At 71.8% G+C, this 55,555-nt stretch carries 53 protein-coding genes (1 of these 53 cut by a window edge); 20 read left to right on the top strand and 33 right to left on the bottom strand.

The genetic code is table 11. The features are described from left to right. Positions 1-549 precede the first annotated feature (549 nt). Positions 550-1,578 (top strand): tryptophan--tRNA ligase, encoded by a 1,029-nt coding sequence (gene trpS, locus ACGFRF_RS39100; RefSeq protein WP_393748578.1) that lies wholly within the window; start codon positions 550-552, stop codon positions 1,576-1,578. A gap of 127 nt (positions 1,579-1,705) precedes the next feature. Here the strand turns inward: trpS and proC are convergent, their stop codons facing one another. From proC to ACGFRF_RS39130, 6 genes are all read right to left on the bottom strand, one after another. Continuing rightward, positions 1,706-2,518 (bottom strand): pyrroline-5-carboxylate reductase, encoded by an 813-nt coding sequence (gene proC / locus ACGFRF_RS39105; protein ID WP_393748472.1) that lies wholly within the window; start codon positions 2,516-2,518, stop codon positions 1,706-1,708. Positions 2,519-2,600: 82 nt separating this feature from the next. Beyond that, a complete protein-coding gene (locus ACGFRF_RS39110; protein ID WP_393748474.1) occupies positions 2,601-3,383 on the bottom strand; it encodes an ABC transporter permease in 783 nt (260 codons plus the stop codon). Continuing rightward, on the bottom strand, positions 3,380-4,180 hold the full coding sequence (locus ACGFRF_RS39115) for an ABC transporter ATP-binding protein (protein WP_393748476.1): 801 nt from the start codon (positions 4,178-4,180) through the stop codon (positions 3,380-3,382). Before ACGFRF_RS39115 ends, ACGFRF_RS39110 begins: the two co-directional genes overlap by 4 nt. 216 nt (positions 4,181-4,396) lie before the next feature. Beyond that, positions 4,397-5,191: a class I SAM-dependent methyltransferase gene (locus ACGFRF_RS39120; RefSeq protein WP_393748478.1), complete on the bottom strand. Its 795-nt coding sequence runs from the start codon at positions 5,189-5,191 to the stop codon at positions 4,397-4,399. Between the two features lie 44 nt (positions 5,192-5,235). Beyond that, on the bottom strand, positions 5,236-5,760 hold the full coding sequence (locus ACGFRF_RS39125) for an EamA/RhaT family transporter (RefSeq protein ID WP_393748480.1): 525 nt from the start codon (positions 5,758-5,760) through the stop codon (positions 5,236-5,238). A gap of 157 nt (positions 5,761-5,917) precedes the next feature. Continuing rightward, positions 5,918-6,247, bottom strand: coding sequence for an SH3 domain-containing protein (locus tag ACGFRF_RS39130; RefSeq protein ID WP_393748482.1), 330 nt, complete (start codon positions 6,245-6,247; stop codon positions 5,918-5,920). Between the two features lie 179 nt (positions 6,248-6,426). Between ACGFRF_RS39130 and ACGFRF_RS39135 the strand changes: the two genes are divergently transcribed. Beyond that, positions 6,427-8,538 carry a serine/threonine-protein kinase gene (locus tag ACGFRF_RS39135; protein WP_393748484.1) on the top strand — a complete coding sequence of 704 codons (2,112 nt, stop codon included), beginning with the start codon at positions 6,427-6,429 and terminating at the stop codon, positions 8,536-8,538. A gap of 52 nt (positions 8,539-8,590) precedes the next feature. Here ACGFRF_RS39135 and ilvD read toward each other — a convergent pair whose 3' ends face one another. The 4 genes from ilvD to ACGFRF_RS39155 form a co-directional block, all read right to left on the bottom strand. Then, positions 8,591-10,444, bottom strand: a complete 1,854-nt coding sequence (gene ilvD / locus ACGFRF_RS39140) for a dihydroxy-acid dehydratase (protein ID WP_393748486.1) — start codon at positions 10,442-10,444, stop codon at positions 8,591-8,593. Between the two features lie 138 nt (positions 10,445-10,582). Continuing rightward, complete coding sequence (locus tag ACGFRF_RS39145) at positions 10,583-11,227, bottom strand: TetR family transcriptional regulator (RefSeq protein WP_393748488.1); 645 nt, start codon at positions 11,225-11,227, stop codon at positions 10,583-10,585. Next, complete coding sequence (locus ACGFRF_RS39150) at positions 11,224-12,036, bottom strand: sugar phosphate isomerase/epimerase family protein (protein WP_393748490.1); 813 nt, start codon at positions 12,034-12,036, stop codon at positions 11,224-11,226. Before ACGFRF_RS39150 ends, ACGFRF_RS39145 begins: the two co-directional genes overlap by 4 nt. A 152-nt stretch (positions 12,037-12,188) precedes the next feature. After that, positions 12,189-13,121, bottom strand: a complete 933-nt coding sequence (locus ACGFRF_RS39155) for a Ppx/GppA family phosphatase (protein ID WP_393748492.1) — start codon at positions 13,119-13,121, stop codon at positions 12,189-12,191. A gap of 71 nt (positions 13,122-13,192) precedes the next feature. On the opposite strand from ACGFRF_RS39155, the gene ACGFRF_RS39160 reads away from it, so the two are divergent. Beyond that, positions 13,193-14,032: a hypothetical protein gene (locus ACGFRF_RS39160; RefSeq protein ID WP_393748494.1), complete on the top strand. Its 840-nt coding sequence runs from the start codon at positions 13,193-13,195 to the stop codon at positions 14,030-14,032. 289 nt (positions 14,033-14,321) lie between these two features. Here ACGFRF_RS39160 and ACGFRF_RS39165 read toward each other — a convergent pair whose 3' ends face one another. After that, a complete protein-coding gene (locus tag ACGFRF_RS39165; protein WP_393748496.1) occupies positions 14,322-15,998 on the bottom strand; it encodes a hypothetical protein in 1,677 nt (558 codons plus the stop codon). Between the two features lie 200 nt (positions 15,999-16,198). Here ACGFRF_RS39165 and radA point away from each other — a divergent pair, with 200 nt between their 5' ends. Further along, complete coding sequence (gene radA, locus ACGFRF_RS39170) at positions 16,199-17,608, top strand: DNA repair protein RadA (protein ID WP_393748498.1); 1,410 nt, start codon at positions 16,199-16,201, stop codon at positions 17,606-17,608. A 79-nt stretch (positions 17,609-17,687) separates the two neighbouring features. Further along, complete coding sequence (gene disA, locus ACGFRF_RS39175; RefSeq protein WP_067052714.1) at positions 17,688-18,812, top strand: DNA integrity scanning diadenylate cyclase DisA; 1,125 nt, start codon at positions 17,688-17,690, stop codon at positions 18,810-18,812. Positions 18,813-18,949: 137 nt separating this feature from the next. Here disA and ACGFRF_RS39180 read toward each other — a convergent pair whose 3' ends face one another. Further along, complete coding sequence (locus ACGFRF_RS39180) at positions 18,950-19,774, bottom strand: hypothetical protein (RefSeq protein ID WP_393748500.1); 825 nt, start codon at positions 19,772-19,774, stop codon at positions 18,950-18,952. A gap of 180 nt (positions 19,775-19,954) precedes the next feature. On the opposite strand from ACGFRF_RS39180, the gene ACGFRF_RS39185 reads away from it, so the two are divergent. The 5 genes from ACGFRF_RS39185 to cseC all read left to right on the top strand — a co-directional run bounded on the left by ACGFRF_RS39185 (position 19,955) and on the right by cseC (position 24,408). Further along, on the top strand, positions 19,955-20,830 hold the full coding sequence (locus ACGFRF_RS39185) for an A/G-specific adenine glycosylase (protein ID WP_393748502.1): 876 nt from the start codon (positions 19,955-19,957) through the stop codon (positions 20,828-20,830). Positions 20,831-21,124: 294 nt separating this feature from the next. Further along, positions 21,125-21,664, top strand: coding sequence for a SigE family RNA polymerase sigma factor (locus ACGFRF_RS39190; protein WP_030177423.1), 540 nt, complete (start codon positions 21,125-21,127; stop codon positions 21,662-21,664). Next, on the top strand, positions 21,652-22,302 hold the full coding sequence (locus tag ACGFRF_RS39195; protein WP_393748504.1) for a hypothetical protein: 651 nt from the start codon (positions 21,652-21,654) through the stop codon (positions 22,300-22,302). The genes ACGFRF_RS39190 and ACGFRF_RS39195 overlap by 13 nt, the downstream gene beginning before the upstream one ends. A gap of 34 nt (positions 22,303-22,336) precedes the next feature. Next, on the top strand, positions 22,337-23,041 hold the full coding sequence (cseB, locus tag ACGFRF_RS39200; RefSeq protein WP_393748506.1) for a two-component system response regulator CseB: 705 nt from the start codon (positions 22,337-22,339) through the stop codon (positions 23,039-23,041). Positions 23,042-23,052: 11 nt separating this feature from the next. Then, positions 23,053-24,408, top strand: a complete 1,356-nt coding sequence (cseC, locus tag ACGFRF_RS39205) for a two-component system sensor histidine kinase CseC (RefSeq protein ID WP_393748508.1) — start codon at positions 23,053-23,055, stop codon at positions 24,406-24,408. Positions 24,409-24,479: 71 nt separating this feature from the next. Here the strand turns inward: cseC and ACGFRF_RS39210 are convergent, their stop codons facing one another. The 3 genes from ACGFRF_RS39210 to ACGFRF_RS39220 all read right to left on the bottom strand — a co-directional run bounded on the left by ACGFRF_RS39210 (position 24,480) and on the right by ACGFRF_RS39220 (position 27,092). Then, positions 24,480-24,914, bottom strand: coding sequence for a VOC family protein (locus ACGFRF_RS39210; RefSeq protein WP_393748510.1), 435 nt, complete (start codon positions 24,912-24,914; stop codon positions 24,480-24,482). Beyond that, complete coding sequence (locus ACGFRF_RS39215; RefSeq protein ID WP_393748512.1) at positions 24,911-25,387, bottom strand: helix-turn-helix transcriptional regulator; 477 nt, start codon at positions 25,385-25,387, stop codon at positions 24,911-24,913. Before ACGFRF_RS39215 ends, ACGFRF_RS39210 begins: the two co-directional genes overlap by 4 nt. A 127-nt stretch (positions 25,388-25,514) precedes the next feature. Continuing rightward, positions 25,515-27,092: an MDR family MFS transporter gene (locus tag ACGFRF_RS39220; RefSeq protein ID WP_393748514.1), complete on the bottom strand. Its 1,578-nt coding sequence runs from the start codon at positions 27,090-27,092 to the stop codon at positions 25,515-25,517. Between the two features lie 126 nt (positions 27,093-27,218). On the opposite strand from ACGFRF_RS39220, the gene ACGFRF_RS39225 reads away from it, so the two are divergent. Then, positions 27,219-27,818: a TetR/AcrR family transcriptional regulator gene (locus ACGFRF_RS39225; protein WP_393748516.1), complete on the top strand. Its 600-nt coding sequence runs from the start codon at positions 27,219-27,221 to the stop codon at positions 27,816-27,818. A gap of 1 nt (position 27,819) precedes the next feature. On the opposite strand, the gene ACGFRF_RS39230 is transcribed toward ACGFRF_RS39225, so the two are convergent. After that, positions 27,820-28,371, bottom strand: coding sequence for a M23 family metallopeptidase (locus ACGFRF_RS39230; protein ID WP_393748518.1), 552 nt, complete (start codon positions 28,369-28,371; stop codon positions 27,820-27,822). Between the two features lie 454 nt (positions 28,372-28,825). Between ACGFRF_RS39230 and ACGFRF_RS39235 the strand changes: the two genes are divergently transcribed. Beyond that, on the top strand, positions 28,826-29,431 hold the full coding sequence (locus ACGFRF_RS39235; protein WP_393748520.1) for an HAD family acid phosphatase: 606 nt from the start codon (positions 28,826-28,828) through the stop codon (positions 29,429-29,431). Between the two features lie 75 nt (positions 29,432-29,506). Here ACGFRF_RS39235 and ACGFRF_RS39240 read toward each other — a convergent pair whose 3' ends face one another. Next, positions 29,507-32,032 (bottom strand): ATP-dependent Clp protease ATP-binding subunit, encoded by a 2,526-nt coding sequence (locus ACGFRF_RS39240; RefSeq protein WP_393748522.1) that lies wholly within the window; start codon positions 32,030-32,032, stop codon positions 29,507-29,509. 430 nt (positions 32,033-32,462) lie between these two features. Between ACGFRF_RS39240 and ACGFRF_RS39245 the strand changes: the two genes are divergently transcribed. Next, on the top strand, positions 32,463-33,218 hold the full coding sequence (locus tag ACGFRF_RS39245) for an SCO3374 family protein (protein ID WP_393748524.1): 756 nt from the start codon (positions 32,463-32,465) through the stop codon (positions 33,216-33,218). An 11-nt stretch (positions 33,219-33,229) separates the two neighbouring features. Here ACGFRF_RS39245 and ACGFRF_RS39250 read toward each other — a convergent pair whose 3' ends face one another. From ACGFRF_RS39250 to ACGFRF_RS39295, 10 genes are all read right to left on the bottom strand, one after another. Beyond that, the gene (locus ACGFRF_RS39250) at positions 33,230-33,565 is read right to left on the bottom strand and encodes an Lsr2 family protein (protein ID WP_030751806.1); all 336 of its coding nucleotides are present in this window, start codon (positions 33,563-33,565) and stop codon (positions 33,230-33,232) included. A 203-nt stretch (positions 33,566-33,768) separates the two neighbouring features. Then, positions 33,769-34,302: an amino-acid N-acetyltransferase gene (locus ACGFRF_RS39255; protein ID WP_393748526.1), complete on the bottom strand. Its 534-nt coding sequence runs from the start codon at positions 34,300-34,302 to the stop codon at positions 33,769-33,771. A gap of 9 nt (positions 34,303-34,311) precedes the next feature. Then, positions 34,312-34,761, bottom strand: coding sequence for a BlaI/MecI/CopY family transcriptional regulator (locus ACGFRF_RS39260; protein ID WP_393748528.1), 450 nt, complete (start codon positions 34,759-34,761; stop codon positions 34,312-34,314). Between the two features lie 178 nt (positions 34,762-34,939). Continuing rightward, positions 34,940-35,122 (bottom strand): hypothetical protein, encoded by a 183-nt coding sequence (locus ACGFRF_RS39265; protein WP_393748530.1) that lies wholly within the window; start codon positions 35,120-35,122, stop codon positions 34,940-34,942. A 135-nt stretch (positions 35,123-35,257) separates the two neighbouring features. Then, positions 35,258-35,914 (bottom strand): hypothetical protein, encoded by a 657-nt coding sequence (locus ACGFRF_RS39270; RefSeq protein WP_393748580.1) that lies wholly within the window; start codon positions 35,912-35,914, stop codon positions 35,258-35,260. Positions 35,915-36,068: 154 nt separating this feature from the next. Continuing rightward, the gene (locus ACGFRF_RS39275; protein WP_393748532.1) at positions 36,069-36,866 is read right to left on the bottom strand and encodes a type III pantothenate kinase; all 798 of its coding nucleotides are present in this window, start codon (positions 36,864-36,866) and stop codon (positions 36,069-36,071) included. 5 nt (positions 36,867-36,871) lie between these two features. Continuing rightward, on the bottom strand, positions 36,872-37,849 hold the full coding sequence (nadC, locus tag ACGFRF_RS39280) for a carboxylating nicotinate-nucleotide diphosphorylase (RefSeq protein WP_393748534.1): 978 nt from the start codon (positions 37,847-37,849) through the stop codon (positions 36,872-36,874). A gap of 5 nt (positions 37,850-37,854) precedes the next feature. Beyond that, on the bottom strand, positions 37,855-39,576 hold the full coding sequence (locus tag ACGFRF_RS39285; protein WP_393748536.1) for an L-aspartate oxidase: 1,722 nt from the start codon (positions 39,574-39,576) through the stop codon (positions 37,855-37,857). Further along, complete coding sequence (gene panC, locus ACGFRF_RS39290) at positions 39,573-40,565, bottom strand: pantoate--beta-alanine ligase (protein ID WP_393748538.1); 993 nt, start codon at positions 40,563-40,565, stop codon at positions 39,573-39,575. The genes ACGFRF_RS39285 and panC overlap by 4 nt, the downstream gene beginning before the upstream one ends. After that, positions 40,562-41,509, bottom strand: coding sequence for a Rossmann-like and DUF2520 domain-containing protein (locus ACGFRF_RS39295; RefSeq protein WP_393748540.1), 948 nt, complete (start codon positions 41,507-41,509; stop codon positions 40,562-40,564). The genes panC and ACGFRF_RS39295 overlap by 4 nt, the downstream gene beginning before the upstream one ends. Positions 41,510-41,717: 208 nt before the next feature. Here ACGFRF_RS39295 and ACGFRF_RS39300 point away from each other — a divergent pair, with 208 nt between their 5' ends. Further along, positions 41,718-42,872 (top strand): threonine aldolase family protein, encoded by a 1,155-nt coding sequence (locus tag ACGFRF_RS39300; RefSeq protein WP_393748542.1) that lies wholly within the window; start codon positions 41,718-41,720, stop codon positions 42,870-42,872. Here ACGFRF_RS39300 and ACGFRF_RS39305 read toward each other — a convergent pair whose 3' ends face one another. Continuing rightward, on the bottom strand, positions 42,873-43,079 hold the full coding sequence (locus tag ACGFRF_RS39305) for a hypothetical protein (protein ID WP_393748544.1): 207 nt from the start codon (positions 43,077-43,079) through the stop codon (positions 42,873-42,875). A 193-nt stretch (positions 43,080-43,272) separates the two neighbouring features. On the opposite strand from ACGFRF_RS39305, the gene ACGFRF_RS39310 reads away from it, so the two are divergent. Further along, positions 43,273-44,376, top strand: a complete 1,104-nt coding sequence (locus ACGFRF_RS39310; RefSeq protein WP_393748546.1) for a DUF5937 family protein — start codon at positions 43,273-43,275, stop codon at positions 44,374-44,376. Positions 44,377-44,400: 24 nt separating this feature from the next. Here the strand turns inward: ACGFRF_RS39310 and ACGFRF_RS39315 are convergent, their stop codons facing one another. Together ACGFRF_RS39315 and ACGFRF_RS39320 are read right to left on the bottom strand one after the other, a co-directional pair. Next, on the bottom strand, positions 44,401-45,072 hold the full coding sequence (locus tag ACGFRF_RS39315; protein WP_393748548.1) for a response regulator: 672 nt from the start codon (positions 45,070-45,072) through the stop codon (positions 44,401-44,403). Between the two features lie 97 nt (positions 45,073-45,169). Beyond that, positions 45,170-46,375, bottom strand: a complete 1,206-nt coding sequence (locus ACGFRF_RS39320; RefSeq protein ID WP_393748550.1) for a sensor histidine kinase — start codon at positions 46,373-46,375, stop codon at positions 45,170-45,172. A gap of 118 nt (positions 46,376-46,493) precedes the next feature. Between ACGFRF_RS39320 and ACGFRF_RS39325 the strand changes: the two genes are divergently transcribed. Further along, on the top strand, positions 46,494-47,621 hold the full coding sequence (locus ACGFRF_RS39325; RefSeq protein WP_393748552.1) for an SAM-dependent methyltransferase: 1,128 nt from the start codon (positions 46,494-46,496) through the stop codon (positions 47,619-47,621). 7 nt (positions 47,622-47,628) lie between these two features. Here ACGFRF_RS39325 and ACGFRF_RS39330 read toward each other — a convergent pair whose 3' ends face one another. Continuing rightward, positions 47,629-48,780, bottom strand: coding sequence for an NADH-quinone oxidoreductase subunit D (locus ACGFRF_RS39330; RefSeq protein ID WP_393748554.1), 1,152 nt, complete (start codon positions 48,778-48,780; stop codon positions 47,629-47,631). 31 nt (positions 48,781-48,811) lie between these two features. Here ACGFRF_RS39330 and ACGFRF_RS39335 point away from each other — a divergent pair, with 31 nt between their 5' ends. Next, positions 48,812-49,315, top strand: a complete 504-nt coding sequence (locus tag ACGFRF_RS39335) for a PH domain-containing protein (RefSeq protein WP_393748556.1) — start codon at positions 48,812-48,814, stop codon at positions 49,313-49,315. Continuing rightward, positions 49,312-50,640: a PH domain-containing protein gene (locus tag ACGFRF_RS39340; protein ID WP_393748558.1), complete on the top strand. Its 1,329-nt coding sequence runs from the start codon at positions 49,312-49,314 to the stop codon at positions 50,638-50,640. Before ACGFRF_RS39335 ends, ACGFRF_RS39340 begins: the two co-directional genes overlap by 4 nt. A gap of 69 nt (positions 50,641-50,709) precedes the next feature. Here ACGFRF_RS39340 and ACGFRF_RS39345 read toward each other — a convergent pair whose 3' ends face one another. Next, on the bottom strand, positions 50,710-52,113 hold the full coding sequence (locus ACGFRF_RS39345; RefSeq protein WP_393748560.1) for a hypothetical protein: 1,404 nt from the start codon (positions 52,111-52,113) through the stop codon (positions 50,710-50,712). A 97-nt stretch (positions 52,114-52,210) separates the two neighbouring features. Then, the gene (locus tag ACGFRF_RS39350; protein ID WP_393748562.1) at positions 52,211-53,338 is read right to left on the bottom strand and encodes an alpha/beta hydrolase-fold protein; all 1,128 of its coding nucleotides are present in this window, start codon (positions 53,336-53,338) and stop codon (positions 52,211-52,213) included. 227 nt (positions 53,339-53,565) lie between these two features. Here ACGFRF_RS39350 and ACGFRF_RS39355 point away from each other — a divergent pair, with 227 nt between their 5' ends. Both ACGFRF_RS39355 and folP read left to right on the top strand, forming a co-directional pair. Then, a complete protein-coding gene (locus tag ACGFRF_RS39355) occupies positions 53,566-55,380 on the top strand; it encodes a phosphatidylglycerol lysyltransferase domain-containing protein (protein ID WP_393748564.1) in 1,815 nt (604 codons plus the stop codon). Positions 55,381-55,508: 128 nt separating this feature from the next. Continuing rightward, positions 55,509-55,555 carry the beginning of a dihydropteroate synthase gene (gene folP / locus ACGFRF_RS39360; protein ID WP_393748566.1) on the top strand. It continues 868 nt past the right edge of the window, so 47 of the gene's 915 nt are visible here — the first part of the coding sequence; the start codon lies at positions 55,509-55,511; its stop codon lies beyond the right edge, outside the window.

Raw genomic sequence — 55,555 nt, forward strand, 5'->3', positions numbered from 1 at the left:
TCCTCGGTGCTTTCCAGGTTCCCGCTCTCGCGGTTTCCTTTCCGGCGGTTCCGACTCTATCAGATCCTTTCGGCGTCTGACTCCCAGTCAGGGGGTTTGCCTTCCCGGCCGTTGGGCCGTTCCGACGAGTGAGACTTTAGCGGATTCCCGGCCCCCGAGCTAATCGGGGCCTGCGTCCTTTCGAACGCGGATTCCACATTTCGCAAATACGCACGCCAATACAGTCGACGCCAGGGCATCGATTGATGGGTGGTGCTTGCGGAATGGCTGTCCGGGGACCGACCGGAGTCGGCGCTCACGTCGGACAACTCGGAGAACACTACGTATGGGCCGGGGGCGTGTCAACTCGAGCCCGGAGGGCACCCCTGAGGCGTATGCTCGGGAACATGACTACGCGTACGTGCACCCAGCTCTGGTGGGCCGCCTGACGGCGGCCGTACACACGTATGCACTCAACGGCCGCCGCTTCGGCGGCCGTTCTCGTATCTCCTCCAGGACTCCGGGGGCCGGCCGCAGGAGCGGCGGTCTCGACCAGGAGGTGGAGTGGAGATGACGCGGGCCTTCAGCGGGATCCAGCCGACCGGGCATCTGACCCTGGGGAACTACCTGGGCGCCATGCGGCGCTGGGCGGCGGTGGACCAGCACCGGGCGGACTCGCTGTTCTGTGTGGTTGACCTGCACGCGCTGACCGTGGAGCACGATCCGGCGCGGGTGAGCAGGCTCAGTCGCCAGACGGCGACGCTGCTGCTGGCCTCGGGGCTCGACCCCGAGGTGTGCACCGTGTTCCTGCAGAGCCATGTCGACGAGCACACGAGGTTGTCGTATCTGCTGGAGTGCGTGGCGTCCGACGGTGAGATGCGGCGGATGATCCAGTACAAGGAGAAGTCCGCGCGGGAGCGGGAGCGCGGCGGGAGCGTGCGGGTGTCGCTGCTGACGTATCCGGTGCTGATGGCGGCGGACATCCTGGCGTACGGCGCGGACGAGGTGCCGGTCGGGGACGACCAGGTGCAGCACGTGGAACTGACGCGGGACCTGGCGGTGCGGTTCAACCAGCGGTACGGGCACACGTTCGTGATGCCACGGGCGACGCTTCCGGGGGTGGCGGCTCGGGTGATGAACCTGCAGGACCCGACCTCGAAGATGGGGAAGTCGGACGACTCGGGTGCGGGGGTCGTCTATCTGCTGGACGAGCCGGACGTGGTGCGGAAGAAGGTCATGCGGGCGGTGACCGACAGCGGGCGGGAGGTCGAGTACGACCGGGAGGCGCGGCCGGGGGTCGCCAATCTGCTGGAGATCCTCGCTGCGTGCACGGGTGGGAACCCCGAGGGCTTGGCCGGTGTATATGAGTCGTACGGCGCCTTGAAGAAGGACACCGCGGAGGCTGTGGTGGAGGTCCTCAGGCCCGTGCAGGCCAGGCACAGGGAGCTGTGCACGGATCCTGCCTATGTGGAGGGGGTGCTGCGGGATGGTGCGGAGAAGGCTCGGGCGATGGCCCGGCCGACCGTCGATGCCGCGTATCGGGCGATCGGGCTGCTGCCGCCGGTGTTCGAGACGGATCTGAGCGTGGCCGGCCGCTAGGGAGTTAGAGCGCCCGGTGTGTGCGAAGGCGGGCGGCCGGTCCGGTGTCGAGCGGGCGTCGCCCCCCGGTATCGGGCCGGTCCCTGTCAATCGTTCCGGCCTGCCTCAGTCCCTCCTGGGGCTTGCCTCAGTCCTTCTTGCCGGAGGCGAGTTCGCGGCTGCGGTCGCGGGCGGCTTCCAGGGCGGCGATGAGGGCTGCTCGTACGCCGTGGTTCTCCAGCTCGCGGATGGCGTTGATGGTCGTCCCGGCCGGGGAGGTGACGTTCTCCCGGAGCTTGACGGGGTGCTCGCCGCTGTCGCGGAGCATCACCGCGGCGCCGATAGCGGACTGGACGATGAGGTCATGGGCCTTGTCGCGGGGCAGCCCGAGCAGGATGCCGGCGTCGGTCATGGCCTCGACCAGGTAGAAGAAGTAGGCCGGGCCGGAGCCGGAGAGGGCGGTGCAGGCGTCCTGCTGGCTCTCCGGGACGCGCAGGGTCTTGCCGACGGCGCCGAAGATCTCCTCGGCGTGGGCGAGGTGCTCGGCGGTGGCGTGGCTGCCGGCGGAGATGACCGACATGGCCTCGTCGACGAGGGCGGGGGTGTTGGTCATGACACGGACGACCGGAGTGCCTGCGGCCAGGCGCTCCTCGAAGAAGGAGGTGGGGATGCCCGCGGCGCCGCTGATGACCAGGCGGTCCGCGGGGACGTGCGGGGCGAGTTCGTCCAGGAGGGTGCCCATGTCCTGCGGCTTGACCGTGAGGATCAGGGTGTCGGCGGTCTTGGCGGCCTCGGTGTTGCTGACCGGGGTGACTCCGTGGCGGGTGCGGAGTTCTTCGGCGCGTTCGGGGCGGCGGGCGGTGACCAGGAGGTCGGCGGGGGCCCAGCCGGCCCGGATCATTCCGCTGAGCAGGGCTTCGCCGATCTTGCCGGTGCCGAGGACTGCGACTTTCTGGCTCATGCAGTTCATCCTCGCACCGGTCAGGAGGGGTGCGGGTCCGTTGTCCGGTGGGCGGACGTCCGCCCACCGGCCGTTCGGGGGCTCACGCGGTCCGGCGTCGCAAGGTCGCCGCCCCCAGCACCAGCACCAGCACCGCGCAGCCCGCCACGATCAGGACGTCCCTCACGAACGTGGCTGTCATGTCGGTGTGGTGGAGGACCTCGTTCATGCCGTCGACGGCGTACGACATCGGCAGGGCGTCGGAGATGGCCTTGAGGACGGGGTGCATGTCGGAGCGAGGAGTGAACAGGCCGCAGAGGAGGAGCTGGGGAAAGATCACCGCGGGCATGAACTGGACCGCCTGGAATTCCGAGGCCGCGAAGGCCGAGACGAACAGACCGAGGGCCGTGCCGAGCAGTGCGTCGAGGAGGGCGACGAGCAGGAGCAACCAGGGGGAGCCGGTGACGTCGAGGCCGAGCAGCCAGACCGCGAGGCCGGTGGCGAGTGCCGACTGGACGACGGCGAGGGCGCCGAACGCGAGGGCGTAGCCCGCGATGACGTCGGCCTTGCCGAGGGGCATGGCGAGGAGGCGTTCCAGGGTGCCGGAGGTGCGTTCGCGCAGGGTGGCGATGGAGGTGACCAGGAACATCGTGATCAGCGGGAAGATCCCGAGCAGGGAGGCGCCGATGTTGTCGAAGGTGCGGGGGCTGGCGTCGAAGACGTAGCGCAGCAGGATCAGCATCAGGCACGGGATGAGGATCAGCAGCGCGATGGTGCGTGGGTCGTGGCGGAGCTGGCGCAGGACCCGGGCGGCCGTGGCGGTGGTGCGGGCGGTGCTGAAGGCGCCGGCGGGTGCGGCGGTGTGCGCGGGGGTGGTCGTGCTCATCGGGTGCTCTCCTTGGTGCGGCCCGCCGTGCCGGCCTGGTCGACGAGGTACAGGAAGGCTGTCTCGACCGTGCCGGTGCCGGTGCGGGTGCGCAGGGCGTCCGGGGTGTCGTCGGCGAGGATCTCGCCCTCGCGCATGAGCAGGAGGCGGTCGCAGCGCTCGGCCTCGTCCATGACGTGGGAGGAGACGAGGAGGGTGGTGCCGCGGGTGGCGGCGAGATCGTGGAAGAGGGTCCACAGGTCCCGGCGCAGGACGGGGTCGAGGCCGACGGTCGGCTCGTCCAGGACGAGGAGTTCGGGGGTGCCGAGGAGGGCGACGGCCAGGGAGACGCGGTTGCGCTGGCCGCCGGAGAGGTTGCCGGCAAGGGCGTCGGCATGGCTGGTGAGGTCGACGTCGGCGATGGCCTGGGTGACGTGCTGGGAGCGGCGTTCGGCGGCTGCGCGGCCTGGGTCGAGGATCGCGGCGAAGTACTCGAGGTTCTGGCGGACGGTCAGGTCGTCGTAGACGGAAGGGGCTTGGGTGACGTAGCCGATGCGGCTGCGGAGGGTGGGGTGGCCGGCCGGGCGGCCGAGGACGTTCAGGGTGCCGGTGACCTTGGCCTGGGTGCCGACCAGGGAGCGCATGAGGGTCGACTTGCCGCAGCCGGACGGGCCGAGGAGGCCGGTGATCTGGCCGCGGGGGACGGTGAAGCGGAGGTGATGCAGGACGGTGCGGGGGCCGCGGACGACGGTGAGGTCTTCGGCGTGGACGGCCGGGGCGGGGGCCGGGTGTGGCGGGTCCGGCGCATAATTCATCATGCGATGAATAATCTGGCTGGAGGGCGTGGCCGTCAAGAGGGGGAGCGGCGTTCCTGCCGACCGCGGTGCCATGTCGCCCGACGGGCAGGCCGGCGTGCTCGCGCGAGCGGCCGTGGGCATGCGGGAGCGGCGGCCGGGCCGTAGCCCGACCGCCGCTCACTGGGCGCGAAAAGCGAGGTAAGGATGTGGTGCCGAGGTCGGGGTTCGGTGGCGAGGTCAGGGTTTGGTGGCGGCGAGCAGCAGCACGTCGTACGTCTCCTCGACGATGCCGTCCGGGAAGACGTTCAGCAGGTGGTCGCGCTCCTCGCTCAAGAAGGCGGTCCTGCGTTCCTCGGGCGTCACGAGGAGGAGGGAATGGCTGCCGATGTTGGCCAGGTGGGTGTCGATCGGCACCCGGCGGCTCCAGCGGACCCGGCGGCGGGTGAAGTCGAGACGGCCGCTGGGGTCGGCCCGCTCCATGCGCTCCACGGCGCCCCGCTTCTCTGCGGCGATGTCCACGCCGAAGAAGCGGGCGGCGCGCTCGGTGGCCGCGGCGATCCAGTCGACGTCGAGGGCGTCGGTGTTCCACCACAGCGCCAGCGCGCCGCCCGGCCGCAGCACCCGCAGTGCCTCCGGCACCGAGCGGGCCGGGTCGGTCCAGTGCCAGGCCTGGGCGTAGGTGAGGAAATCGGCGTGGGCGTCGGCGACGGGGAGGGCGTTGCCGTTGCCCCGGACGATCGGGATGTGGGGCAGGCCGCGGCGGAACTCGGCGGCCATGCCGTCGCCGGGTTCGACCGCGAGGACATCGGCGCCCCGGGCGTGCAGGAGGGCGGTGGCGATGCCGGTACCGGCGCCGACGTCCACGACCTTGGCACCGGACAGGGATCGGCCGGCCGCTTCCTCGACGGCGTCGAGAAGGGCGGCCGGATAGGAGGGGCGGTTGGCGGCGTACTGGGCGGCGGCGGAATCGAAGGAGCGGGCGCGCAAGGCGTGGGAGGCGGGCGGGTCGGTGGGCGGCTGCATGGTGGTCATGCGGCCATGGTGGTCGCAGAGTGGCGGGAAGGGACAGCGACTTGTTACCGGCGCCGCTTCTTCTTCGAGGGGTTGCCGGTGCGGCGGGTGGTGCGGCGTTCGTGTTCCTCGCGGGCCTTCTCGTACTCCGCGCGGTGCAGCTTCTCGCCCGGGGCCTCGGTGAGGGAGCGGAAGAAGTAGGCGAGGAGGGAGCCGACGAAGCCGATGGCGAGCAGGCCGCGCAGGGAGGCCTGGCGCTGGGGGTCGTGGCGCTTGCCGAAGCCGTCCCAGGTGTTGCGGAAGGCGAGTGCGCTGCAGATCGCGAACATGGCGATGACCAGCACGGTCACGAAGGAGCCGGTGTCGGCGATCCGGATGCCGTCGTAGGCGAAGCGCAGCACCAGGCAGGAGACGACGGCCGCGGCCAGGGAGCCGACGGCGACGCCGGCGCGGCGGGCCGCGTAGCCGTTGTCGTGGTGCACCCAGGAGGTGCCGAAGAAGCGCAGGGGCTCCGGGCGGGGACCGCCGCTTAGGGCTGCGCCGCCTGGGGAGCCCGCCGGGGTGTCCGGGGTGCCGGTTTCGTCGCTCACGGGACGATTATGGCGCCGGGCGGAGACGGACCCCCCAGCGGGTGCGGGCCCCCAGCGAGCTTCCCGGGGGATGCGGGCCCCCAGGCAGTGCGGGCTCCCCCGGGATGCGGACCCCGAGGGGGTGCCGGCTCCTCAGGGGGCCCGGCCCGGCGGGCGGTCAGAGGGAGCAGCGCGCCGCGATGTAGCCGTCGCTGCCCGTCTGGACGTAGGCGTCGGAGACGTACTCGCCGTTGTCGATGTTGTCCCAGATCTTCGTGGTGCCGTACGGGCCGGTCACCGTCGTGCCCGGCGTCTGGCAGTAGATCGGGACCTTGGCGCCCTCGGGCAGGGCGTACAGGATGTTGTAGCTGGTGCCCGGGCCGCTGCGGACGTTCAGGCGGACGCCGGGCGCGACCGAGTAGTAGCGCAGGGCCGCGGTCGTGGTCGCCGCCGTCAGGCTCTCGGCCTCGTCGGTGCTGTGGACGCCTTCGGCACGGTCGACAGACATGTGAAACCTCCCCCGTTGACCCCATGACTGCCATGGGGTCCCGTTGATTCCCTTGCGACGCGCCATGAAACACCCCGGCGCGACTCGCACGCAGACGCTAGCAAGCCGCCTCTGTCTCGTACGAGTCATCGACTAGGCTCCGTGCGTCGCGCGCGCGGACATCAGCACGGGGGTGGTCCATGACGCCACAGCGCAACATCGGAGCGGGCGCGGAAGCGGAACTTCCCGAGTACGCCGGTCACTACCGCCTGGAGTCGTGTCTGGGGTCCGGTGGGATGGGTGTGGTGCACCTGGCCCGGAGCACCTCGGGGATGCGGCTCGCGGTGAAGGTCGTACACGCCGAGTTCGCCAGGGACCCCGAGTTCAGGGGACGTTTCCGGCAGGAGGTGGCCGCCGCTCGGCGGGTCAGCGGCGCCTTCACCGCGTCCGTCGTGGACGCCGACCCCGAGGCCGAACGGCCCTGGATGGCCACGTTGTTCATTCCCGGGCCGACCCTTTCCGAGCATGTGAAGCGGAACGGGCCCATGGCTCCGGAGCAGTTGCGGCGGCTGATGGCCGGGCTCGCGGAGGCGCTGCGCGACATCCATCGGGTCGGGGTCGTGCACCGGGATCTCAAGCCGAGCAACGTCCTGCTCGCCGAGGACGGGCCGAAGGTCATCGACTTCGGCATCTCCCGGCCCAAGGACAGTGAACTGCGGACCGAGACCGGCAAGTTGATCGGTACGCCGCCGTTCATGGCGCCCGAGCAGTTCCGGCGGCCGCGGGAGGTGGGGCCGGCGGCGGACATCTTCGCGCTCGGGTCCGTGATGGTGCACGCGGCGACCGGGCGGGGGCCGTTCGACTCCGACAGCCCGTACGTCGTCGCGTACCAGGTCGTGCACGACGAACCCGATCTGACCGGCGTGCCGGAGAGTCTCGGGCCGCTCGTGCTGCGCTGTCTCGCCAAGGATCCGGCGGACCGCCCGACTCCGGACGAGTTGATGCGGGAGCTGCGGTCGGTGGCGGCCTCCTACGACACCCAGGCGTTCATACCGGCGCAGCGGACGGGCGAGGACCCGGCTCGGGAGCCCAGCGGCGAGCAGGGCGCGGGCGAGCGTGCCCGGCGGCCGGTGCGCGAGCGCCTGGGCAAGAAGGCGGCGCTCGTGTTCGGTGGGCTCGGTCTCGTCGTGTCCGGTGCGTTCGCCTCCGTGCAGTTCCCCGGCGGGGACGGCCCCGCAACGCCCGAGGGGACCAGCCCTCGTACCGCGGCGGCCGCCTTCAGCGCCTGGCAGGCCGGGCCGGTGGGCGAGGGGGCAGGGATGCCTCAATGCTCGTCCGCGCTGGACACCTTGTTCTGTGCGCGGCCCGGGGTGGTCTTCGCCCTCTCCCCCACCGACGGAACGCTGCTGTGGCGGCGCTCCGTGGCCGCGGAGTCCACGAGCGGGCCGCCGGTCGTCTCGGGCGGTCTGGTGCAGCCGTACACCGGCGGTGGCTCGCGGCTGGCCGCGCTCGACCCCGCCTCCGGCAGGGACGTCTGGAAGCGGCGGCTGCCGGCCGGCACGATGATCCGGTACGTGGGCGGCACGGCTCTGCTCAGCAGCCCCGACGGGACGGTCACCGGGGTGGACGGTGCCACCGGTGACACCAAGTGGCGTCGCACGTTCCCGGGGCAGGGCGTGCCGTCCTTCGCCTCCTTCGAGGGCGCCTCACTGGCGTACGCGACCAGCATGGCCGCCGACGGATCGAGCACGCGCGTGACCGCCGTCGACCCGCGCACGGGCGATGTCCGGTGGGACGCCCGCCTCGACGGCCGGCTGAAGCCCTTCGGCGCCGCGGACGGCTCGGTCTTCTTCCTCGCCGTGGACAGCGTCTACGGCGAGACGAAGGCCGTCGTCCGTTACAGCCCCGGCTCCGGGGCGACGCGCCGAGTGACCCTGCCCGTGGCGCTCGCCGGTGCCCACGCCACCGTGCGCGGGAAAATCGTTCATCTCCTGGCCGCCGGCGGCCTCCTCGAGGCGGTGGACATGACGACCGGGAAGCAGCTGTGGCGTCTGGAGACGTCCGTGAGCCGCGGGTCGACGCCGGTCGCGGACGGCGAGCACGTCTGTTTCACCGCCAGTGACGGCCGGCTGCTCGCCGTCGACGCGGCCGAAGGGACGCTCGTCGGGCAGACCCGGGCACGTCTGGGGGCGAACGCGACCGAGGTCACGGGAGCACCCGCCCAACCCGTGATCACCGGCCGCCACGTCTACGCCACCGCCCCCGACGGCACCGTCTTCGCCCTGGACGGGCGGGACCCCTCGGCCTGGTGAGACGGCGAAGGGGCCGCCCCCGGTGGGAGCGGCCCCGTTCGCGGGTACCGGGTCAGCCCAGCTTGCTCACATCGCGCACGGCGCCCTTGTCCGCGCTGGTCGCCATCGCGGCGTAGGCCCGGAGGGCGGCGGAGACCTTGCGGTCGCGGTTCTTCGGGGCGTAGACGCCGTTCAGAGCCTGCTCGCGGCGCGCGAGTTCCGCCTCGTCGACCAGCAGCTCGATGGTGCGGCCCGGGATGTCGATGCGGATGCGGTCGCCGTCCTGGACGAGGGCGATGGTGCCGCCGGAGGCCGCTTCGGGGGAGGCGTGGCCGATGGACAGGCCCGACGTGCCGCCGGAGAAGCGTCCGTCGGTGATCAGCGCGCAGGTCTTGCCGAGGCCGCGGCCCTTCAGGTACGAGGTCGGGTAGAGCATCTCCTGCATGCCGGGACCGCCCTTGGGGCCCTCGTAGCGGATGACGACGACGTCGCCGTCCTTGACCTCCTGGGTGAGGATCCGCTGGACGGCCTCCTCCTGGGACTCGCAGACCACCGCCGGGCCCTCGAAGGTCCAGATCGACTCGTCCACGCCGGCCGTCTTGACGACGCAGCCGTCGACCGCCAGGTTGCCCCTGAGGACCGCGAGGCCGCCGTCCTTGGAGTACGCGTGCTCGACGGAGCGGATGCAGCCGTTCTCGGCGTCGTCGTCCAGGGCCTCCCAGCGCTCGGACTGGGAGAACGCCTCGGCGGAGCGGACGCAGCCGGGGGCCGCGTGCCACAGCTCCACGGCCTCGGGGGAGGGGGAGCCGCCGCGGACGTCCCAGGTCTTCAGCCAGTCCGAGAGGGAGGGGCTGTGGACGGCGTGGACGTCCTCGTTGAGGAGGCCGGCGCGGTGCAGTTCGCCGAGCAGGGCGGGGATGCCGCCGGCGCGGTGCACGTCCTCCATGTAGTACGTGCGGTTCTTGGCCACGTTGGGCGCGACCTTGGCGAGGCAGGGGACGCGACGGGAGACGGCGTCGATCTGCTCCAGGCCGAAGGGGACGCCCGCCTCCTGGGCCGCGGCCAGCAGGTGCAGGATCGTGTTGGTGGAGCCGCCCATCGCGATGTCCAGGGCCATGGCGTTCTCGAACGCCTGGAAGGTGGCGATGTTGAGCGGGAGGACCGTGTCGTCGTCCTGCTCGTAGTAGCGGCGGGTGAGGTCCATGACCGTGCGGGCCGCGTCGACGTAGAGCTGCTTGCGCGCGGTGTGGGTGGCGAGGACCGAGCCGTTGCCGGGCAGCGAGAGGCCGATGGCCTCGGTCAGGCAGTTCATCGAGTTGGCGGTGAACATGCCGGAACACGAGCCGCAGGTCGGACAGGCGTTCTCCTCGATACGGAGGATGTCCTCGTCCGAGATCTTGTCGTTCACGGCGTCGGAGATCGCGTCGACCAGGTCGAGCGTGCGGACCGTGCCGTCGACCAGGGTGGCCCGGCCGGACTCCATGGGGCCGCCGGAGACGAAGACCGTCGGGATGTTCAGCCGAAGGGCGGCCATCAGCATGCCCGGGGTGATCTTGTCGCAGTTGGAGATGCAGACGAGTGCGTCGGCGCAGTGGGCCTCGACCATGTACTCCACCGAGTCCGCGATCAGGTCGCGGGAGGGGAGGCTGTACAGCATGCCGCCGTGGCCCATCGCGATGCCGTCGTCCACGGCGATCGTGTTGAACTCGCGCGGGATGCCACCCGCCTCCTTGATCGCCTCGCTGACGATCCGGCCGACCGGCTGCAGGTGGGTGTGGCCCGGCACGAACTCGGTGAAGGAGTTCGCGACGGCGATGATCGGCTTCCGGCCGATGTCCGCACCGGGTACACCGGAGGCGCGCATAAGGGCGCGGGCGCCCGCCATGTTGCGGCCGTGGGTGACTGTGCGGGACCTCAGCTCGGGCATCGTCGCTCGCTCCTTCTAAGACCATCTGCCAGAAGACCATCTGCCAGAGTTCTGGCTTCCTCCGAGACTACGCCGCCGCTCCAACCGGTGGACACGGCTGTCCGGAATGCGGGACGCGTGTTCCACGGATCGCCGTGCTCAGGGGTTTGTCAGGTGCCCCTGCACGACGGGGGCGACGCGCGCGATGATCTGCTCCAGGTCCGCGGACGCCAGCGGCTCCAGCTTGATCACGTAGCGCATCATCGCCGTCCCCACGAGCTGCGCGGCCGCCAGCTCGGCGCGCAGTTCCGCGTCCGGCAGGTCCAGCTGGGCGGCGATGCGGCGCAGCAGCTGGGCGGCGACGAGGCGGCGGAAGACGGCGGTGGCGGTCTCGTTGTTCACGGCGGACCGGAGGATCGCGAGGAGGGGCGTACGGGTCGTGGGGTTGTCCCAGACGCCGAAGACGAAGCGGGTCAGCCGCTCCCCCACGCCGTCCAGCGGGCCGTCGGCCAGCGCGTTCGGCGCGTCCAGCGCGGGCGCGAAGGCGACCTCGACGGCGGCCTCGAAGACCTGTTCCTTGGTGCCGAAATAGTGGTGGACGAGCGCCGAGTCCACACCGGCCGCCTTGGCGATCCCGCGTACGGACGTCTTCTCGTACCCGCGTTGGGAGAACTCCTCGCGGGCCGCGGTGAGGATGCGGTCGCGGGTGTCGGCGGACTCGGCGCGCGGGGGCCGGCCACGGCGACGCGCCTTGGGCTCCTTCGCCGCCGGGGGGTTCGCCGCCGGCGGCGTGATCTCGCTCATGGCCGGGGCACCCGCACCGTCGAGGCCAGGTGCTTGCGCGTGAATTCCAGGGCCTCGGCGAGGTCGGCCTCGCGTTCGGCGCCGGACATCGCCCGCCGGGTGTTGACCTCGATGACGACATGGCCGTCGAACCCGGTGAGGGAGAGGCGCTCCAGCAGCTCGGCGCAGGGCTGGGTGCCGCGGCCGGGTACGAGGTGCTCGTCCTTGGCCGAGCCCCGGCCGTCGGCGAGGTGGACGTGGCCGAGGCGGTCGCCCATGCGGTCGATCATGTCCAGGGCGTCGGTGCGGGCCGTCGCCGTGTGGCTGAGGTCGATCGTGAAGTGGCGGTAGTCGTGCTGGGTGACGTCCCAGTCGGGGGCGTAGGCGAGCATCTCGCGGTCGCGGTACCGCCAGGGGTACATGTTCTCGACGGCGAACCGTACGTCCGTCTCGTTCGCCATCCGCCAGATCCCGTCGACGAAGTCCCGGGCGTACTGCCGCTGCCAGCGGAAGGGCGGGTGCACGACGACGGTGGAGGCGCCCAGTTTCTCCGCGGCCGCCCGGGCGCGCTGGAGCTTGACCCAGGGGTCGGTGGACCAGACCCGCTGGGTGATCAGCAGGCAGGGGGCGTGGACGGCCAGGATCGGGATGCCGTGGTAGTCCGACAGTCGGCGCAGCGCCTCGATGTCCTGGCTGACCGGGTCGGTCCACACCATGACCTCGACGCCGTCGTAGCCGAGGCGCGCGGCGATCTCGAAGGCGGTCGCCGTTGACTCCGGGTACACGGAGGCCGTCGACAGGGCGACACGCACGTCCCTTGGTTCAGCCACGTCCGTCACCTTACGGGGTTCGACCGTGAGGGTGTTGAGTACCTCTTCGCCGTTGTGAGGTTTGCCATGCGGGCGGGTGCGTGGTGGTCTCCCGCGCCCGCGCCCGCGCGGCGCAGCCGCACAGCGCCACAGCCCCGCCGCCCCCGGGGTCGCTAATCGGATCCCATGTGATCAAGGCGCCGCAGGATCACGCCCTCGCGCAGCGCCCAGGGGCATATCTCCAGGCTCTCCACGCCGAAGAGGTCCATCGCGCCCTCGGCCACCAGGGCGCCGGCGAGGAGCTGGCTCGCCCTGCCGTCCGAGACTCCGGGGAGTTCCGAGCGCTGTTCCGTGGTCATGCCGGCCAGCCGCGGGACCCAGGCCTCCAGGGACTCGCGCTTGAGTTCGCGCTGGACGTAGAGGCCCTCGGCGCTGCGGGCGGCGCCGGCTATGCGGGCGAGCTGCCTGAAGGTCTTGGACGTGCCGACCACGTGGTCGGGGGCGCCGAAGCGGCTGAATTCGCCGACCGTGCGGGCGATCTCCGCGCGCACATGGCGGCGCAGCGCGCGGACGTCCTCCGGATCGGGCGGGTCACCGGGCAGCCGGCCGGCGGTGAGGCGGCCTGCGCCCAGCGGGAGGGAGACGGCCGCGTCCGGCTCCTCGTCCATGCCGTAGGCGATCTCCAGGGAGCCGCCGCCGATGTCCAGGACCAGCAGTTTCCCGGCGGACCAGCCGAACCAGCGACGGACCGCGAGGAAGGTGAGCCGGGCCTCTTCCTCGCCGGTGAGCACCTGGAGCCGTACACCGGTCTCGGCCTCCACGCGCGCGAGGACGTCGTCGGCGTTGCCGGCCTCCCGTACGGCGGAGGTGGCGAAGGGCAGCACATTTTCGACGCCCTTGTCCTCGGCGGCCTGGAGCGCGTCCCGTACGACGGCGATCAGCTTGTCGATGCCTTCGTCGCCGATGGCACCGCTGTCGTCGAGGAGCTGGGCGAGTCGGAGTTCGACCTTGTGCGAATGCGCGGGCAGCGGGCACGCGCCGGGGTGGGCGTCCACCACCAGCAGATGCACCGTGTTCGAACCCACGTCCAGGACACCGAGTCTCATGTACGGAACGCTACTGCCCGAACGTCCCTGCTCGGCCCCCGGAGTGGGCCCGGGCCACTTACCCTGGACAGGTGCCAAAGACGAAAAAGGCGAACTCCGGTAAATCGGATAAGGCGGACAAGGTTCGCAAGGGCGCCAAAGCATCCAAGGGGCCGAAGGTGAGCGACGAGAAGGGGCTCGACTTCGCGCGCGCCTGGGTGGAGTTCCCTGATCCGGCGGACGACGAGCAGGTCTTCCGCTGCGATCTGACATGGCTGACCTCTCGCTGGAACTGCATCTTCGGCAGCGGCTGCCAGGGCATCGAGGCGGGCCGCGCGGACGACGGGTGCTGCACGCTGGGTGCCCACTTCTCCGACGAGGACGACGAGAAGCGGGTCGCCGAGCATGTGGCCCGGCTCACCCCGGACATCTGGCAGCACCACGACGAGGGCACGCGGAACGGGTGGGTCTCGCAGGACGAGGAGGGGTCCCGGCAGACGCGGCCCTTCCAGGGGTCCTGCATCTTCCAGAACCGTCCCGGATTCGCGGGCGGCATGGGCTGCTCGCTGCACATCCTCGCCCTGAAGGAGGGCCGGGAGCCGCTGGAGACCAAACCGGACGTGTGCTGGCAGCTGCCGATCCGGCGGACGTACGACTGGATCGACCGGCCGGACGACACGCGCGTGCTGCAGGTGTCCATCGGCGAGTACGACCGCCGGGGTTGGGGTCCGGGCGGCCACGACCTGCACTGGTGGTGCACGTCGGCGACCTCGGCGCACGGCGCGGGCGAGCCGGTGTACGTCTCCTACCGGGCCGAGCTGACCGAGCTGATGGGCAAGGCCGGCTACGACCGCCTGGTCGAGCTGTGCGAACAGCGCCTGGCGTCGCAGCTGCCGCTGGTGGCTCCGCACCCGGCCGATCCGGCGCCGTAGCTCCACGGGACGACGCCGACCGAAAGGCAGGCCGCCCGAGGGGTGGCCGCCGTGACGCGTGGTGCGGTGCGGGCTGAAGGGCAGATTCGCTCCACTGCCCCGGGTGACGAACGCCCCTTCGCCCCGCCGCGACACCGCTTGCCTGGCGTTTCGTCCTGGTGCCCGGCGCTCCGGCCGTCCCGGCGTGGAACGGATCTGCCGACCGCCGCGGGCCGCCACGGCCTGCTGCGTACCGTCCCCTTCGCACGTCGCTTCCCGTCGCACTTCGCTTCCCCTCGCGCTCCGGGCCCTAGCTGTCCGACGGGCTCGGAGTCTCGGTGTCGCTCGGTGTCGGTGTGGGTGTCGGGGAGTCGGACGGCGGTGGGTCGGTGGGGGTCGTGGGTGAAGGGGAGGGCGGCGGGGACTGGCTGGTCGGCGGGTCGGTGGGGGGTGTGCTGGACGGCGTCGGGTCGGGGTCGGCGGACGACGGGAGGGGCGTGGGGCGGCTCGGCGCGGTGCCGTAGCCGTCGATGGTGACCACGGCCCCGGCCGGGGAGATCGCCACCTGTGCGTGCCAGTGGCCGGAGGGCTCGCGCAGATGGTCGACGTACAGCTTGATCGTCAACGTCTCGCCGGGTTCCAGGGTTCCCGAGGACTGGCTGAAGTAGAGCCAGGCCGCCGAGGTGGACGCGGACCAGCGCACCGGCGCGGAACCCGACGCGGTGAGGGTGATCAGCGTGGTGTCGCCGTCGTTGGCCGCGCTGACCGCGAGCTGGCCGGCGCCCTTCTCACCGCTGCCGGAGACGCTCACGACCTCCACGGAGACGTCCGGCTTGCCGTTCTTGCCGGTCCGGGCCCCGGGCTTCACGCTGGCGTTGCCCGCGTTCTCGTAGCCGCCCGCCGCATCGGTGCCGAGCGTGTCGGGCCCCTGTGCCTCGCGCGCGGTGGCGGAGTGGCCGTCCTCGCCACCCGCCGGAGCCCCCCGGTAGGCGGCCCACAGGGCGAGCACGGGGGCAGCGACGACCGTGGCGACGACGGTCGTCGTGACGGCACGCGCGCGGAGGCGGTCGCGGCGGGCCGCGCGGTCCTTGGGGTCCATCGGGAAGCCACGCCGGTCGAAGCGGGGTGCGGCGGCGCCCCGCACGCGTGCGTGGTGGGCGAGGGCCGTGTGCAGGGCCGCACGGGGGGCCTCCAGGACGGGCAGCTCGGCCGGAGTGACCGTGGCGCCGGGCCAGTGGCCGGGGACGGCGCGCTCGGCGGTGCGGCGGCAGCGCGGACAGTCGTCGACGTGCCGGACCAGCTCGCGGCGCAGCGCGGTGCTGAGGACCAGCCGGCTGTCCCCGGTGAGGTGGGCCACGCTCGGACAGCCGCCGGTCTCGACGACGGCGAGGGCCGCGCGGGTGCGCTCGACCTCGCAGGCGGCCGCGGCGAGCAGCTCGCGCGCGGCGGCGGGTGGCATGCCGAGGACGGCGGCGACCTCATGGGCGGCGAGGTGGTGGCGGACGGCGAGTTCCAGTGCCTCGCGCTGCTCGGGGGTCGTGCCGGCCGCCTCCGGCCAGGCCAGCAGGGCCAGTTCGCGGCGCCGCCGGTCCTGGACCTCGGGGTCGACGGACGACTCGGGGACCGCTCTGCCGGCGGCGGTACGGCCCGCCGCGTGGGTGGCCTGACGTTTCTGCTTGGCCTCGGCCAGCTTGCGCAGGCACGCCCAGCGGGCCAGCGCGTACAGCCAGGCCCTGCGGTCGGCCGGGGCCTCCGGGACGCGGTGGCCGCGCCGCTCGGCCAGGGCGAGGACGTCACCGAGGGCCGCGGTGGCCGCGTCGTGCTCGCACAGCACCGACAGACAGTAGGTGAACAGACCGTCCAAGTACGGTTCGTAGCGCGCCGGCGGCCGCTGGGCGACGGTGCGCGCGGCGGCGCGATCACGCGCCTCCCGGTGCACCCGGTGCGCGCCTGTGGTGCGGGTCGTGGTCTCCGGGCTGCTGCTCATCACCCGTGCGACCGTAGGCGGCGGCGGAGTGCCCCTTCTGGAACCTTGAGCACTTTTAATCCGTACGGGTGAAACGATCCCTCAATAGGGGACAGGAGCCCTTTGTTCCGCGGCCGGTTCCCGACGGGTGGTGGCCGATACCGGATCACCCACACGCGGCCCCCGGTCCCGTTGTCAGTGCCGCGGGCTACGGTTTCCGCATGGCTGCCCGTACCAAGACCACCAAGGACCGCCCGTCCTACCGCTGCACCGAGTGCGGCTGGCAGACGGCCAAGTGGCTCGGCCGCTGCCCGGAATGCCAGGCCTGGGGCACGGTCGAGGAGTACGGCGCGCCCGCGGTCCGTACGACGGCACCGGGCCGCGTGACCAGCTCCGCGCTGCCCATCGGCCAGGTGGACGGCCGCCAGGCCACCGCCCGCACGACCGGCGTGCCCGAGCTGGACCGGGTGCTCGGCGGCGGCCTCGTACCCGGCGCGGTGGTGCTCCTCGCCGGCGAGCCCGGCGTCGGCAAGTCCACCCTGCTGCTGGACGTGGCCGCCAAGTCCGCCTCCTCCGAGCACCGCACCCTGTATGTCACCGGTGAGGAGTCGGCGAGCCAGGTGCGGCTGCGCGCCGACCGCATCGGCGCCCTCGACGACCATCTGTATCTGGCCGCCGAGACCGATCTGTCCGCCGTCCTCGGCCACTTGGACGAGGTCAAGCCGTCCCTTCTGATCCTGGACTCCGTGCAGACGGTGGCCTCCCCGGAGATCGAGGGCGCACCCGGCGGCATGGCCCAGGTCCGGGAGGTCGCCGGCGCCCTCATCCGCGCCTCCAAGGAACGCGGCATGTCCACGCTCCTGGTGGGCCATGTCACCAAGGACGGCGCCATCGCGGGCCCCCGCCTGCTGGAGCACCTGGTGGACGTCGTCCTGCACTTCGAGGGCGACCGCCACGCGCGCCTGCGCCTGGTGCGGGGCGTGAAGAACCGCTACGGCGCGACCGACGAGGTCGGCTGCTTCGAACTGCACGACGAGGGCATCACGGGCCTCGCGGACCCCAGCGGACTTTTCCTGACACGCCGTGCCGAACCGGTCCCGGGCACCTGCCTGACCGTCACCCTGGAGGGCCGCCGCCCGCTGGTGGCCGAGGTGCAGGCGCTGACCGTCGACTCCCAGATCCCCTCCCCGCGCCGCACCACCTCGGGCCTGGAGACCTCGCGCGTGTCGATGATGCTGGCTGTCCTGGAGCAGCGGGGCCGGATCAGCGCGCTCGGCAAGCGGGACATCTACTCCGCGACGGTCGGCGGCGTGAAGCTGTCGGAACCGGCCGCCGACCTCGCCATCGCCCTGGCGCTCGCCTCCGCCGCCAGTGACACCCCGCTGCCGAAGAACCTGGTGGCGATCGGCGAGGTGGGCCTCGCGGGCGAGGTCAGACGGGTCACGGGCGTGCAGCGCAGGCTCGCCGAGGCGCATCGGCTGGGCTTCACGCACGCGCTCGTGCCGACCGATCCGGGCAAGGTGCCGGCCGGCATGAAGGTCCTGGAAGTCGCCGACATGGGGGACGCGCTCCGGGTGCTGCCGCGCTCCCGTCGCCGAGAGGCCCCGCGGGAGGCGGAAGAGCGCCGGTAGACTTTGCGCAGGTCTCGCCCGTCCGTACGAACCGAGTGCGGGCCGGGAGCGCGTCAGAACCTGCGACCGGAGGAGTGCAGTGGCAGCCAACGACCGGGCAGCAGCTCCCGGAAAGTCCGGTGGGAGTGCCGGTTCCGATGGCCTGATGCGCGCCTCGCTGAGCGCCGTGGCTCCGGGCACCGCCCTGCGCGACGGCCTGGAGCGGGTCCTCCGTGGCAACACCGGCGGCCTCATCGTCCTCGGCTCCGACAAGACGGTCGAGGCGATGTGCACGGGCGGTTTCGTCCTGGACGTCGAGTTCACGGCCACCCGGCTGCGGGAGCTGTGCAAGCTGGACGGCGGCATCGTGCTGTCGTCGGACCTGTCGAAGATCCTGCGCGCCGGTGTCCAGCTGGTGCCGGACCCGACGATCCCCACCGAGGAGACGGGCACGCGGCACCGCACGGCGGACCGGGTGAGCAAGCAGGTCGGCTTCCCGGTGGTCTCCGTCTCCCAGTCGATGCGGCTGATCGCCCTGTACGTGGACGGTCAGCGCCGTGTCCTGGAGGACTCCGCCGCGATCCTCTCCCGCGCGAACCAGGCCCTGGCCACGCTGGAGCGGTACAAGCTCCGCCTGGACGAGGTCGCGGGCACGCTGTCGGCGCTGGAGATCGAGGACCTGGTGACGGTCCGGGACGTGTCCGCGGTCGCGCAGCGCCTGGAGATGGTCCGCCGCATCGCCACCGAAATCGCCGAATACGTGGTCGAACTGGGCACCGACGGGCGTCTTCTCGCCCTCCAGCTGGAGGAGTTGATCGCCGGGGTCGAGCCCGACCGCGAGCTGGTCGTCCGGGACTATGTCCCCGAGCCGACGGCGAAGCGCTCCCGCACGGTCGAGGAGGCGCTGTCCGAGCTGGACGCCCTGACCCACGCGGAGCTGCTCGAACTCGGCACGGTGGCGCGGGCGCTCGGCTACACCGGCTCTCCCGAGACCCTCGACTCGGCGGTGTCCCCGCGGGGTTTCCGGCTCCTCGCGAAGGTTCCGCGCCTTCCGGGCGCGATCATCGACCGCCTGGTGGAACACTTCGGCGGGCTGCAGAAGCTGCTCGCCGCGAGTGTGGACGACCTGCAGACCGTGGACGGCGTGGGGGAGGCGCGGGCGAGGAGCGTACGGGAGGGCCTGTCGCGCCTGGCCGAGTCCTCCATCCTGGAGCGGTACGTCTGAGTTCGGGGCGGGCGCCTACCGGCTCGGGCACCGCGAGCTGTGGCGGCCGCGGGCCCGTGGGGGCTCATCGCGCAGGTCCACCGGCGCCTTCGGGGCGCTCCCGCAACCGCGGGCAATCGTCAGTCCGGTCGGTCCCGTCAGTCCGCCGACAGCACGAACGACGTCTGCGCCTTCGCGAAGCCCGGCGTCTTGGCCTCCAACAGGTACGTACCGGCCTTCGCCGAACCCCCGGCGGGCGTCGCGCACTGCGGAGCGCTCGGCTTGCGGTCCCACTTCACCGCGTACGTGATGCTCTGCCCTGCCGGCACCCGGTACACCAGGCTCCCCGCGCCCTTGGGGCAGTCGGCCGACGACCAGAACGCGTCGTCCCCGTCCGCCGGCGTGATCGTCAGCACCGCGCTCTTCGGCCCGAGGTCGACCTTGCAGTCGACGGAGGACGCGTTCTTCACGGTGAGTTCGAAGGTCGGCGTCTGGTCCGGCGAGTAGGAGTTGTGCAGGCTGCGCAGGCCGAACGTCACCGCGCTGGAGGTGCAGTCGGACAGCGTGGAGGACGCCGGGATCGTGTCTGCCGTACCGACGTCGCCGCCTCCGGAGCCCGATCCCGAGCCACCGCCCGCCCCGGCGGACCCGGACGGGCCGGCAGACCCCGATGAGCCGTCGCCCGAGCCGCCGGTGCCGCCGGAGGCGGAACCGCTGCCACCGGAGTCTCCGCCGCCCGACTCGTCGCGTCCGCCCGGGCGTTGGCTGATCGCGGAACCGGACGGGCTCGGCCCCGGCGTGATGGTGTGCGTGGGGTTCTTGCCGTCGGATCCGTCGGCGTTCTTCTTCCCGCCCCCGCCGCCGGCGGTGACGATCCACGTGATCAGGAGCGCCAACAGGGCGACCGCGGACAGCAGTACGACCCTCCGACGCCAGTAGATGGTGGAGGGAAGCGGCCCGACCGGATTGCGCAGAGATCCCACGGCGCAAACTGTACGAGAGATCGCGACGCTTGCCCGCCCCACCCGCCGCGCGCACACCAACTTTTCCGGATCATCATCTTGGTAACTGCCGTCAACCGCATGCTTCTTCACTCACCGCCACGCTCGGTGACCGCGCGGTCACCCACCCGGCCCGCCAAGCCGTGGCAGGATCGGAAGGCCATGACTGAGAAGCTTCACGCCCCCGTGATCGCCTGGTTCGACGCCCACGCCCGCGACCTCCCCTGGCGCCGCCCGGAGGCGGGCCCGTGGGGTGTGATGGTCAGCGAGTTCATGCTCCAGCAGACCCCGGTCAGCCGGGTCCTGCCCGTCTATGAGCAGTGGCTGGCCCGCTGGCCGCGCCCCGCCGACCTCGCGAAGGAGGCTCCGGGCGAGGCGGTGCGCGCCTGGGGCCGGCTCGGCTACCCGCGCCGGGCCCTGCGGCTGCACGGCGCCGCGACCGCCATAACGGAACGGCACGGCGGGGACGTACCGACGGATCACGCACAGCTGCTGGCGTTGCCCGGGATCGGTGAGTACACGGCCGCGGCCGTCGCCTCCTTCGCGTACGGGCAGCGGTATCCGGTCCTGGACACCAATGTCCGCAGGGTCTTCGCGCGGGCGGTGAGCGGTGTGCAGTACCCGCCGAACGCGACCACCGCCGCCGAACGGCGTCTGGCCCGGGAACTGCTGCCGGAGGACGAGCGGACCGCCGCCCGGTGGGCCGCCGCCTCCATGGAACTGGGCGCGCTGGTGTGCACGGCGAAGAACGAGGGCTGCCAGCGGTGCCCGATCGCCGCGCAGTGCGCCTGGCGGCTCGCGGGCAAGCCGGAGCACGCGGGGCCGCCCCGGCGTGGGCAGACGTACGCCGGCACGGACCGGCAGGTGCGCGGCAAGCTGCTCGCCGTGCTGCGGGAGGCGCACGCGCCGGTGCCGCAGGCGGTGCTGGACCGGGTGTGGCACGAGCCGGTGCAGCGCGCCCGCGCGCTCGACGGACTGGTCGCGGACGGTCTGGTGGAGCCGCTGCCGGGCAGTCTGTACCGGCTGCCGCTCGGCTGACGGGTGGCCGTGTGACGGCCGGCGGCCGGCCAAGTGACGGTCGCCGGGGGCCCGTTACCAGACGTCCGGGCCAACAAAGCACACCATAAGCGGACATAACGACCGTTCGCCCTACCCCGTTCCTCCTTCCGTTACACAACCGACGGATAGCCGATTGCTAGCCGCAGGCTGGTCCGCACAGCCCCGTGACAACCGCTCCGTAGCTTCATTTCCGTGCCCGGCAGACCACGCGGCACGGGGACAGCAGGGCTTCGGGCGCGAGCCGGAGCCGACGGGGAACGGAGGCGGTTGATCATGGCGCAGGGTGAGGTGCTCGAATTCGAGGAGTACGTCCGCACCCGGCAGGACGCGCTGCTGCGCAGCGCACGCCGACTGGTACCCGACCCCGTCGACGCCCAGGACCTGCTGCAGACCGCGCTCGTGCGGACGTACGGCCGCTGGGAGGGCATCGCCGACAAGCGGCTCGCCGACGCCTACCTGCGTCGCGTCATGATCAACACCCGCACCGAGTGGTGGCGGGCGCGCAAGCTGGAGGAGGTCCCGACCGAGCAGCTGCCGGACGCCTCCGTGGAGGACTCCACCGAGCAGCACGCCGACCGGGCCCTGTTGATGGACATCATGAAAGTGCTCGCACCGAAGCAGCGCAGTGTCGTGGTGCTGCGACACTGGGAGCAGATGTCCACGGAGGAGACGGCCGCCGCCCTCGGCATGTCGGCCGGTACGGTCAAGAGCACGCTGCACCGGGCGCTCGCCCGGCTCCGCGAGGAGCTGGAGGCCCGCGATCTGGACGCACGCGCGCTGGAGCGTGAGGAGCGGGAGCGTTGCGCGGCCTGACCTGGGCCGGGCCTGACCAGGTCCGAGGCAGTTCATTGGCGGTGATCGCGGCGGTGGCCTCGATCACCGCCCTCAGCCTTTTCGTCGCCGCGTGCGGCACGGGGGGCACGGGGGCCAGGGACGAGGGCCCGGCCCACGCGTCGGCGGTGGCGGGAGCCATCGCCTCGCCCAGCCCGAGCCCCTCCGGCAGCCACCGGCGGGTGGACGCGGTCGGGCTGGTCAAGAAGGACCCGACGGTCTCCGCGACGGTGAAGCGGGAGCTGAAGCCGTGCAGCGGCGACGACTACCCGGTCGACGTCTCCTACGGCGACCTGACCGGCGGATCCGTCGACGACGTCGTCGTCAACGTGGTGACCTGCGGCGACTGGGTGGGCATCGGCACGTACGTGTACCGGGACGTCGGAGGCACGTACAGGAATGTGTTCAAGGCGGAGGAGTCGCCGGTCTACTCGGAGATCGACGGCACCGACCTGACCGTGACCAAGCAGGTGTACGACACCGACGATCCGGTCTCGAACCCGTCCAGGGAGACCGTGATCACGTACCGGTGGAGAGCGGGCCGGTTCGCCCGGATGAGCAGCCACGAGACCGACTACAGCAAGGTCGGCGGCGACGCGACGCCCGCGCCCGACAACTGACCCCCACGCACACCCCGAGGACAGAGAGCACCGGATGGCAGACCAGACCCACGTCCTGTTCGTCGAGGACGACGACGTCATCCGCGAGGCCACCCAGCTCGCCCTGGAGCGGGACGGCTTCGCGGTCACCGCGATGCCCGACGGGCTGTCGGGCCTGGAGGCGTTCCGGGCGAACCGCCCCGACATCGCGCTCCTGGACGTCATGGTCCCCGGTCTGGACGGCGTCAGCCTCTGCCGTCGCATCCGGGACGAGTCGACCGTTCCCGTGATCATGCTGTCGGCGCGTGCCGACTCCATCGACGTCGTCCTCGGCCTGGAGGCGGGCGCCGACGACTATGTGACCAAGCCGTTCGACGGCGCCGTCCTGGTCGCGCGGATCCGCGCGGTGCTGCGCCGCTTCGGGCACGCCCTGGGGGCCGCGCAGCAGGAGGGGTCCGCCTCCGCGGTGAACGGCGGCACCCTGAGCTTCGGCGATCTGGAGATCGACACCGAGGGCATGGAGGTGCGCCGGGCCGGACAGCCGGTGGCGCTCACCCCGACCGAGATGCGGCTGCTGCTGGAGTTCTCCTCCGCGCCGGGCACCGTGCTCTCCCGCGACAAGCTGCTGGAGCGCGTGTGGGACTACGGCTGGGGCGGGGACACCCGGGTCGTCGACGTGCATGTGCAGCGGCTGCGCCAGAAGATCGGCCAGGACCGGATCGAGACGGTCCGCGGCTTCGGCTACAAGTTGAAGGCCTGAACGGGGCGGACATGCGGGGGATCCTTCGGCGACCGGTACGGCGCATGGAGCGGGCGGGGCTCAGGACCGGGCTCAGATGGAAGCTCAGCGCGGCGATCGCGCTGGTGGCGGGGCTGGTGGCGATAGCGCTCAGCCTGGTCGTGCACAACGCGGCCCGGGTCTCGATGCTGGACAACGCGCGCGACCTGGCCAACCAGCGGGTCCAGATCGCCCAGCGCAACTACGAGCAGAAGCGCGGGCCGAACTTCCCCAACATCAAGGTCGACGACCCCGAGCTGCCGGCCGCGCTGCGCGAGAAGGTCGAACAGGGCCGCCGGGCCAGCGACGTCAGCGACCACGGCGGGGTACCGGACATCTGGGCGGCCGTGCCGGTCAAGGACGGGCATGTGCTGTCCCTGCACAGCCACCTGCCGGACCGCTCCACCGATGTGATGAAGGACCTCGACCAGGCCCTGGTCATCGGCTCCGTCGCGGTCGTGCTGGGCGGCAGCGCGCTCGGTGTGCTGATCGGCGGGCAGCTGTCCCGGCGGCTGCGCAAGGCGGCGGCCGCCGCGAACCAGGTCGCCAAGGGCGAGACCGAGGTGCGGGTGCGGGAGGCCATCGGCGGGGTCGTACGGGACGAGACCGACGATCTCGCGCGCGCGGTGGACGCCATGGCGGACGCGCTGCGGCAGCGCATCGAGGCCGAGCGGCGGGTCACCGCCGACATCGCGCACGAGCTGCGCACCCCGGTGACGGGCCTGCTGACCGCCGCCGAACTCCTGCCCCCCGGCCGGCCGACCGAACTGGTCCTGGACCGGGCCAAGGCCATGCGCACGCTCGTCGAGGACGTCCTGGAGGTCGCCCGCCTCGACGGGGCCTCCGAGCGGGCCGAGTTGCAGGACCTCGTGCTCGGCGAGTTCGTCGCCCGGCGGGTGGCCGCCAAGGATCCGGACATCGTCGTGCGGGTGGTGCACGAGTCGGAGGTCACCACCGACCCGCGGCGGCTGGAGCGGGTGCTGTTCAACCTGCTCGCCAACGCGGCCCGGCACGGCCGGCCGCCGATCGAGGTGACCGTCGAGGGGCGGGTCATCCGGATCCGCGACCACGGGCCCGGCTTCCCCGAGGAGTTGCTCGCCGAGGGCCCGAGCCGGTTCCGCACCGGCAGCAAGGACCGTGCCGGGCAGGGCCACGGCCTGGGCCTGACCATCGCGGCCGGCCAGGCCCGGGTGCTGGGCGCCCGTCTGACGTTCCGCAACGTGGGCCCCGCCGGAGCCCCCGCCGGCGTGCGCGCGGAGGGCGCGGTGGCCGTCCTGTGGCTTCCGGAACACGCCCCGACGAACACCGGCAGCTACCCGATGATGCCCCTCTCCGGCGGCACCGGCTGAGCGCTTTCAGCCGAGCCTTTTCAGCTGAGCGCTTCAGCGGACGCCGACCGAGCCCGTGACCGGCCCTTGGCTCAGGCCCAGTCCTTCGAGAGGTCCAGCTCGTCGCTGCGCTCGGTCAGCGAGTACCAGTTGCCGTTGTCGTCGCGGAAGATCGCCTCGATGCCGTACGGCCGCTCCTGCGGCTCCTGGAGGAACTCCACGCCCCGCGCCCTGAAGGTCTCGTAGTCGCCCCGGCAGTCGTCCGTACGGAACGCACCGGCCCCCAGCACCCCCTTGGCGACCAGCTTCCTCAGCGCCTTCGCGGACTCGGGGTCCAGCCCCGGACCGTCCAGGCTCATCAGCGCCAGCTCCACACCGGGCTGGTCCTTGGCGCCGACGGTGACCCAGCGCATGTCGCCCATGGCGAGGTCGCTGCGCACCTCGAAGTCCAGCTTCTCGGTGAAGAACGCCTTCGTCCGCTGCTGGTCGGTGGTCCATACGGTGGTGATGCCCAGGCCCTTGATCATGGCTCCGCTCTCCTGTCGCGAGGCTGCTGTTCCCGCTCGTCACCGTAGGCAGGGCCGGGCTCGGCACGCTTCTTCGACGTTGCGGTGTTGAAGCCGCCGGCCCAGAGCATGGCGTAGCAACCGGGTATGAGGGAGGCGCCGCGGCCCACGTGCCGCGTGCGGTACTCGCTCGGGGTGAGCCCCGTACGGGCCTTGAAGCGGGCGGAGAACGTGCCGAGGCTGCTGAAGCCGACCAGCGTGCAGATCTCGGTCACGGTGAGGTTGGCGCCGCGCAGCATCTCCTCGGCCCGCTCGATCCGCCGGTGGGTCAGATACTGGCCGGGCGTCTCGCCGTAGACGTCCTTGAAGGCGCGCAGGAAGTGGTATCGCGAGTACCCGGCGTGTGCCGCCAGCGCGTCCAGGTCGAGGCCCGGGTCGGCCCAGTCCCGGTCCATCGCGTCCTTGGCCAGGCGCAACCGGCGGATCTTGTCCATGGGTCCGATGGTGACACGGGCCACTGACATCGCTGCCGACCGGCGGGAACAACCGCGGCGGGCGGCAAGGCCGAAGGCCCCCGAGCGGACGCCAGGGGGCCTTCGGCCGAGGGTGTGGGCCGGACGGTCAGACGGCCTCGACGACGGGGGCCGGAGCCATCTCGTCGCCGTCCTCCGCAGGAGCCTGCTGCTGCGGCCCGCTGCGCAGCGGCACCTCCTTGACGAACAGCCCCGCGACCAGCACCAGCGCCGAGACCACCGCGCCCAGCAGGAACGCCGAGTGGATACCGGCGGACACCGCGTGCTGGTACGCCTGCCGTGCCACCTCCGGCAGCTTCTCGAGGCTCTCCTTGTCCAGCTGCGCCGAGTTCCGGGTCATGCTCGCACCCGACGCGCCGGCCTTCTCGGCCATGACGTCCTGGACCCGGTGGTTGAACAGCGCGCCCATGATGGCCACACCGAAGGAGGAGCCGAGCGTACGGAACAGGGTCGCGGACGAGGACGCGACGCCCATGTCCTTCATCTCCACGCTGTTCTGCGCCACCAGCATGGTGATCTGCATCAGGCAGCCCATGCCCGCGCCGAGCACGGCCATGTAGATGCCGGAGGTCAGCCGGTTCGTGTCCGTGTCCATCAGCGACAGCAGGTACAGACCGGCGATCATCAGGACACCGCCGGCGAGCGGGAAGACCTTGTAGCGGCCGCTGTTGGTGGTGACCCGGCCGGCGATCATCGAGGTCACGAGCATCGCGCCGAGCATCGGCAGGAGCAGCAGACCGGAGTTGGTCGCGGAGGCCCCCTGCACCGCCTGCTGGTACAGCGGCAGGAACAGCGTGGCCCCGTACATCACGAACCCGGCGATGAAGGCGATGATCGTCATCAGGGTGAAGTTGCGGCTCTGGAAGATGTGCAGCGGCAGGACCGGGTCGGCGGCCCTGGTCTGCCAGAACACGAACCCGACCAGCGTGGCCACACCGATGCCGATCAGCTCCATGATCCGCGCGGAGGTCCAGGCGTACTCGGTGCCGCCCCAGGTGGTGACCAGGACGATGGAGGTGATGCCGACGGTCAGCAGCACGACACCGAGGTAGTCGATGCCCGCCTCGGCGCGCTTCTTGGGCAGGTGCAGTACGGCGGCGACCAGTGCGAGCGCGACCGCGCCGAGCGGCAGGTTGATGTAGAAGGTCCAGCGCCAGCCCCAGTTGTCGGTGATGGTGCCGCCGACCAGCGGGCCGCCGATCATCGCCAGCGCCATGACGCCGGCCATCATGCCCTGGTACTTCCCGCGCTCCCGCGGCGGTACGAGGTCGCCGATGATCGCCATGACTCCGACGATCAGACCCCCGGCCCCGAGCCCCTGAACGGCCCGGAACCCGATCAGCTGGCCCATGTCCTGGGCCATGCCGCTCAGCACCGAGCCGATCAGGAAGAGCACGATCGAGGTGAGGAAGGCGCCCTTGCGCCCGTACATGTCCCCGACCTTGCCCCAGACCGGGGTCGAGGCCGCGGTGGCCAGGATGTACCCGGTGACCACCCAGGACAGGTGTTCCAGGCCGCCCAGCTCCCCGACGATCGTCGGCATGGCGGTACCGACGATCATGTTGTCCAGCATCGCGAGCATCATCGCGATCATGAGCGCGAGCACCACGACCCGCACGCTCTTGCCCTGTTTGCTCTCCGTGACGCCTTGGACCGCGTCCGCCATCTCTTCCCCAACTCCCCCTGCGACGGTTACTTACTTGCCGCCCGGCTAGTTCACTACACTGGGAAGGTAGCCCCGCAACTAGCCGGGCGTCAAGTAAGTTTCCGCGGAAGCGCGAGGAGTACGAGGATGGGCGGCACCATGGACGGCACCAAGCAGCAGCGCCGCGGCAACACCCGCCAGCGCATCCAGGACGTGGCCCTCGAACTCTTCGCGGAGCAGGGGTACGAGAAGACCTCCCTGCGCGAGATCGCCGAGCGTCTCGACGTCACCAAGGCGGCCCTGTACTACCACTTCAAGACGAAGGAAGAGATCATCGTCAGCCTCTTCAAGGACCTGACGAAACCGATAGAGGACCTGATCGAGTGGGGCCGGGAGCAGCCGCACACCCTGGAGACGAAACAGGACATCATCCGCCGCTACAGCGAGGCGCTGGCCGGTGCGGCACCGCTCTTCCGCTTCATGCAGGAGAACCAGGCGACCGTGCGGGAACTGCGCATCGGTGAGACCTTCAAGGACCGGCTGCGCGGCTTCAGGGACATCCTCATCGACCCCGAGGCGCCGCTCGTGGAGCAGGTCCGCTGCGTCAGCGCGATGTTCACGCTGCACGCCGGGATGTTCGTGATGCAGGACCTGGAAGACGACCTCGAGAAGCGGCGCGCGGCCGTTCTCGAGGTCGCCATGGACCTGGTCACGCAGGCGCACGAGCGCACCCACGGGACGGACTAGGTCAGACCTTCACACCCTTGGCGTGCAGGAACGCGACCGGGTCGACGGCCGAGCCGTAGTTCGGGGTGGTGCGGATCTCGAAGTGCAGGTGCGGACCGGTGGAGTTGCCGGTGGAGCCGGACAGGGCGATGTGCTGGCCGGTCTTGACGATCTGGCCGATCTTGACGTCGACCCGGGACAGGTGCGCGTACTGCGAGTAGGTGCCGTTGCCGTGCTTGACGACGATGGCGTTGCCGTACGCGGGGCCGTCGCCGGCACCGTTGGGGCCCGCCTTGACGACGGTGCCGCCGTGCGCGGCGACAACCTCGGTGCCGGTCGGCACGGCGAAGTCCTGGCCGCTGTGCTTGGCGACCCAGTGGCCGCCGGCCTGGGCGAAGCTCGCGGAGAGCGTGTACTTCTTCACCGGGTCGACCCAGGAGGCAGCGGACGGTGCCGCGGCGCTCGCGATCCCGGTCCCCAGCACGGCCGTGGCGCCGATGCCGGCAGCCAGGACGGCCACGCGGTTGCGGAGCGAAGACGTACGGGAAGAGCGGGACGTGACGCGCTGGAACATCGAAACCTCGTGAACTCGGGAGCAGGTCGGCCACCCGGCGGACAGACGTTCACCGGTGCGGCCATCCCTTGGTAACCGAGCGCCCCATCTCGCCCAAAATGCCCCATCTACGGCATCGACTAGTAGATGACCGTGAAGCCAACTCCTTTCTTGACACCCCGCCCCTCGCTTCGCACGCCCCTGACGACGTGGTTCTTTCCCGCGAGCTTCCGCAATGAAGGTCCCTATTTAGTCCGTTTTGTCCATCCAGCAGATCCCACTATCAGGGCTAGTACCGGACATTTCGCCTGTGCGGCTTATCACCGGCGGCTCACATCGACCGCCCCGGAAATGTGATGCAGGCCTCTAGGCACCTACCGTCCAGTAACCCTACGGTTCCCCTCGCGCCACCCTCACCAAAGATCATGCCCCTGACATTCAGGCACGTGTACGGACGTGAGAGGACCCCCACCCGATGACCAGACGCCCCTGGACGCGCCGCATATCCGTGACCGCCGTCTCCGTGGCCGCCCTGGCCGCGACGGCCGCCCCGGCCGAGGCCGCGACCACCAGCAGCTCCTCCACGAAGGCCGACTACACCACCTGGCAGCAGGACTGCCAGGCGGTGATGGACCAGGCCCTGCCGTATCTGAAGGGCCGCATCGCCGCCGCCGCGCCGGGCGAGAAGCAGGCGATCGTCTTCGACATCGACAACACCACGCTGGAGACCGACTACGGCTTCAGCTACCCGCAGCCGGCCAACAAGCCCGTCCTGGACGTCGCCCGGTACGCCCAGGGACACGACGTCCGGCTCTTCTTCGTCACCGCCCGCCCAGGCGTCCTGTACTGGCCCACCGAGTACAACCTCGAACACGACGGCTACGACGTCTCCGGGCTCCACGTCCGCGGCCTGTTCGACCTCTTCAAGGACGTCGCCGCCTACAAGACCGCCCAGCGCGTCGACATCGAGAACCAGGGCTACACGATCATCGCGAACATCGGTAACAGCGCCACCGACCTCTCGGGCGGCCACGCCGAGAAGACGTTCAAACTGCCGGACTACGACGGGCAGTTGTCGTAGACCGCTTCCGGGCATGCGAAAGGGGCCGGTGCCCGAAAGCACCGGCCCCTTTCCCTGGCCGCTCGGCCGTGACGCTTACGCGTCCTTGCTCAGGTTCGGCCCGGCACCGCCGGCCGCCTGCTCGATCGGCGGGACGTCGGGAAGCGCCGACTTCTCCTCACCCCGGAAGGTGAAGGTCTGGGCGTCGCCCTCGCCCTCGGTGTCCACGACCACGATGTGACCGGGGCGCAGCTCGCCGAAGAGGATCTTCTCCGAGAGCGTGTCCTCGATCTCGCGCTGGATCGTACGGCGCAGCGGCCGGGCGCCCAGCACCGGGTCGTAACCCTTCTTGGACAGCAGCTCCTTGGCGGACTGGGACAGCTCGATGCCCATGTCCCGGTCCTTCAGGCGCTCGTCCACCTTGCCGACCATCAGGTCGACGATCCGCAGGATGTCCTCCTGCGTCAGCTGCGGGAAGACGACCACGTCGTCGACGCGGTTGAGGAACTCGGGGCGGAAGTGCTGCTTCAGCTCGTCCGACACCTTGTTCTTCATGCGCTCGTAGTTGGTCTTCGTGTCACCCGCGGCCGCGAAGCCGAGGTTGAAGCCCTTGGAGATGTCCCGGGTGCCGAGGTTGGTCGTCATGATGATGACCGTGTTCTTGAAGTCCACGACCCGGCCCTGGGAGTCGGTCAGGCGACCGTCCTCCAGGATCTGCAGCAGCGAGTTGAAGATGTCCGGGTGGGCCTTCTCGACCTCGTCGAAGAGGACGACGGAGAACGGCTTGCGGCGGACCTTCTCGGTCAGCTGGCCGCCCTCTTCGTAGCCCACGTAGCCGGGGGGCGAACCGAAGAGACGCGACACCGTGTGCTTCTCGCTGAACTCCGACATGTCGAGGGAGATCAGCGCGTCCTCGTCACCGAAGAGGAACTCGGCGAGCGCCTTGGACAGCTCGGTCTTACCGACACCGGACGGGCCGGCGAAGATGAACGAACCACCCGGACGCTTCGGGTCCTTCAGGCCCGCACGCGTACGGCGGATCGCCTTCGACAGCGCCTTGACGGCGTCGGTCTGGCCGATGACCCGCTTGTGCAGCTCCTCCTCCATGCGGAGCAGGCGGCTGGACTCCTCCTCGGTCAGCTTGAAGACCGGGATGCCGGTGGCCGTGGCGAGGACCTCGGCGATCAGCTCGCCGTCGACCTCGGCGACGACGTCCATGTCGCCGGCCTTCCACTCCTTCTCCCGCTTCGCCTTGGCGGCCAGGAGCTGCTTCTCCTTGTCGCGCAGCGAGGCGGCCTTCTCGAAGTCCTGCGAGTCGATCGCGGACTCCTTGTCGCGGCGGACGCCGGCGATCTTCTCGTCGAACTCGCGCAGGTCCGGCGGCGCGGTCATCCGGCGGATACGCATCCGGGAACCGGCCTCGTCGATCAGGTCGATCGCCTTGTCCGGCAGGAAGCGGTCCGAGATGTACCGGTCGGCCAGGGTGGCGGCCTGGACCAGCGCCTCGTCGGTGATGGAGACGCGGTGGTGGGCCTCGTACCGGTCACGGAGACCCTTGAGGATCTCGATCGTGTGCGGCAGGGACGGCTCGGCGACCTGGATGGGCTGGAAGCGGCGCTCCAGGGCCGCGTCCTTCTCCAGGTGCTTGCGGTACTCGTCCAGCGTGGTCGCACCGATGGTCTGCAGCTCACCGCGGGCCAGCATCGGCTTCAGGATCGAAGCGGCGTCGATGGCACCCTCGGCGGCACCCGCACCAACCAGCGTGTGCAGCTCGTCGATGAACAGGATGATGTCGCCGCGGGTGCGGATCTCCTTGAGCACCTTCTTCAGGCGCTCCTCGAAGTCACCGCGGTAGCGGGAGCCGGCGACCAGGGCGCCGAGGTCCAGCGTGTAGAGGTGCTTGTCCTTGAGCGTCTCGGGCACCTCGCCCTTGACGATGGCCTGGGCGAGGCCCTCGACGACGGCGGTCTTGCCGACGCCGGGCTCACCGATCAGCACCGGGTTGTTCTTCGTACGGCGGGAGAGCACCTGCATGACCCGCTCGATCTCCTTCTCGCGCCCGATGACCGGGTCGAGCTTGGACTCACGAGCGGCCTGGGTGAGGTTCCGGCCGAACTGGTCGAGGACCAGGGACGTCGAGGGGGTGCCCTCCGCAGGGCCGCCGGCGGTGGCGGTCTCCTTGCCCTGGTAACCGGAGAGCAGCTGGATCACCTGCTGCCGCACGCGGTTGAGGTCTGCGCCCAGCTTGACCAGGACCTGGGCGGCGACGCCCTCGCCCTCACGGATCAGGCCGAGCAGGATGTGCTCCGTGCCGATGTAGTTGTGGCCCAGCTGAAGGGCCTCGCGGAGCGACAGCTCCAGGACCTTCTTGGCACGGGGGGTGAAGGGGATGTGCCCGGACGGGGCCTGCTGGCCCTGACCGATGATCTCCTCCACCTGCTGGCGGACCGCCTCAAGCGAAATGCCGAGGCTCTCCAGGGCCTTAGCGGCGACACCTTCGCCCTCGTGGATGAGACCCAGGAGGATGTGCTCGGTGCCGATGTAGTTGTGGTTGAGCATCCGGGCTTCTTCCTGAGCCAGGACGACAACCCGCCGCGCGCGGTCGGTGAACCTCTCGAACATCGTTAATCGCTCCTCAGAGCGGTCAGGCAGTGGGGGGAACTTCCCCTCCCTGTCCTTCCGCAGCTTAGTCCCGCAAGCGGGGACCGCTCATTCCAACTGCCGACACCGTCGATGGCCTCCTGACCCCGAACGCCGACATCTGCTCCAACCCGATGGTGCGAGACGATGTTCCCGCAGGCCAGGCAGTTACCCCACTCGCCAGTACGCCGATGGCGAACGTGAGACGGCCCGTCCTGCGTGTCGCCCCCTCCCACTAGGCATGTCTTACCCGCAGGGACTGACACTCCATGCCGCGCGCACCGGTTCCCTCCGCTATGGGCGAACAACCTTGCGCCTCCCCCACGCCTCACGCGCCCTCTTTTTCGGCACTCTGCGCATTCGACAAAGCACCTAGCGTAACCTGCCGCTTGCTTCGGCGGTTGCACGGGGCATGGCTGGCGCGGCCCCCAGGACACCCTCGGAGACCCATACGGTCCCCCTTCCTCGTCGACCCCTCGATCCGGAACCGGAATCACCCTGCGCTCCTCCGGCCGACCCGGATGCCCGGACCCGGCACTGGTACGAGAACGAACTGGGCTGGGCGACAGTGCCCGGACGGCCGCTGCGGCTGCTCACCGGCGTGCGGTTCGACGTCCTGGACGTGCCGGCCGAGGCGGGCGCCGGTGCGCTCCGGCATCTCGCGCCGGGCTCTCCGGTGGCCCTGCTGGGCGACCGGATGGGGCTGCTGGTGGCCGCGGGCAGCGCGGAGGAGCTGCCGGGGCTGCTGGACTGGCTGGAGTGGAGCGCCGTCACCCTCGACCTGCGGGTCCTGGGGGCGGGGGACACCATGGCGGCACCGATGGCACCGGTCCGGCCGAGCCCGCCCGCGTCACCGATGGCGGCAGTCGCACCTACGTCACCGGTCGCGCCGTCGGCACCGCTCGCGCCCGCGGTGTCCTTCGACGGCGCCGTTCCCGTGCGTGCCGGTTCCGTACAGGGGGCCGCCGTATGGCTGCGGCCCCCCGGCCAGGGGTGCGAGGTCGAGGCCTCGCTGCCGGCACTGCCGGCCGTGGGGCGCGAGGGGAGCGCCCCCGATCTCGTGCGACTGGTGGACACGGTGGCAGCGCAGTGTCACCGGGTCCGGCTGCGGCGCGCGTGCGCCGGACCGCCCGCCTGCCGACGGGATCGGCCGTCGGCGTTCTCGTAGGCGGCGCGGAATCAGCCGTTGGCCTTCTCGTAGGCCTCGCGGATGGACGCGGGAACACGGCCGCGGTCGTTGACCTCGTAACCGTTCTCCTTCGCCCAGGCGCGGATCGCCGCGGTGTCCTGGTTGCCGCCGGAAGCGGCACGCGCCTTTCCACGTCCGCCCGAAGCACGGCCGCCGGTACGACGACCACCCTTCACATAGGGGTCGAGAAGGCCGCGCAGCTTGTCCGCATTGGCGGTCGTGAGATCGATCTCGTAGGTCTTGCCGTCCAGCGCGAACGTCACGGTCTCGTCCGCCTCGCCGCCGTCGAGGTCGTCGACAAGAAGGACCTGAACCTTCTGTGCCACCGGATTTCCTTTCATCGATAACGTTCAGGGTCAGGGGGTGTCGGCGTCCGCCGTTTCGCCGCCCCTGTTATATGCAGTACTGCAGTACGTCGGAAAGCAAACCGCTTTTGCCGGAAAAACACAAACCCCTGGGAGAGACCCGGTGGACCGCCCCCGTCCGGAAACATGCGCGTTTCGGACATAGGGCACCCGGGCAATGACGATCACAGATGCAGAAGCATCCGGCTGTTGCCCAAGGTGTTCGGTTTCACTCGTTCGAGACCGAGGAACTCCGCGACGCCCTCGTCATAGGAACGCAAGAGCTCCGTGTACACATCGGTGTCCACCGGTGTCTCACCGATCTCCACGAAGCCGTGCTTCCCGAAGAAGTCGACTTCGAAGGTCAGGCAGAAAACCCGGCGAACGCCGAGCCAGCGCGCGGTCTGCAGCAACTTCTCCAGCAACTGATGGCCGACGCCGGCACCCTTGAGACCGGGCTTCACGGCCAGAGTGCGGACTTCCGCGAGGTCCTCCCACATGACGTGCAGCGCACCGCAGCCGACCACCTCGGCGTTGTCGTCGCGTTCCGCGACCCAGAACTCCTGGATGTCCTCGTAAAGCGTGACCGTGGCTTTGTCGAGCAGGATGCGGTCGCGGACGTAGGCGTCGAGGAGGTGGCGTACGGCCGGAACATCGCTGGTCCGGGCCCGCCGGACGGTGATGGCTTTTGCGGGGACTTCGGGACGCTCTGCTGACATGAGCGGACGCTATCGCCCGGCGCCGTCCTCTGCCGAGCCGGGGTTCTCCTCTTGCCGGGCTTCGGGGGGTTCCTGTTGCCCGGCCACCTGTCGCGGAGCTTCCGGCCGGCCTTCGGGCGCTTCCCGGGTTTGTTCCGGACCCTGGACGATGCGTACGGCGTCCCTGAGGGCCTGACGCTGTTCCTCGCTCATCATCCCGAAGAAGGCGACGAGAGCGGCGGCCGGGTTGTCGCTCTGCGACCAGGCGTCGTTCATCAGGGCTGCGGCGTACGCGGCTCGCGTGGAGACGGCCTCATATCGATAGGCGCGCCCTTCGGCCTCGCGGCGCACCCAGCCCTTCTGATGGAGATTGTCCAAAACGGTCATCACGGTGGTGTACGCGATGGAGCGTTCCTGCTGCAGGTCTTCCAGGACTTCTCGAACGGTCACCGGGCGGTTCCACTTCCACACCCGCGTCATGACCGCGTCTTCGAGTTCTCCCAATGGGCGAGGCACAGCTCAGAACAATAGTGGGAGATCCCGGCAATGCATACCGGACGTGCGCTAAGCCGACGAATATGAACAAAAAGGGCGTACCGCTCAGACGGTGCGGGCTGCTTCCCGCACCGGTGAGGGACAGCCGACGAGTGCCGCCGGCTCAGGCCTTGCCGCCGCCGGCGGGGGCCTGGCGCGCACCCTCCGCGCGTGCGAGTGCGGCGTCGACGGCCGCGTCCTCCTTGGTCTTGGCGGCCCCGCCCTGGGTCTTCACGATCACCCTGACCACACCGATGAAGAACGCGGCCATGACGATGGGGGGCACGAGCGCGGAGACATAGTCCATGCCACCAGAGTAGCCACGCGGGAACGGCGGAAAGGGCCGGGGTGCGCGAACCCGCCGACAACGGGACCACCCGCACCCGAGCGCGACAGCGCAGGGGTGCGGGTGGGAGAGCGGAACCGGCCGTCGGCCGCAGGCTCAGCCGGCGGCCAGCCGGCGACTCCCGGCCGCATCCGCCGGAGGCATCGGCTTGCGGCGCGGAAACACCTCGCCCGGCGTGGGGATGGGCCGCTTCGGCGCCGGCTCCTGCGGGGCGGGCCGCGCCGGAGCCGGCGCGGGGTTCGGCGCGGGCTTGGGAGCCGGCTTCTGCGCGGGTTCCGGCGCCTCCTCGGCCTGCCGCGGCCCGACGCCGCCCGTACCGCCGGGGAGGGCCGGCAGGCGGGTGCGGGAGGGCGGTACGGCGGGGGCCGGGACCTTGCGCGCGCCCTGTGCGAACCGGGCCCGTACGTCCTGCTCGGCCAGCGCCTGGCAGCGGTCCAGGAGGGCGGCCGCCGCGGGGTTCCCGCGCAGTGCCCGGAGCGCGGCGAGGTCGTCCGCTGTCGGCCGGTGCCCGGCGCCCAGCGCCTCCTCCAGGACGGCGAGGTAGCCGACGGCGGTGCCCGGCAGGGCCGCACGGTACCGCCCGAGGTCGGCCACCAGGAAGGCGCGCAGTCTGGCGCCCTCGCTCATCGCCTCGTCGAGCGACTCGGCGAGGCGGAAGCAGTCCTGGACGTCCTCGGCGGACGCTTGGCCGGGGTGAAGGGCGAGGGCGAGGGCGCGGCGGAGCACACGCAGCTCCTCCACGCCGAACGCCATGCCGCCGCGGGATCCGTATGGCGTGGGCATGCGGCGACGGTACCGCTAATCGGACAAAAGTGACGGATCGGGATGTTATGTCGCCGCGTGTCGCTTCCGGTTTCCCTCGACCGGGGTCACGCGCGGGTCGGCACCCCCAAGGGCGCCGGTCACCTCACAGACGCGCGACGTTCCGCTCGTACACCAGGCGCAGCCCGATCAGCGTCAGCCACGGCTGGTGCTCGTCGATCACCGAGGACTCCCCCAGCACCATCGGCGCGAGCCCGCCCGTGGCGATCACCGTCACGTCGTCCGGGTCGTCCGCCAGTTCCCGGGCCATCCGGCCGACGACCCCGTCGACCTGTCCGGCGAACCCGTACACGATGCCCGCCTGCATGGCCTCGACGGTGTTCTTGCCGATCACGCTGCGCGGCCGGGCCACCTCGATCTTCCGCAGCTGCGCGCCCTTGACGCCGAGCGCCTCCACGGAGATCTCGATGCCGGGCGCGATGACGCCGCCGACGTACTCCCCGCGCGCGGAGACCGCGTCGAACGTGGTCGCCGTACCGAAGTCCACGACGATCGCGGGGCCGCCGTACAGCTCGACGGCCGCGACCGCGTTGATGATCCGGTCGGCGCCCACCTCCTTGGGGTTGTCGGTGAGGATCGGCACGCCCGTCTTCACGCCCGGCTCGACCAGGACGGCGGGCACGTCGCCGTAGTAGCGCCGGGTGACCTCGCGCAGTTCGTGCAGGACCGAGGGGACGGTCGCGCAGATCGCGATGCCGTCGATGCCGTCGCCCAGCTCCTCGCCGAGCAGCGGGTGCATGCCCATCAGGCCCTGGAGCAGGACCGCCAGCTCGTCCGCCGTGCGGCGCGCGTCCGTGGAGATGCGCCAGTGCTCGACGATGTCCTCGCCGTCGAACAGGCCGAGGACGGTGTGCGTGTTGCCGACGTCGATCGTGAGCAGCATGGCCGTTACTCCGCCTCGCGCAGGTCCAGGCCGATGTCCAGGATCGGCGACGAGTGGGTGAGCGCGCCGACGGCCAGGAAGTCCACGCCGGTGTCGGCGTACGCGCGCGCGGTGCCGAGGGTGAGCCGGCCGGAGGCCTCCAGCAGCGCCCGGCCGCCGACGATGCCGACGGCCTCCGCGCACTCGCCCGGCGTGAAGTTGTCCAGCAGGATCAGGTCGGCGCCCGCGTCCACGACCTCGCGCAGCTGGTGCAGGGTGTCGACCTCGACCTCGATCGGCACCTCCGGGAAGGCCTCCCGCACGGCCTTGAAGGCCTGCGCGACGCCACCGGCCGCGACCACGTGGTTGTCCTTCACCAGCGCCGCGTCGGACAGCGACATGCGGTGGTTGACGCCCCCGCCGCAGCGCACGGCGAACTTCTCCAGGGAGCGCAGGCCGGGGGTCGTCTTCCGGGTGTCCCGCACGCGCGCCTTGGTGCCCTCCAGGACGTCCGCCCACGCGCGCGTGGCGGTCGCGATGCCGGACAGCCGGCACAGGATGTTCAGGGCGCTGCGCTCGGCGGTGAGCAGATCACGCGTACGCGTGGTGACCGACAGCAGCTTCTGCCCGGCCTCCACGCGGTCGCCGTCCTCGACGTGCCGCTCGACCTCGAACTCGTCCGTGCAGACCACGGAGAGCACGGCCTCGGCGACCCGGAGGCCGGCCACGACGCCCGCCTCGCGCGCGGTGAAGTCGGCGGTGGCCACCGCGTCCTCGGGGATGGTCGACACGGTGGTCACGTCCACACCGCCGTCCAGGTCCTCCTGGATGGCGACGTTGGCGATGTCCTCCACCTCGATGGGGTCGAGCCCGGCGGCGGCCAGCAGCTCGGCGAGCGCGGGGTCGAGCCCGCACTCCAGGTACTCCTCGTCCCCCTCGGCGCCGCAGGCGCAGCCGTCGCCGCAGCCGCCGGTCGAGGCGAGGGGAAGGTCGTCGGTGCTCACGTCTGTCACTGCTCCTGGGAACGCTGGATGTGCCGGGTAGGGGGGAAATCTGCGGTGTCCGTGGTGCTTACGGCCAGCGAACGGTCCGGGTTGAGCCGTACGACGATGTGGCGCCGCCAGTCGGTGTCGTCGCGGTCGGCGTGGTCCTCGCGCCAGTGGCAGCCGCGGGTCTCCTCGCGCAGCCGGGCGGCGGCGACCAGGACGCGGGCCACGCACAGGAGGTTGGTGGCCTCCCAGGTGTCGACGCCGGGCTCGGCGGTCTTGCCGTTCTCGTCGAGCGCGTCGCGGGCCTCGGCATGCAGCCGCTGAAGCTGGTCGGCGGCCTTGGCGAGGGACTCCTCGGAGCGCAGGACGCCCGCGCCCTCGGTCATGATCCGCTGGATGGCGAACCGCGACTCGGGGGCGAGCAGCGGGTGCGCGGGCTTCTCGGGGTCCGGGACCGGCGCGGGCACGCGCGCGTGGAGGCCGTTCCCGGCGTGGGTGGCGGCGATGTCGGCGGCGATGCGCTCGGCGTGGACGAGGCCTTCGAGGAGGGAGTTGGAGGCGAGCCGGTTCGCGCCGTGCACGCCGGTGCAGGCGACCTCCCCGCACGCGTACAGCCCGGGGACGGTCGTACGTCCCTGCGCGTCGGCGCGGACCCCGCCGGACGCGTAGTGGGCGGCCGGAGCGATCGGGATGGGCTCGGTGACCGGGTCGATGCCGTTGGCCCGACAGGCGGCCAGGATGGTCGGGAAGCGCTGCTCCCACATCTCGGCGCCGAAGTGCCGGGCGTCGAGGAACATGTGCTCGGCGTCCTGCTCCTGCATCCGCCGCATGATGCCCTTGGCGACGATGTCCCGGGGGGCCAGCTCGGCCAGCTCGTGCTGCCCGACCATGAAGCGCACGCCGTCGCGGTCGACCAGATGGGCGCCCTCGCCGCGCACCGCCTCGGAGACGAGCGGCTGCTGCCCCTCGGCGTCCGGGCCGAGGAAGAGCACGGTCGGGTGGAACTGCACGAACTCCAGGTCGCTGACCTCCGCGCCCGCGCGCAGTGCCAGCGCCACGCCGTCGCCCGTCGACACGGAGGGGTTGGTCGTCGCGGAGAAGACCTGGCCCATGCCGCCGGTCGCGAGGATCACCGCGGGGGCGTGCACGGCGCCCACGCCGTCGTGCTGGCCCTCGCCCATCACGTGCAGGGTGACACCGGCCGCGCGGCCCTCGGCGTCCGTGAGCAGGTCGAGCACGAGCGCGTTCTCGATGGTGCGCAGCCCACGCGCGCGTACGGCCTCCACGAGCGCCCGGGAGATCTCGGCGCCGGTCGCGTCGCCGCCCGCGTGCGCGATCCGGCGCCGGTGGTGGCCGCCCTCGCGGGTGAGCTGGATGTCGCCCTCGTCGTCGGTGTCGAAGTGGGCGCCGGTGGAGATCAGCCGCCGTACGGCGTCGGGTCCCTCGGTGACGAGGATCCGTACGGCCTCCTCGTCGCACAGGCCCGCACCCGCGACCAGGGTGTCCTCGAGGTGCTGTTCGGGGGTGTCGCCCTCGCCGAGGGCGGCGGCGATGCCACCCTGCGCCCAGCGGGTGGAGCCGTCGTCGAGGCGGGCCTTGGTGACCACGACCGTCGTCAGGCCCGCGGCCTCGCAGTTCAGGGCGGCGGTCAGGCCTGCCACCCCGGAGCCGACGACGACCACGTCCGCGGAGATGGACCACCCGGGGGCGGGTGCGTGCAGTCGTATGCCTGTGCTGGTCACGAGGCGGCTCCGAAGGTGAGAGGGAGGTTGTCGATCAGCCGGGTGGTGCCGACCCGGGCGGCGACGGCGAGGACGGCCTCGCCGGTGAAGCCGTCGCCGATCTCGGTGAAGTCGGAGGGGTCCACCAGGGCGAGGTAGTCCAGCCGCAGCGGCGGGTCCAGGCGGGCGGCCTCGTCCAGGACCTGGCGGGCGGCGGCGCGGACGGCCGCCGGACCACCGGGCGCGGCCGTGGCCACCGCGTGCGCGTCGGCCGCCGCGCGGGACTCCCCTATGGCGCTGAGCGCCTCGGCCCGCGCGTGCGTGGAGGGCACTTCGCGGGCCCGCGCGCGCAGCGCCTCCTGCGCGGCGTGCCGGTCACGGCCCGCGAACAGCGCCCGGGACAGCGCGAGCGCGGTACGGCGCTCGTCGGGCGAGAGGTAGCGGTTGCGGCTGGACAGGGCGAGCCCGTCCTCCTCGCGCACGGTCGGTACGGCGACGATCTCCACGCCGAAGTTCAGGTCGCGCACCATGCGCCGGATCAGGGCCAGCTGCTGGGCGTCCTTCTGCCCGAACAGGGCCACGTCGGGGCGCGTGAGGTGCAGCAGCTTGGCGACGACGGTGAGCATGCCGTCGAAGTGGCCGGGCCGCGAGGCGCCCTCCAGCCGCTCGCCCATGGGTCCCGCGGTGATGCGCACCTGGGGTTCGCCGCCCGGGTACACCTCGTCCACGGGAGGCGCGAACACGGCGTCCGCGCCCGCGTGCTCGGCGAGCTTCAGGTCGGCGTCGAGGGTGCGCGGGTAGCGGTCCAGGTCCTCGCCCGCGCCGAACTGCAGCGGGTTGACGAAGACCGTGGCGACGACCTCGCCGTCCGGGCCGGCGATCTGGCGCGCGGTGCGGATCAGCGTCGCGTGGCCCTCGTGCAGCGCGCCCATGGTCATCACGACGGCCCGGCGACCGTGGCGCACGCGCGCGTGCAGCTCTTCGGCCGTGCTCAGCAGGACGGTGCTCATCGGTCGTTCCCCTCGGTGCCGTCGGTGCCTGGCGCGCCACCGCTCCCGTCGGCGAGTACCCCGAGCAGGTCCTCGGCGAGTTCCGGCTTCAGCAGCCCGTGTGCGAGCGCGCGGTCGGCGGTCGCGCGGGCCATCGCCAGATAGCCGGCCAGGGTCTGCGGGGCGTGCCTGCGCAACTCGGTGACGTGCGCGGCGACCGTACCGGCGTCCCCGCGCGCGACGGGCCCGGTCAGGGCAGCGTCACCGGAGCGCAGGGCGTTGTCCAGAGCGGCGCCGAGCAGCGGGCCGAGCATCCGGTCGGGCGCCTCCACACCGGCCGTGCGCAGCAGCTCCATGGCCTGGGCGACCAGGGTGACCAGGTGGTTCGCGCCGAGCGCCAGGGCCGCGTGGTAGAGCGGCCGGTTCTCCTCGCTGATCCACTCCGGCTCGCCGCCCATCTCGATGACCAGGGCCTCGGCGGCCAGGCGCAGCTCCTCGGGCGCGGTGACGCCGAAGGAGCAGCCGGCGAGGCGCTGCACGTCCACGGGGGTGCCGGTGAAGGTCATCGCCGGGTGCAGGGCCAGCGGCAGGGCGCCCGCGCGCAGAGCGGGGTCCAGGACCTTCGTGCCGTACCTGCCGGAGGTGTGCACGAGCAGCTGTCCGGGCCGTACGGCGCCGGTCTCGGCGAGCCCGGTGACCAGGCCGGGCAGGGCGTCGTCCGGGACGGTGAGCAGCACCAGGTCGGCGCGCTGGAGGACCTCGGCGGGCGGTACCAGCGGCACGTCGGGGAGCATCGCCTCGGCGCGCCTGCGGGAGGCGTCGGAGACTCCGGAGACGGCCACCGGACGGTGCCCGGCGAGTTGGAGGGACGCGGCGAGCGCGGGCCCTACGCGTCCGGCGCCGACGACGCCTACGGTGAGCCGCGCGGGGCGGTCCTTGAGGTCTGGCTGGTGGACTGTACTCACGCGACGGCGGCCTTCCCGTTCCAGTCCGCTCTGGGTACCGGACGATGTACCGAACGATTTCTCGTCATGTTAACGCTATCCGGTCCGGGGCCGGGCGGTTGTCCACAGGCTGTGGGTTACGCCACGCCGTCGCGGGCCGCGCCGGGGCGACGGGTGGCGGCGCGGAAACTCCGGTGCCCGCGCCCGTCCGGCACGGCATGATCCCCGCATGAGCGATGCGACGGAGCAGGACGAGAAGCGGTCGGTACGGGAGCGGCGGGCGGCCGTCCACAAACAGGCCCGCGTGCTGTCGCGTCCCGGTCTGCGGGGAACGATCCGCGAACGGCTGGAACAGCTGATGGAAGCGGCCCCCGAGGTCTACGACCTGGACGAGCAGGCCGACCTCTACGGCGACCGGATCGTCGCCCGCCTGGAGGAGCGGGTCGCCGCACTGCTCGGCACGGAGGCCGCCGCGTTCTTCCCGACCGGCACGATGGCCCAGCAGGTCGGCCTGCGCTGCTGGGCCGCCCGCACCGGCAACCCGACGGTCGCCCTGCACGCGCTCGCCCATCCGGAAGTGCACGAACGGAACGCCTTCAGCCAGGTCAGCGGCCTGCGCCCGGTCCGGGTGACCAGCGAACCCCGGCTGCCCACGGCCGCCGAGATACGCGACTTCCAGGAGCCCTTCGGCACGCTGATGCTGGAACTGCCGCTGCGCGACGCCGGATTCGTGCTGCCCACCTGGGAGGAGCTGACCGAGGTCGTCGAGGCGGCCCGCGAGCGGGATGCGGTGGTGCACTTCGACGGCGCGCGTCTGTGGGAGTCCACCGTCCGGCTCGGCCGCTCCCTGGAGGAGATCGCCGCTCTCGCCGACACCGTCTACGTGTCGTTCTACAAGTCCCTCGGCGGCTTCGGCGGCGCCGCGCTCGCCGGCCCGGGGACGCTGATCGAGGAGGCGAAGACCTGGCGGCACCGGTACGGCGGGATGATCGCCCAGCAGTTCCCGACCGTGCTGTCGGCGCTGGCCGGGCTCGACCGGGAACTGCCCCGGCTGCCCGCGTACGTGCGGCACGCGGGTGTGGTGGCCACCGCGCTGCGCGAGGGCTTCACCGCGGCCGGGCTGCCCTGGGCGCGTGTCCATCCGGAGGAGCCGCACACCCACCAGTTCCAGGTCTGGCTGCCGTACGGCGCCGATGTCCTGGAGGAGGCGGCGGTGCGCCAGGCGGAGGAGACCTCGGTGCTGCTCTTCGCGGGCGGCTGGCACGACGGCGGGCCCGGCCTGGCGAGCACGGAGGTGACGGTCGACTCGGCCGGACTGCGGTGGACGGCGCAGGACGTACGGGCGGCCGCGACCGACTTCGTCACCCGCCTGCCCGCGCCGTGATCACCGCGCGCGGGGGCGCAGCCGGCGCTCCAGGACGTGCCGCAGCCGCCCGTGCGCCGGGCGCTCGGCGATGACCGCACGGAAGCGCCGGTGGGCGCGCAGCGCACGGAGCGCGTCGAGGTCGTGGCGGCCCGGGGCGGGCGGTTCCGGCGCGCCGTGCGGGCGGGCACGGTAGCCGTCGAGGAGGAACTGCTGGGTGACGCTCATGACGGGACCGCCTTCCCGGGACGTGAACGGATCACTGTGTGACCACTGACTGCTCACCGACCGCTCGGTGACTTCGGGCGCCGCGGCTGCCCCGGTGCTTCAGGTTCCCCTGTCCAAGGCGGACGTCCCGTGGATTGACGGCCGGCGTCAATCGGCGCGGGCACTGTCAGTGGTCGCGTGCACGATGGCAGGCATGAGCGTGACCATCGACATCACCGGACTGCCGCGGGAGCGGGTCTCCGTCGTGCCCTCCCCGCTCGCGGAGCTGGGGATGGCGCTGCACGCGCTCAGCGAGCCCGGCCACCACCCGGAGCTGCAGGGCTGGGCGACCGCCGTCTCGACCCGTCTGGAGCCGGGCCTGGCCGACCGGCTGTGCGAGGCGGACTTCCTGTGGCGCACGACGTTCTCGGACGTCTTCGCCCCGTTCGCCGCGATCCCCGGCGGGCGCGCACTGCCCGGCGCCACCCTCGCCCAGGAACTGGACCAGCTGGACAAGCTGACGGACGAACAGTTCGTCGACGCGGCACTGGAGTTCACCTGCCAGCTGCGCTACGACGTTCAGGAGCCCGGCCCCCTGGACGATCCGCAGCTGCGCCGGCGCTCCCTGGAACTGGCCGCCGCGCGCGGTTGCGTACAGGAGCGGTTCACCCGCCGCCTGCTGGACGACCCGCCGACCGTCCGCGCCTGGTTCCGGCGGCTGATGCTCGACTGCGACGAGGCCTTCTTCGCCGGCACCTGGGCCCGCATCCAGCCGCAACTCGCCGCCGACGCCCGGCACAAGACCGAGTTGCTGCGCCGCAAGGGGCTCGGCGAGGCCCTCTCGTCGCTGTCCGGGGCCGTCTCGCTGGACGAGGAGGCCGCGCTCGTCACGGTCGACAAGCTTCTCGTGGGCCGCACCGCCACCGGGGACGGCGGCCTGGTCCTCGTGCCGACCAGCCTCGGCCGGCCGCACCTGATGGTCCTGCACCGGTACGGCTGGCAGCCCTCGATCACCTACCCCGTGAGCGGCTCCCGCCCGCAGGCGCCGTCCGTCGAACAGCTCACGCGCCGCCTGGAGGCGCTGGCCCACCCGGTGCGGATGCGGCTGTGCCGGCACCTCGCGCGAGCACCGCACACCACGGGCGAACTGGCCGACGCCCACGGCATGTCCGCGCCGGAGATATCCCGGCACCTGACGGTGCTGAAGAAGGCGGGCCTGATCACCGACTGCCGCCGCGGCCGGTACGTGCAGCACCAGCTGGACCTGTCCGCGGTCGCCCGGCTGGGCAGCGACTTCATCGAGGGGGTCCTGCGCTGAGGAGGGGCGCCCGGATCGCGGCCGTCAGCCGTGGCCGCCCGCGCGCACCAGGCCGGTCTCGTACGCCAGCACCACCACCTGCACCCGGTCGCGCAGGGAGAGTTTGGTCAGGATGCGGCCCACGTGGGTCTTCACCGTCGCCTCGCTCAGCACCAGCCGGGCCGCGATCTCGCCGTTGGACAGACCCTGCGCGACGAGCACCATCACCTCGCGCTCGCGGTCGGTGAGCCGGTCCAGCTCCTTGTGCTGGGACTCCTTGCCGGTGGAGGGCAGCATCGGCGCGAAGCGGTCCAGCAGGCGCCGGGTGGTGGACGGCGCCACCACCGCGTCGCCGCTGTGCACGGCACGGATGGCGCTCAGCAGCTCAGCGGGCGGCACGTCCTTGAGCATGAAGCCGGAGGCGCCCGCCTTGAGCCCGGAGAAGGCGTACTCGTCGAGGTCGAAGGTGGTCAGGATGAGCACCTTCGGCGGGTTGGACCCGGAGCAGATCCGCCGCGTGGTCTCCACACCGTCCAGCTTCGGCATGCGGACGTCCATCAGGACGACGTCGACGGCGGTGGACCGCAGCACCTGAAGGGCCTCGACGCCGTCGCCCGCCTCCGCGACGACCTCCATGTCCGGCTGGGCGGCGAGCACCATCCGGAACCCGGTGCGCAGCAGCATCTGGTCGTCGACGAGCATCACGCGGATCGTCATCGGGTCTCTTTCGTTCGGGGCGGTTTCGTTCGGGGCGGTCGGGAGGCGGCGTTGCGGGAGGGGGCGCGGCTGGTGCCCATCGGGGCGCGTGAGGGCGTCAGTGCGCCGGCTTGAGCGGCAGCAGGGCACTGATGCGGAATCCTCCGCCCGGGCGCGGACCGGCGTCCAGGGTGCCGCCGACCATGCCGACCCGCTCGCGCATGCCGATCAGGCCGTGCCCCTGTCCGTCGGCGCCGCCCTCCTCGTACAGCTCGTGCGGGGCGCCCTTGCCGTCGTCCTCGACGAGCAGGCCGAGCCCGTCGTCGAAGTAGACCAGCCGCACGCTCGCGCCCGCGTTGGGCCCACCGTGCTTGCGGGTGTTGGTGAGCGCCTCCTGCACGATCCGGTACGCGGTCAGCTCCACGCCGCTGGGCAGCGGGCGCGGGGTGCCCTCGACCTTGAAGTCGACGGGGAGACCGGAGCTGCGGCACTGCTCGATGAGGTCGTCGATCTGCTCGACGTCGGGCTGCGGGACGTACTCCCCGCTCTCCTGGTGCTCGCCGGTGCGCAGCACGCCCAGCAGTCGGCGCATCTCCGCGAGGGCCTGGCGGCCGGTGGAGGAGATCGTCTCCAGGGCCTTCTTGGCCTGGTCGGGCGCGGTGTCCAGGACGTAGGCGGCGCCGTCGGCCTGCACGACCATCACGGACACGTTGTGCGCGACGACATCGTGCAGCTCGCGCGCGATGCGGGCCCGCTCGGCGGCGACCGCGACCTTCGACTGCGCCTCGCGCTCCTTCTCCAGCCGGGAAGCGCGCTCCTCCAGCTGGGCGAAGTAGGCGCGCCGGGTGCGCATGGAGTCGCCGAGCACCCAGGCGAGGGCGAAGGGCACCGTCTGGAAGACCGCTATCGCGATCTGCCCGAGGAAACCGGTGTGCTCGGCCGGCCAGCGGATCTGCGCGAGGACCGCCGCGCTGAGGCTGACGGCGAGGGCGAGCCGGGAGGCCCAGTGCGCGCCGATGGCCGCGACCGTGTAGGTGATCACCAGCATCGCGAAGTCGGCGACGGTCGTCTCCACGTCCAAAAGCAGCTGGGCCAGCCCAGTGGCGAGGGCGAGCAGCAGCATCGGCTCCGGGAACCGGCGGCGCAGCGCGACGACGACGCACAGGACCGCGGACACGGCCATGCCCGCGGCGATCGTCCCGTGGTGACCGGGCACCCCGTCGAGATTGACCACGCTCAGGCCGGACGCCCCGAACAGGACGACGGCCCAGAAGGTGTCGACCCAGGTCGGGTGGCGGCGGAGGAAGTCATAGAGGCGCTGCACGTAACCCAGAGTAGGGAAACCAGGTGTGTGCAGGGGTCAACCGGAGGGCCGATCCGTGCCCGGCGCACGTACTCCGCAAGGTGGAGGACGTGTTCACCTGTGCGCCTAGTCTGGTCCGGTGACGGATGAGACGGCGCGGGCCAGGCCCCACGAGGAGCCCGGGCCGCGCGGCTGGCGCGCGGCGGCCCGGACGGCGCTGTACGGGCCCGGGGGCTTCTACCGTCGCCCCGAGGGTCCGGCCGGTCACTTCCGTACGTCCGTGCACGCGTCCGAACTGTTCGCGCGGGGCGTGGCCCGGCTGCTGTGCCGGGTCGACGAGGCGCTGGGGCGGCCCGCGGTACTGGACTTCGTGGACATGGGCGCCGGGCGGGGCGAACTGGTCACGGGCGTGCTCGCCGCCCTGCCCGCCGACGTGGCCGCCCGCGCGCGGGGGTACGCCGTCGAACTCGCCGACCGCCCGGGCGGCCTGGACGCACGGATCACCTGGCTGAGCGAGCCCCCGGACGCGATCACCGGACTGCTGTTCGCCAACGAGTGGCTGGACAACGTGCCGGTGGACGTCGCCGAGGTGGATCCCGCGGGCGTGCCCCGGCTGGTGCTCGTCGCGCGGGACGGCTCCGAGCGCCTCGGGGAGGCCGTGACCGGCGCGGAGGCGGACTGGCTGGCGCGCTGGTGGCCGCTGCCGGCCGAGGAGGGGCTGCGGGCGGAGATCGGGCTGCCCCGGGACCGGGCCTGGGCGTCCGCCGTCGACCGGGTGGTGCGCGGGCTCGCGGTGGCCGTGGACTACGCCCACACCGTGGACACGCGGCCCCCGTTCGGCACGCTCACCGGCTTCCGGGAGGGGCGGGAGACGGCGCCCGTGCCGGACGGCTCGTGCGACATCACGGCGCACGTGGCCCTGGACGCGTGCGCGGCGGCGTGCACCACGCGCGCGCTCCCGGGCATGCCGTCCACCTCCACCAGCGCGGCGCGCACCCCGTCCCGCGCGCCCGCAGACACGGCGCAGAGGCTCGCCGAAGCGGCGCGTACGCTGCCCGCCGCGCGCCTCCTCACCCAGCGCGCCGCTCTGCGCGCCCTGGACATCGCCGGCGCACGCCCCCCGCTCGCGCTCGCCTCCACGGACCCCGCCGCCTACGTGCGCGCCCTCGCGAGCGCCGGCGAGGCGGCCGAACTCATCGCCCCGGGCGGCCTCGGCGACTTCGGCTGGCTGGTCCAGCCCGTCGGCATTCCCGACCCGCTCGCCTGAGGCCGGCCTACTTGTCGATGTCCCCGACCACGAAGAACATCGACCCCAGGATCGCCACCATGTCCGCCACCAGCGTCCCCGGCAGCAGCTCGGTCAGGACCTGGATGTTGTTGTACGACGCCGAGCGCAGCTTCAGCCGGTAGGGGGTCTTCTCGCCCTTGCTGACCAGGTAGTAGCCGTTGATGCCGAGCGGGTTCTCGGTCCACGCGTACGTGTGGCCCTCGGGCGCCTTCAGCACCTTCGGCAGGCGCTGGTTGATCGGCCCCGGCGCCAGCTCCGCGAGCCGGTCGAGGCAGGCGTCGGCGAGGTCCAGCGCGTTGTGCGTCTGCTCCAGCAGGACCTCGAAGCGCGCCAGGCAGTCGCCCTCGCCGCGGGTGACGACCTTCAGGGTGTCCTGGAGGTCGCCGTAGGCGAGGTACGGCTCGTCGCGGCGCAGGTCGAAGTCGACGCCCGAACCGCGCGCGATGGGTCCGCTCACGCCGTAGGCGTGCACGGCCTCGGGCGCGAGCGCCCCCACTCCGCGCGTGCGCCCCCGGAAGATCTCGTTGCCGAGCACCAGGTCGTCGAAGACGTCCATGCGCGAGCGCACGGCGGCGACGGCGGCACGCGCGCGTGCGCTCCACCCGTCCGGCAGGTCCTCCTTGAGGCCGCCGACGCGGTTGAACATGTAGTGCATGCGTCCGCCGGAGACCTCCTCCATGACGTTCTGGAGCACCTCGCGCTCCCGGAACGCGTAGAACACCGGCGTGATCCCGCCCAGCTCCAGCGGGTACGAGCCGAGGAACATCAGGTGGTTCAGCACCCGGTTCAGCTCGGCGAGCAGTGTGCGCGTCCACACCGCCCGCTCCGGGACCTCCATGCCGAGCATCCGCTCCACGGCGAGGACCACGCCCAGCTCGTTCGAGAACGCCGACAGCCAGTCGTGGCGGTTGGCGAGCATGATGATCTGCCGGTAGTCGCGCGCCTCGAAGAGCTTCTCGGCACCGCGGTGCATATAGCCGATCACCGGCTCCGCGCGCATGATGCGCTCCCCGTCCAGCACGAGCCTGAGCCGCAGCACGCCGTGCGTGGACGGGTGCTGGGGCCCGATGTTGAGCACCATGTCGGTGCTCTCCGCGGCACCGCCGATCCCGACCGTGGTCTCCGTCGTAGGAGTCATGGCCCCAGTTTCCCCTACGTACGCTGGCCCCATGGAAACGGGGAGCCGGGAAGCGGCCGGAATGCCGGGAGCCGAGCCGGTGTGGCGGGGGCTGGAGCCCGGCCTGCTGCGCGTGCGGCGGGTGCTGGTGCTGGTGTGGGCGGGGGTGCTCGCGGTCGCCACGGGGCTGCTGCTGGGCCTGCTGGCAGGGCCCGCGTGGGCGGCCCTGGCGCTGCTGCCGCCGGCCTTCGCCGCCTGGTCCTGGCGGCTGCTCGAACGCAACTGGCACTCGTGGCGGTATGCCGAGCGCGCCGACGACCTGCTGATCAGCCGCGGCGTCCTGTGGCGCGAGGAGACGGTGGTGCCGTACGGGCGGATGCAGCTGGTGGAGGTGACCTCCGGGCCGGTGGAACGGCGCTTCGGGCTGGCCACCGTGCAGCTGCACACGGCGGCCGCCGCGACCGACGCGACCATCCCCGGCCTGGACCCGGCAGAGGCGGAACGTCTGCGCGACCGGCTCACCGAGCTGGGCGAGGCCCGATCGGCGGGCCTGTGACCTCCCCGGACCCCGGCGGCATACCGGAGCGCCCGCCCGTCATCGAGCGCCGGCTGCACCCGGTCACGCCCTTCCGCCGGGCGTGGGCACCGGTCGCGGTCCTGGCCGGCTGGGCGGTGCACGACCCGAACGGCACCCAGGAGCAGCTGGCACGGCTGACCGGCACCATGCTCCTGCTGGGCGTCGCGGTGCTGGTGCCGGTGGCCGGCCTCTACGGCTTCCTGTCCTGGTGGTTCACGCACTTCGCGGTCACCGACACCGAACTGCGCATTCGTACCGGGCTGCTGTTCCGGCGCACCGCGCACATCCGGCTGGAGCGCATCCAGGCCGTGGACGTCTCCCGTCCGCTCCTCGCGCGCGTGGCGGGCGTCGCGAAGCTGCGGATAGACGTCGTCGGCGCCGACGACAAGGACGAACTGGCCTTCCTGGGCGAACAGGAGGCGCGTGCCCTGCGCGCGGAGCTGCTCGCGCGCGCGGCCGGTTTCGAGCCCGAGACGGCGCGTGAAGTCGGCGAGGCGCCCGCGTACGAGCTGGTGCGCGTGCCCCCACGCGAGCTGGTGCGCTCCCTGGTGTTGACGGGCGCCACCTGGGGCTCGCTGTGTGCCGCGCTCGTCGTACCGACCGTGCTGTGGCTCATCACCCACAACCTGTGGACGGTCCTCGCCACCGCCCTGCCGCTGCTCGGCGCGGCCGGCGCGAGCAGCGTGGGACGGTTCGTCACCGAGTTCGACTGGACGGTGAGCGAGTCCCCGGACGGGCTGCACATCGACCACGGCCTGCTCGACCGTGCGCACGAGACGGTGCCGCCCGGCCGGGTGCAGACCGTGCGGGTCGTGGAGCCGCTCCTGTGGCGGCGGCTCGACTGGGTCCGGGTGGAACTCGACGTGGCCGGGTCCGAGAACTCGGTGCTGATCCCGGTCGCCCCGCGCGCGCTCGCCGAGTCGGTCATCGCGCGCGTGCTGCCCGGCGTGACCGTCCCGCGGGAGCTGTCGCGGTCGCCGCGGCGGGCCCGGTGGTGCCTGCCGGTGTGGTGGCGCGGACACCGCACCGCCGTCACCGACACGGTGTTCGCCGCCCGCGACGGTCTGCTGCGCCGCAGGCTCTCGCTGGTCCCGCACGCCAAGGTGCAGAGCGTACGGCTCACCCAAGGGCCCTGGGAGCGCCTGTGGCGGCTCGCCGACGTCCACGTGGACACCGGGGCCGACAAGACCGTGACGGCCCGGCTGCGGGACGCGCAGGAGGCCGCGCGGTTGCTGCACGAGCAGGCGGAGCGGTCCCGCACCGGCCGCCGGGACGCCCGCCCGGACCGCTGGATGACCGGCTGAGACACAAGGCCCGGCTCCCCCTCGCGGGAAGCCGGGCCCGATGCGTCGTGCGTGCGACCTGCTGACGGCTCAGGAAGCGGCGCTGCGCAGTCCCTGGAGGTCGATCTGCTCGGTCTCGTCGTGCGCGGTCAGGTCGATGACCTGGCCGACACCGCGCGACCGCGCGTCGGCCGACTTGAACTGGGCCTCCGACTCGGCCTTGTGCACGGCGAGGGCCTCCTGGCCGACGACGTCGGCGAGATCCTCGTTCTGCACGGAGTCCAGCGCGGCCTTCGGTGCGTCCTTCTGGGTGCCGAAGAAGTCGAAACCGCCCTCGACCACCGGACGCCGCACCGGCGCGGCCGGTACGACGGCCACCGCGGTCGGCACCGTGAAGTGCCCGGCGGGCGGCTGGGCCACGGGCTTGGCGGGCGCAGCCGGTGCGGTCGTGGTGGTCGCGACTGTCGTGGCGGCGGCCGCGTGCGCATGCCCGTCGGCCGCCGCGGGCTGCCCCTGCTCCTCGGCCTCCTCGGCGGCCGACGCAGCGGCGTCGCGGGAAACGCCGGCCTCGTCCCGGGAAGGACCGGACTCGCGGGAAGCACCGGCCTCGTCCGTCACGCCGTTCGCGGCGCCTTTCCTGGCTTCTCCTTTGGCGACGGGCCCCGCCTCGGCCGCCTCACGCTTCGCCCCCTCCGGCTCGGGAGCCTCCACCTCGGAGGTGCCGGTCGTCGGGGCCGAAGCGTCCCGGTCGAACCGGGCCAGGGCCGTCAGAGCCCGCCGGTACAAGCGGGAGCCCTCGGGCGAGAACACCGCGTGCGCCTTCGACGCGTCCTCGGAAGCGCCGGAGTCCTCGGGGCCGTCGGCGACTTGGGAAGCGTCGGCGGCCTCAGAGCCGCGGGAGTTCTCAGCGCCGTCGGGGTTCTCGGAGCCGCCGGAGCGCCCGGAGCCGTCGGAGCCGCCAGCGGCTCCGGGGGCCGCCTCGATCGCCTCCCGCTCGGCGCTCCGCGCGGGCGGCAGCGCCGGCGAGGACGAGGGCGCGGCCGCCTCGATCTCCAGCAGCCGGCGTCCCTCCAGGGCGCTCGCGCGCTCGGTCTCCGCCGTGGCGTACCGGCGCAGCAGGGCCGCGTGCTCGTTGCGCAGGCCCGCCAGCTCCGCCCGCTTGGCGCGCAGCCGCTGCTCCAGCTTCACGCGCAGCTCGCGGGACTCCTCCAGATCGGTCTCCAGTTCGGCGACCCGCTCCTCGTACCGCCACTCGTCGCCGGCACGCGCGCGCATGAGGTCGGCGACCTGCTTGCCCGCCTGCGTGTCCCAGCGGCGCATCACGACCGCGCCGGCGACCGCCGTCGCCGCTGCGGCGGCGGCCAGTACGCGCAGCACCGTGGCCTCGGAGAACACCCAGGGACCCAGCGCGCAGACGACGGAGACGCCGGCGATCGCCGAGGGAGGCAACAGCCGGTGCAGAGGCGGGGAATGGCGGTGGCGTCCACGTGGCATGGCCAGAAACTTACCGCGCGTAGGCGAATCGCGAACCCCCGCCCCGCAAAAACACGGCCACCTCCCGGGCTTCACGGGGCATCAGGGGTACGCCGGCTCAGTGGTCGGTGAGCCGCCCGCTCATCCACTGCAGTGTCGCCGGGATCTCGCGCCGCCAGGTGTTGAAGTTGTGCCCGCCGCTGTCGAGGATGATCGACGAGATCCGGGTCACGCCGGTGGCCTGCACGTCCTTCACGAACTCGAGGGTGTCCTTGTAGTTGTGCTCGCCGACCTTGCTGCTGGTGACGAGCAGCGAGGTGTCGGGCGCCGGCTCGTGCTCGAGCAGCCATCCCAGGTCCGCACGATTGCGCAGCTTCTCGTCACCGTGGAAGAGGTCACCGGTCGTGGGGTCGATCGGCGCCTTGTAGTACGCCGACAGGCCCGCGGCGGCCGCGTACACCTTGGGGTGGTGCATGGCGAGCTTGAGCGCGCAGTAGCCGCCCGTGGAGTCGCCGATGACGCCCCAGCTGCCCGGCCGCTTGCCCACCCGGTAGTGCGCGAGCACGGCTTCCGGGAGGTCCTTCGCGAAAAACGTTTCCGCTTGCGGTCCGCCCGGAACGTCCACGCACTCGGTGTCCCGCGGCGGCGCCACGGTCGGCCGCAGCATCACCAGGATCATCGGCTGCATCCGCCCGTCCTTGGCCAGCTGCTGTGCCGTACGCGGGTAGTTGAGCTTGCTCACCAGCGCCTGCGCCGTGCCCGGGTAGCCGGTCAGCACGACGGCCGCCGGGAACGTACGCGTGCGGTACTGCGGCTGGAAGTACTCCGGCGGCAGGTAGACGAACGCCGGAGTGGCGATGTGGCTCGTACGGCCGACGATGTCGACCTTCTGGATCTGCCCGCCCGTCTCCGGCCGCGCGGCGCGCACGCCCGGCACGTCGGAGGTGGAGACCACCTGGAGCGGGCCGCCGGTGCTGCCGTGGGCCGAGTGGTCGACGACGATCCCCGGGTCGGTCTCCTTGCCCAGCAGGTCCGCCCAGCTGGCGTAGAACCCGAAGGCCTGGTTGGCGGCGAGTCCGACGGACGCGAAGATCGCGACCTGGGTGGCCAGCATGAGGCCGACCCGTCCGCTGACGGTCCGCCAGTTCTGCCGGGCCAGGCGGGGCCACAGCCACACCGTGCCGAAGAACAGCACGGCGGCGACCACCATCGCCAGCACCAGCACTTTGTTGCTCGTGAGACTCATGGGCTGTTTCCTGCCTGCGCTTTCTGCCCGTGCCGCACCCGCGCTTCGTCGCGAGGGCTTGGCCGGGGCTTTCCTTGGCCTTTGACCCGACTTTCCGGTGGGGAGTGAACCTCTCTCCCCCAGACACCGTCCTAGAGGGCGCAATGTCGCCGGATGCCCGATCGGGCCCGGATCCAAGGTCTCTCGCAGAACTACGGGATGCGATGTCTGTCAGGATAGATGGGGAAATGTCGGGCGAGGTTCCGAGCCGATCAAGCCGGGCGCGGCGCACACCGCGCGGCCCGCGCCCCGAGGCCGTCCCCGTTCTGGTCGCCAGGGCGGCCGCGATCGTGGGCGTCCTGGACATTGCCGCGGGCGTGTTCCCGCGCTTCCGTCACAGCCGTATGCACGCCATCGCCGAGGTGCTGCCGGGCTCCTTCGGGCCCTTCGCCGCGGCGCTCTCGCTCAGTGCGGGCGTGCTGTTGCTCCTGCTGGCGCACGGGCTCAAACGGCGCAAGCGCCGGGCGTGGCGGGCCGCCGTCGTACTGCTGCCGGCGGGCGCGGTGGCGCAGTTCGCGTACCGGCACTCGCTCGTCGGCGTGGCCATCGCGGTCGCGCTGCTCGTCCCGCTGCTGCGCCACCGGAACGAGTTCGCGGCCCTGCCCGACCCGCGCAGCCGGTGGCGCGCGCTCGCCAACTTCGTCCTCATGAGCGCCGGTTCCCTCATGCTCGGCCTCGTCATCGTCAGCGTCCACCCCAACCGGACGATCGGTGACCCGAGTCTGGCCGACCGGCTGACCCACGTCGTCTACGGCCTGTTCGGCTTCGAGGGGCCGGTCGACTACCAGGGCAACACCTCCTGGACCGTCGCCTTCTCCCTCGGCGCGCTCGGCTGGATCACCGCGGTCACCACCATCTACCTGGCCTTCCGCCCCGAACACCCGGCCGCCCACCTCACCGCGGAGGACGAGGAGAAACTGCGCGCCCTGCTGGCCAAGCACGGCGGCCGCGACTCCCTCGGCCACTTCGCGCTGCGCCGCGACAAGGCCGTCGTCTTCTCCCCCAGCGGCAAGGCCGCGGTCACCTACCGCGTCGTCTCCGGTGTGATGCTCGCCAGTGGCGACCCCATCGGCGACGTCGAGGCCTGGCCCGGTGCCATCGAGCGCTTCATGGACGAGGCCAAGGCCCACTCCTGGACCCCGGCCGTCATGGGCTGCTCGGAGACCGGCGGCGAGGTGTGGACCCGCGAGACCGGTCTCGACGCCCTGGAACTGGGCGACGAGGCGGTGGTCGACGTCGCGGATTTCTCGCTCGCCGGACGTGCGATGCGCAACGTGCGCCAAATGGTCAAGCGCATCGAGCGGGCCGGCTACGAAACCCGGGTACGGCGCATCCGTGACCTCGGCGAGGCCGAGCTGGAGCGCATCCGCAGGGCGGCGGAGGACTGGCGCGGCACCGACACCGAACGCGGCTTCTCCATGGCCCTCGGCCGCATCGGCGACCCCACCGACGCCGACTGCCTGATCGCCACCGCCCACAAGGCCGACGACGAACCCGGCGAGTACGGCGACCTGAAGGCGATCCTGCACTTCGTGCCCTGGGGCAAGGACGGCGTCTCGCTGGACCTCATGCGCCGCGACCGCAGCGCCGACCCCGGCATGAACGAACTGCTGATCGTCGCCGCCCTGCAGGCCGCCCCCAAGTTCGGCATCGCCCGCATCTCGCTGAACTTCGCGATGTTCCGCTCCGCTCTCGCGCGCGGCGAGAAGATCGGCGCCGGACCGGTCCTGCGCGCCTGGCGCGGACTGCTGGTGTTCCTCTCGCGCTGGTTCCAGATCGAGTCGCTGTACAAGTTCAACGCCAAGTTCCAGCCTCGCTGGGAGCCCCGCTTCGTGGTCTACCGGGCCTCCGCCGACCTGCCCCGCATCGGTTTCGCCGCCATGCAGGCGGAAGGCTTCGTCAACCTCGCCCTGCCACTGCCGCGTTTCCTGCGCCGGCGCCGGACGGCCGCCGAACGCCCGTGCGCGCACGCCCTGGCCGAGCGGGACGTCCGGGCGGCCTGAGTCGCCGGACGGAGCCACGCCGTACGGCTCCGGGACCGGCCCGGGCGGAAGTCCCACCCCTCCGGCACGGGGGCTTCCACCCGGACCGCCGCGCGTTCCCGGCGCCCTCCTGGGCCTACGCTGAACGTATGAAGAACCTCAGCGGGCGCGGCCGAGTGACGGGCCTTCCGGCATG

It is taken from the genome of Streptomyces sp. NPDC048521 (assembly GCF_043199855.1).
Taxonomy (GTDB): Bacteria; Actinomycetota; Actinomycetes; order Streptomycetales; family Streptomycetaceae; genus Streptomyces.

Coding starts and splice junctions, on each gene's coding strand:
- trpS (WP_393748578.1), top strand. CDS start 550: ATGACGCGGGCCTTCAGCGGGATCCAGCCGACCGGGCATCTGACCCTG.
- proC (WP_393748472.1), bottom strand. CDS start 2,518: ATGAGCCAGAAAGTCGCAGTCCTCGGCACCGGCAAGATCGGCGAAGCC.
- ACGFRF_RS39110 (WP_393748474.1), bottom strand. CDS start 3,383: ATGAGCACGACCACCCCCGCGCACACCGCCGCACCCGCCGGCGCCTTC.
- ACGFRF_RS39115 (WP_393748476.1), bottom strand. CDS start 4,180: ATGATGAATTATGCGCCGGACCCGCCACACCCGGCCCCCGCCCCGGCC.
- ACGFRF_RS39120 (WP_393748478.1), bottom strand. CDS start 5,191: ATGACCACCATGCAGCCGCCCACCGACCCGCCCGCCTCCCACGCCTTG.
- ACGFRF_RS39130 (WP_393748482.1), bottom strand. CDS start 6,247: ATGTCTGTCGACCGTGCCGAAGGCGTCCACAGCACCGACGAGGCCGAG.
- ACGFRF_RS39135 (WP_393748484.1), top strand. CDS start 6,427: ATGACGCCACAGCGCAACATCGGAGCGGGCGCGGAAGCGGAACTTCCC.
- ilvD (WP_393748486.1), bottom strand. CDS start 10,444: ATGCCCGAGCTGAGGTCCCGCACAGTCACCCACGGCCGCAACATGGCG.
- ACGFRF_RS39145 (WP_393748488.1), bottom strand. CDS start 11,227: ATGAGCGAGATCACGCCGCCGGCGGCGAACCCCCCGGCGGCGAAGGAG.
- ACGFRF_RS39155 (WP_393748492.1), bottom strand. CDS start 13,121: ATGAGACTCGGTGTCCTGGACGTGGGTTCGAACACGGTGCATCTGCTG.
- ACGFRF_RS39165 (WP_393748496.1), bottom strand. CDS start 15,998: ATGAGCAGCAGCCCGGAGACCACGACCCGCACCACAGGCGCGCACCGG.
- radA (WP_393748498.1), top strand. CDS start 16,199: ATGGCTGCCCGTACCAAGACCACCAAGGACCGCCCGTCCTACCGCTGC.
- ACGFRF_RS39185 (WP_393748502.1), top strand. CDS start 19,955: ATGACTGAGAAGCTTCACGCCCCCGTGATCGCCTGGTTCGACGCCCAC.
- ACGFRF_RS39190 (WP_030177423.1), top strand. CDS start 21,125: ATGGCGCAGGGTGAGGTGCTCGAATTCGAGGAGTACGTCCGCACCCGG.
- cseB (WP_393748506.1), top strand. CDS start 22,337: ATGGCAGACCAGACCCACGTCCTGTTCGTCGAGGACGACGACGTCATC.
- cseC (WP_393748508.1), top strand. CDS start 23,053: ATGCGGGGGATCCTTCGGCGACCGGTACGGCGCATGGAGCGGGCGGGG.
- ACGFRF_RS39210 (WP_393748510.1), bottom strand. CDS start 24,914: ATGATCAAGGGCCTGGGCATCACCACCGTATGGACCACCGACCAGCAG.
- ACGFRF_RS39215 (WP_393748512.1), bottom strand. CDS start 25,387: ATGGACAAGATCCGCCGGTTGCGCCTGGCCAAGGACGCGATGGACCGG.
- ACGFRF_RS39220 (WP_393748514.1), bottom strand. CDS start 27,092: ATGGCGGACGCGGTCCAAGGCGTCACGGAGAGCAAACAGGGCAAGAGC.
- ACGFRF_RS39225 (WP_393748516.1), top strand. CDS start 27,219: ATGGGCGGCACCATGGACGGCACCAAGCAGCAGCGCCGCGGCAACACC.
- ACGFRF_RS39230 (WP_393748518.1), bottom strand. CDS start 28,371: ATGTTCCAGCGCGTCACGTCCCGCTCTTCCCGTACGTCTTCGCTCCGC.
- ACGFRF_RS39235 (WP_393748520.1), top strand. CDS start 28,826: ATGACCAGACGCCCCTGGACGCGCCGCATATCCGTGACCGCCGTCTCC.
- ACGFRF_RS39240 (WP_393748522.1), bottom strand. CDS start 32,032: ATGTTCGAGAGGTTCACCGACCGCGCGCGGCGGGTTGTCGTCCTGGCT.
- ACGFRF_RS39245 (WP_393748524.1), top strand. CDS start 32,463: ATGGCTGGCGCGGCCCCCAGGACACCCTCGGAGACCCATACGGTCCCC.
- ACGFRF_RS39255 (WP_393748526.1), bottom strand. CDS start 34,302: ATGTCAGCAGAGCGTCCCGAAGTCCCCGCAAAAGCCATCACCGTCCGG.
- ACGFRF_RS39260 (WP_393748528.1), bottom strand. CDS start 34,761: ATGACGCGGGTGTGGAAGTGGAACCGCCCGGTGACCGTTCGAGAAGTC.
- ACGFRF_RS39265 (WP_393748530.1), bottom strand. CDS start 35,122: ATGGACTATGTCTCCGCGCTCGTGCCCCCCATCGTCATGGCCGCGTTC.
- ACGFRF_RS39270 (WP_393748580.1), bottom strand. CDS start 35,914: ATGGCGTTCGGCGTGGAGGAGCTGCGTGTGCTCCGCCGCGCCCTCGCC.
- ACGFRF_RS39275 (WP_393748532.1), bottom strand. CDS start 36,866: ATGCTGCTCACGATCGACGTCGGCAACACGCACACCGTCCTCGGCCTG.
- panC (WP_393748538.1), bottom strand. CDS start 40,565: ATGAGCACCGTCCTGCTGAGCACGGCCGAAGAGCTGCACGCGCGCGTG.
- ACGFRF_RS39300 (WP_393748542.1), top strand. CDS start 41,718: ATGAGCGATGCGACGGAGCAGGACGAGAAGCGGTCGGTACGGGAGCGG.
- ACGFRF_RS39305 (WP_393748544.1), bottom strand. CDS start 43,079: ATGAGCGTCACCCAGCAGTTCCTCCTCGACGGCTACCGTGCCCGCCCG.
- ACGFRF_RS39310 (WP_393748546.1), top strand. CDS start 43,273: ATGAGCGTGACCATCGACATCACCGGACTGCCGCGGGAGCGGGTCTCC.
- ACGFRF_RS39315 (WP_393748548.1), bottom strand. CDS start 45,072: ATGACGATCCGCGTGATGCTCGTCGACGACCAGATGCTGCTGCGCACC.
- ACGFRF_RS39330 (WP_393748554.1), bottom strand. CDS start 48,780: ATGACTCCTACGACGGAGACCACGGTCGGGATCGGCGGTGCCGCGGAG.
- ACGFRF_RS39335 (WP_393748556.1), top strand. CDS start 48,812: ATGGAAACGGGGAGCCGGGAAGCGGCCGGAATGCCGGGAGCCGAGCCG.
- ACGFRF_RS39345 (WP_393748560.1), bottom strand. CDS start 52,113: ATGCCACGTGGACGCCACCGCCATTCCCCGCCTCTGCACCGGCTGTTG.
- ACGFRF_RS39350 (WP_393748562.1), bottom strand. CDS start 53,338: ATGAGTCTCACGAGCAACAAAGTGCTGGTGCTGGCGATGGTGGTCGCC.
- ACGFRF_RS39355 (WP_393748564.1), top strand. CDS start 53,566: ATGTCGGGCGAGGTTCCGAGCCGATCAAGCCGGGCGCGGCGCACACCG.